This window comes from Leclercia sp. GLN_9 (genome assembly GCF_043105735.1).
GTDB classification, from domain to species: domain Bacteria; phylum Pseudomonadota; class Gammaproteobacteria; order Enterobacterales; family Enterobacteriaceae; genus Enterobacter; species Enterobacter adecarboxylatus.
Window position 1 is genome coordinate 1 of sequence record NZ_JBICLV010000033.1, and the last position, 57,407, is coordinate 57,407.

At 55.3% G+C, this 57,407-nt stretch carries 55 protein-coding genes (1 of these 55 running past the window's edge); 23 read left to right on the top strand and 32 right to left on the bottom strand.

The features are described 5' to 3' along the window. The 4 genes from ACF8PE_RS19360 to ACF8PE_RS19375 all read left to right on the top strand — a co-directional run. Positions 1 to 236 (top strand): hypothetical protein (locus ACF8PE_RS19360; protein ID WP_392495190.1); only part of this gene is annotated, 236 nt, incomplete at its 5' end. A 3-nt stretch (positions 237 to 239) separates the two neighbouring features. Further along, a complete protein-coding gene (locus tag ACF8PE_RS19365) occupies positions 240 to 866 on the top strand; it encodes a hypothetical protein (RefSeq protein ID WP_392495191.1) in 627 nt (208 codons plus the stop codon). Between the two features lie 97 nt (positions 867 to 963). Next, the gene (locus ACF8PE_RS19370; protein WP_150870513.1) at positions 964 to 1,209 is read left to right on the top strand and encodes an excisionase; all 246 of its coding nucleotides are present in this window, start codon (positions 964 to 966) and stop codon (positions 1,207 to 1,209) included. Next, positions 1,190 to 2,320, top strand: coding sequence for a phage integrase Arm DNA-binding domain-containing protein (locus ACF8PE_RS19375; RefSeq protein ID WP_392495192.1), 1,131 nt, complete (start codon positions 1,190 to 1,192; stop codon positions 2,318 to 2,320). Before ACF8PE_RS19370 ends, ACF8PE_RS19375 begins: the two co-directional genes overlap by 20 nt. Before the next feature lie 117 nt (positions 2,321 to 2,437). Here the strand turns inward: ACF8PE_RS19375 and icd are convergent, their stop codons facing one another. Then, entirely contained in the window at positions 2,438 to 3,688 is a 1,251-nt protein-coding gene (icd, locus tag ACF8PE_RS19380) for an NADP-dependent isocitrate dehydrogenase (RefSeq protein WP_077226812.1), read from the bottom strand. 117 nt (positions 3,689 to 3,805) lie between these two features. Here icd and rluE point away from each other — a divergent pair, with 117 nt between their 5' ends. The 8 genes from rluE to ACF8PE_RS19420 all read left to right on the top strand — a co-directional run bounded on the left by rluE (position 3,806) and on the right by ACF8PE_RS19420 (position 11,613). Next, positions 3,806 to 4,477 carry a 23S rRNA pseudouridine(2457) synthase RluE gene (gene rluE, locus ACF8PE_RS19385; RefSeq protein WP_392495193.1) on the top strand — a complete coding sequence of 224 codons (672 nt, stop codon included), beginning with the start codon at positions 3,806 to 3,808 and terminating at the stop codon, positions 4,475 to 4,477. Next, positions 4,470 to 4,943, top strand: coding sequence for an NUDIX hydrolase (locus ACF8PE_RS19390; RefSeq protein WP_059308255.1), 474 nt, complete (start codon positions 4,470 to 4,472; stop codon positions 4,941 to 4,943). Before rluE ends, ACF8PE_RS19390 begins: the two co-directional genes overlap by 8 nt. A gap of 41 nt (positions 4,944 to 4,984) precedes the next feature. Then, positions 4,985 to 6,094, top strand: coding sequence for a tRNA 2-thiouridine(34) synthase MnmA (mnmA, locus tag ACF8PE_RS19395; protein ID WP_059308256.1), 1,110 nt, complete (start codon positions 4,985 to 4,987; stop codon positions 6,092 to 6,094). 27 nt (positions 6,095 to 6,121) lie between these two features. Then, the gene (gene hflD / locus ACF8PE_RS19400; RefSeq protein WP_032617590.1) at positions 6,122 to 6,751 is read left to right on the top strand and encodes a high frequency lysogenization protein HflD; all 630 of its coding nucleotides are present in this window, start codon (positions 6,122 to 6,124) and stop codon (positions 6,749 to 6,751) included. A gap of 19 nt (positions 6,752 to 6,770) precedes the next feature. Next, a complete protein-coding gene (purB, locus tag ACF8PE_RS19405; RefSeq protein ID WP_032617589.1) occupies positions 6,771 to 8,141 on the top strand; it encodes an adenylosuccinate lyase in 1,371 nt (456 codons plus the stop codon). 125 nt (positions 8,142 to 8,266) lie between these two features. Next, positions 8,267 to 8,938, top strand: coding sequence for a two-component system response regulator PhoP (phoP, locus tag ACF8PE_RS19410; RefSeq protein WP_032617646.1), 672 nt, complete (start codon positions 8,267 to 8,269; stop codon positions 8,936 to 8,938). Then, a complete protein-coding gene (gene phoQ, locus ACF8PE_RS19415; protein WP_032617588.1) occupies positions 8,939 to 10,402 on the top strand; it encodes a two-component system sensor histidine kinase PhoQ in 1,464 nt (487 codons plus the stop codon). An 89-nt stretch (positions 10,403 to 10,491) separates the two neighbouring features. Next, complete coding sequence (locus ACF8PE_RS19420; RefSeq protein ID WP_032617587.1) at positions 10,492 to 11,613, top strand: cupin domain-containing protein; 1,122 nt, start codon at positions 10,492 to 10,494, stop codon at positions 11,611 to 11,613. A 108-nt stretch (positions 11,614 to 11,721) separates the two neighbouring features. On the opposite strand, the gene pepT is transcribed toward ACF8PE_RS19420, so the two are convergent. Further along, on the bottom strand, positions 11,722 to 12,948 hold the full coding sequence (pepT, locus tag ACF8PE_RS19425; RefSeq protein ID WP_032617586.1) for a peptidase T: 1,227 nt from the start codon (positions 12,946 to 12,948) through the stop codon (positions 11,722 to 11,724). A 249-nt stretch (positions 12,949 to 13,197) separates the two neighbouring features. Between pepT and potA the strand changes: the two genes are divergently transcribed. Genes potA through potD form a run of 4 tightly spaced genes read left to right on the top strand, consistent with a single transcriptional unit; the run spans position 13,198 to position 16,994 of the window. Next, the gene (gene potA, locus ACF8PE_RS19430) at positions 13,198 to 14,334 is read left to right on the top strand and encodes a spermidine/putrescine ABC transporter ATP-binding protein PotA (RefSeq protein WP_392495194.1); all 1,137 of its coding nucleotides are present in this window, start codon (positions 13,198 to 13,200) and stop codon (positions 14,332 to 14,334) included. Beyond that, entirely contained in the window at positions 14,318 to 15,175 is an 858-nt protein-coding gene (gene potB, locus ACF8PE_RS19435) for a spermidine/putrescine ABC transporter permease PotB (protein ID WP_059308258.1), read from the top strand. Before potA ends, potB begins: the two co-directional genes overlap by 17 nt. Beyond that, a complete protein-coding gene (gene potC / locus ACF8PE_RS19440) occupies positions 15,172 to 15,963 on the top strand; it encodes a spermidine/putrescine ABC transporter permease PotC (protein ID WP_059308259.1) in 792 nt (263 codons plus the stop codon). Before potB ends, potC begins: the two co-directional genes overlap by 4 nt. Then, positions 15,960 to 16,994 carry a spermidine/putrescine ABC transporter substrate-binding protein PotD gene (potD, locus tag ACF8PE_RS19445; RefSeq protein ID WP_392495195.1) on the top strand — a complete coding sequence of 345 codons (1,035 nt, stop codon included), beginning with the start codon at positions 15,960 to 15,962 and terminating at the stop codon, positions 16,992 to 16,994. The genes potC and potD overlap by 4 nt, the downstream gene beginning before the upstream one ends. Positions 16,995 to 17,083: 89 nt before the next feature. Here the strand turns inward: potD and cobB are convergent, their stop codons facing one another. The 5 genes from cobB to lolC form a co-directional block, all read right to left on the bottom strand. Beyond that, a complete protein-coding gene (gene cobB, locus ACF8PE_RS19450) occupies positions 17,084 to 17,905 on the bottom strand; it encodes a Sir2 family NAD+-dependent deacetylase (RefSeq protein ID WP_032617579.1) in 822 nt (273 codons plus the stop codon). Positions 17,906 to 17,920: 15 nt separating this feature from the next. After that, entirely contained in the window at positions 17,921 to 18,832 is a 912-nt protein-coding gene (gene nagK, locus ACF8PE_RS19455; RefSeq protein ID WP_392495196.1) for an N-acetylglucosamine kinase, read from the bottom strand. A 177-nt stretch (positions 18,833 to 19,009) separates the two neighbouring features. Next, positions 19,010 to 20,254, bottom strand: coding sequence for a lipoprotein-releasing ABC transporter permease subunit LolE (gene lolE / locus ACF8PE_RS19460; protein ID WP_032617577.1), 1,245 nt, complete (start codon positions 20,252 to 20,254; stop codon positions 19,010 to 19,012). After that, positions 20,254 to 20,955: a lipoprotein-releasing ABC transporter ATP-binding protein LolD gene (lolD, locus tag ACF8PE_RS19465; RefSeq protein WP_032617576.1), complete on the bottom strand. Its 702-nt coding sequence runs from the start codon at positions 20,953 to 20,955 to the stop codon at positions 20,254 to 20,256. Before lolD ends, lolE begins: the two co-directional genes overlap by 1 nt. Then, the gene (lolC, locus tag ACF8PE_RS19470) at positions 20,948 to 22,147 is read right to left on the bottom strand and encodes a lipoprotein-releasing ABC transporter permease subunit LolC (RefSeq protein WP_032617575.1); all 1,200 of its coding nucleotides are present in this window, start codon (positions 22,145 to 22,147) and stop codon (positions 20,948 to 20,950) included. Before lolC ends, lolD begins: the two co-directional genes overlap by 8 nt. A gap of 270 nt (positions 22,148 to 22,417) precedes the next feature. Here lolC and ACF8PE_RS19475 point away from each other — a divergent pair, with 270 nt between their 5' ends. From ACF8PE_RS19475 to ACF8PE_RS19485, 3 genes are all read left to right on the top strand, one after another. Beyond that, positions 22,418 to 23,491 (top strand): acyltransferase family protein, encoded by a 1,074-nt coding sequence (locus tag ACF8PE_RS19475; RefSeq protein ID WP_032617574.1) that lies wholly within the window; start codon positions 22,418 to 22,420, stop codon positions 23,489 to 23,491. Positions 23,492 to 23,610: 119 nt separating this feature from the next. Beyond that, entirely contained in the window at positions 23,611 to 27,057 is a 3,447-nt protein-coding gene (gene mfd, locus ACF8PE_RS19480; protein WP_392495197.1) for a transcription-repair coupling factor, read from the top strand. 156 nt (positions 27,058 to 27,213) lie between these two features. After that, a complete protein-coding gene (locus ACF8PE_RS19485; RefSeq protein WP_032617572.1) occupies positions 27,214 to 28,167 on the top strand; it encodes a L,D-transpeptidase family protein in 954 nt (317 codons plus the stop codon). Positions 28,168 to 28,246: 79 nt separating this feature from the next. Here ACF8PE_RS19485 and bhsA read toward each other — a convergent pair whose 3' ends face one another. Further along, a complete protein-coding gene (gene bhsA / locus ACF8PE_RS19490; RefSeq protein ID WP_032617571.1) occupies positions 28,247 to 28,504 on the bottom strand; it encodes a multiple stress resistance protein BhsA in 258 nt (85 codons plus the stop codon). 240 nt (positions 28,505 to 28,744) lie between these two features. Here bhsA and ACF8PE_RS19495 point away from each other — a divergent pair, with 240 nt between their 5' ends. After that, the gene (locus ACF8PE_RS19495; RefSeq protein ID WP_032617570.1) at positions 28,745 to 29,380 is read left to right on the top strand and encodes a TetR/AcrR family transcriptional regulator; all 636 of its coding nucleotides are present in this window, start codon (positions 28,745 to 28,747) and stop codon (positions 29,378 to 29,380) included. A gap of 482 nt (positions 29,381 to 29,862) precedes the next feature. Here ACF8PE_RS19495 and ACF8PE_RS19500 read toward each other — a convergent pair whose 3' ends face one another. The 8 genes from ACF8PE_RS19500 to hinT form a co-directional block, all read right to left on the bottom strand. Continuing rightward, the gene (locus tag ACF8PE_RS19500; RefSeq protein ID WP_032617569.1) at positions 29,863 to 30,402 is read right to left on the bottom strand and encodes a glycine zipper 2TM domain-containing protein; all 540 of its coding nucleotides are present in this window, start codon (positions 30,400 to 30,402) and stop codon (positions 29,863 to 29,865) included. A 197-nt stretch (positions 30,403 to 30,599) separates the two neighbouring features. After that, complete coding sequence (locus tag ACF8PE_RS19505) at positions 30,600 to 31,904, bottom strand: NAD(P)/FAD-dependent oxidoreductase (RefSeq protein ID WP_059308263.1); 1,305 nt, start codon at positions 31,902 to 31,904, stop codon at positions 30,600 to 30,602. Between the two features lie 233 nt (positions 31,905 to 32,137). Next, positions 32,138 to 32,680, bottom strand: coding sequence for an alpha/beta hydrolase YcfP (gene ycfP / locus ACF8PE_RS19510; protein ID WP_032617568.1), 543 nt, complete (start codon positions 32,678 to 32,680; stop codon positions 32,138 to 32,140). Between the two features lie 34 nt (positions 32,681 to 32,714). Next, positions 32,715 to 33,740: a beta-N-acetylhexosaminidase gene (gene nagZ / locus ACF8PE_RS19515; protein ID WP_392495198.1), complete on the bottom strand. Its 1,026-nt coding sequence runs from the start codon at positions 33,738 to 33,740 to the stop codon at positions 32,715 to 32,717. Positions 33,741 to 33,751: 11 nt separating this feature from the next. Beyond that, positions 33,752 to 34,576, bottom strand: coding sequence for a thiamine kinase (gene thiK, locus ACF8PE_RS19520; RefSeq protein WP_130589359.1), 825 nt, complete (start codon positions 34,574 to 34,576; stop codon positions 33,752 to 33,754). Then, positions 34,557 to 35,207 (bottom strand): penicillin-binding protein activator LpoB, encoded by a 651-nt coding sequence (gene lpoB, locus ACF8PE_RS19525; protein WP_032617564.1) that lies wholly within the window; start codon positions 35,205 to 35,207, stop codon positions 34,557 to 34,559. The genes thiK and lpoB overlap by 20 nt, the downstream gene beginning before the upstream one ends. Positions 35,208 to 35,217: 10 nt before the next feature. Then, positions 35,218 to 35,592 (bottom strand): YcfL family protein, encoded by a 375-nt coding sequence (locus tag ACF8PE_RS19530; protein WP_032617563.1) that lies wholly within the window; start codon positions 35,590 to 35,592, stop codon positions 35,218 to 35,220. Position 35,593: 1 nt separating this feature from the next. After that, positions 35,594 to 35,953, bottom strand: coding sequence for a purine nucleoside phosphoramidase (gene hinT, locus ACF8PE_RS19535; RefSeq protein WP_032617562.1), 360 nt, complete (start codon positions 35,951 to 35,953; stop codon positions 35,594 to 35,596). A 354-nt stretch (positions 35,954 to 36,307) separates the two neighbouring features. On the opposite strand from hinT, the gene fhuE reads away from it, so the two are divergent. After that, entirely contained in the window at positions 36,308 to 38,494 is a 2,187-nt protein-coding gene (gene fhuE / locus ACF8PE_RS19540; RefSeq protein WP_059308264.1) for a ferric-rhodotorulic acid/ferric-coprogen receptor FhuE, read from the top strand. A 194-nt stretch (positions 38,495 to 38,688) separates the two neighbouring features. Here fhuE and ptsG read toward each other — a convergent pair whose 3' ends face one another. The 14 genes from ptsG to yceD form a co-directional block, all read right to left on the bottom strand. After that, a complete protein-coding gene (gene ptsG / locus ACF8PE_RS19545) occupies positions 38,689 to 40,122 on the bottom strand; it encodes a PTS glucose transporter subunit IIBC (RefSeq protein WP_032617560.1) in 1,434 nt (477 codons plus the stop codon). 297 nt (positions 40,123 to 40,419) lie between these two features. Beyond that, positions 40,420 to 41,214, bottom strand: a complete 795-nt coding sequence (locus ACF8PE_RS19550) for a metal-dependent hydrolase (RefSeq protein ID WP_032617559.1) — start codon at positions 41,212 to 41,214, stop codon at positions 40,420 to 40,422. 10 nt (positions 41,215 to 41,224) lie between these two features. Next, positions 41,225 to 42,229 (bottom strand): DNA polymerase III subunit delta', encoded by a 1,005-nt coding sequence (holB, locus tag ACF8PE_RS19555; RefSeq protein ID WP_144837521.1) that lies wholly within the window; start codon positions 42,227 to 42,229, stop codon positions 41,225 to 41,227. Beyond that, the gene (tmk, locus tag ACF8PE_RS19560) at positions 42,226 to 42,867 is read right to left on the bottom strand and encodes a dTMP kinase (RefSeq protein ID WP_144837519.1); all 642 of its coding nucleotides are present in this window, start codon (positions 42,865 to 42,867) and stop codon (positions 42,226 to 42,228) included. The genes holB and tmk overlap by 4 nt, the downstream gene beginning before the upstream one ends. Then, the gene (gene yceG, locus ACF8PE_RS19565) at positions 42,857 to 43,879 is read right to left on the bottom strand and encodes a cell division protein YceG (protein WP_144837517.1); all 1,023 of its coding nucleotides are present in this window, start codon (positions 43,877 to 43,879) and stop codon (positions 42,857 to 42,859) included. The genes tmk and yceG overlap by 11 nt, the downstream gene beginning before the upstream one ends. Positions 43,880 to 43,881: 2 nt before the next feature. Further along, on the bottom strand, positions 43,882 to 44,691 hold the full coding sequence (gene pabC / locus ACF8PE_RS19570; RefSeq protein WP_144837515.1) for an aminodeoxychorismate lyase: 810 nt from the start codon (positions 44,689 to 44,691) through the stop codon (positions 43,882 to 43,884). A gap of 142 nt (positions 44,692 to 44,833) precedes the next feature. Continuing rightward, the gene (fabF, locus tag ACF8PE_RS19575; protein WP_130589025.1) at positions 44,834 to 46,075 is read right to left on the bottom strand and encodes a beta-ketoacyl-ACP synthase II; all 1,242 of its coding nucleotides are present in this window, start codon (positions 46,073 to 46,075) and stop codon (positions 44,834 to 44,836) included. 93 nt (positions 46,076 to 46,168) lie between these two features. Beyond that, positions 46,169 to 46,405, bottom strand: coding sequence for an acyl carrier protein (acpP, locus tag ACF8PE_RS19580; protein ID WP_003857954.1), 237 nt, complete (start codon positions 46,403 to 46,405; stop codon positions 46,169 to 46,171). A gap of 154 nt (positions 46,406 to 46,559) precedes the next feature. Continuing rightward, positions 46,560 to 47,294, bottom strand: a complete 735-nt coding sequence (gene fabG, locus ACF8PE_RS19585) for a 3-oxoacyl-ACP reductase FabG (RefSeq protein WP_032617552.1) — start codon at positions 47,292 to 47,294, stop codon at positions 46,560 to 46,562. Positions 47,295 to 47,307: 13 nt separating this feature from the next. Then, entirely contained in the window at positions 47,308 to 48,237 is a 930-nt protein-coding gene (fabD, locus tag ACF8PE_RS19590; RefSeq protein WP_032617551.1) for an ACP S-malonyltransferase, read from the bottom strand. Between the two features lie 15 nt (positions 48,238 to 48,252). Continuing rightward, the gene (locus tag ACF8PE_RS19595) at positions 48,253 to 49,206 is read right to left on the bottom strand and encodes a beta-ketoacyl-ACP synthase III (protein ID WP_032617550.1); all 954 of its coding nucleotides are present in this window, start codon (positions 49,204 to 49,206) and stop codon (positions 48,253 to 48,255) included. Between the two features lie 6 nt (positions 49,207 to 49,212). Next, on the bottom strand, positions 49,213 to 50,247 hold the full coding sequence (gene plsX, locus ACF8PE_RS19600) for a phosphate acyltransferase PlsX (RefSeq protein WP_071886466.1): 1,035 nt from the start codon (positions 50,245 to 50,247) through the stop codon (positions 49,213 to 49,215). Positions 50,248 to 50,326: 79 nt separating this feature from the next. Then, complete coding sequence (rpmF, locus tag ACF8PE_RS19605; RefSeq protein WP_003857964.1) at positions 50,327 to 50,500, bottom strand: 50S ribosomal protein L32; 174 nt, start codon at positions 50,498 to 50,500, stop codon at positions 50,327 to 50,329. A gap of 16 nt (positions 50,501 to 50,516) precedes the next feature. Continuing rightward, on the bottom strand, positions 50,517 to 51,038 hold the full coding sequence (gene yceD / locus ACF8PE_RS19610; protein WP_130589026.1) for a 23S rRNA accumulation protein YceD: 522 nt from the start codon (positions 51,036 to 51,038) through the stop codon (positions 50,517 to 50,519). A 141-nt stretch (positions 51,039 to 51,179) separates the two neighbouring features. Between yceD and ACF8PE_RS19615 the strand changes: the two genes are divergently transcribed. Beyond that, entirely contained in the window at positions 51,180 to 51,764 is a 585-nt protein-coding gene (locus tag ACF8PE_RS19615; protein ID WP_032617546.1) for a nucleoside triphosphate pyrophosphatase, read from the top strand. A gap of 77 nt (positions 51,765 to 51,841) precedes the next feature. Here ACF8PE_RS19615 and rluC read toward each other — a convergent pair whose 3' ends face one another. After that, positions 51,842 to 52,789: a 23S rRNA pseudouridine(955/2504/2580) synthase RluC gene (rluC, locus tag ACF8PE_RS19620; protein ID WP_392495199.1), complete on the bottom strand. Its 948-nt coding sequence runs from the start codon at positions 52,787 to 52,789 to the stop codon at positions 51,842 to 51,844. A 571-nt stretch (positions 52,790 to 53,360) separates the two neighbouring features. Here rluC and rne point away from each other — a divergent pair. After that, entirely contained in the window at positions 53,361 to 56,546 is a 3,186-nt protein-coding gene (gene rne / locus ACF8PE_RS19625) for a ribonuclease E (protein ID WP_117386060.1), read from the top strand. 40 nt (positions 56,547 to 56,586) lie between these two features. Here the strand turns inward: rne and ACF8PE_RS19630 are convergent, their stop codons facing one another. Next, positions 56,587 to 57,407: the 3' portion of a LysR family transcriptional regulator gene (locus ACF8PE_RS19630; protein ID WP_280713115.1), read on the bottom strand. Its footprint extends 118 nt past the window's final position; 821 of the gene's 939 nt are visible here — the last part of the coding sequence; its start codon lies beyond the right edge, outside the window — the gene reads right to left on this strand; the stop codon is at positions 56,587 to 56,589.

Sequence of the window (57,407 nt, forward strand, 5' to 3'; positions counted from 1 at the left end):
GGAGAGCTTTTCTCCTTGCCGGATTCAACTTCAACAGCCAGATGCATTTTCACCAGCGCTTCGCCGATTTCTTTCTTCACCACGCGGGTTTCGCCCTGGGATACCGTAACCGGAAGCACCGGAAAGCCTGCGCTCGTGATTTTGCAGGAGCCAGCATTGAAACCGATGCTGATATCCCAAATCAGGCCGAGGCAGATGACCGCCTGGCGGAAGAACTTACTTACTGGGCGGACTAATCCATGACTAAATTCACCAATAAGCAGTTAACCGATCAGGCGCGTGAAGAGGTTGATTTCTGGCGCGAACGTGATGAGCTAATTCCGTCCCAGCAAACAGCTATACGCCTGCGCCTGGCTGAAATCGCGATGGCGGCATTGATGACACCGAAGCAGGAGCCGGTTGCTGATGTAGTAGCCTGGTCATCTCCGAGTGAGGAAAGGACCTGCGATATTCGCTGGCGCCGACATGATGTTAAGCCAGGTCCGTTATATACCGCCCCGCCAGCGCCGGTAGTTCCAGAAGAGGCCACGCCGGGAAGCATCGAAATTCTTGCCAGCATCCGTCCGCCCCACGGAGTAGCTTACCAGTGGGACGAAGAACAGAGACACGCCGCCGCTGATGCCTGGAATGCCTGCCGTGGTGCCATGGTGCAGGGTGCCGAGCCAATCCAGCATGATGAGTTGCCAGAGTGGCTTCAGCAGGCCCATAAGCTGGCTGAATTGCACGGTTGCAGTTTTGTTGTGTTCCGGCATGGCGAGGAGGCGCAGTGCGCTGACCCTACCAAGGTCATTATTTCATTCACGGACGAAGGTCTTGGACATCATTTAGCAGCATCGCAGCAGGAGGAGCCGCAAATAAAAAAGTAAACCGATGTGGTAGTTGTTGTGACTGGTTCCGCAATGGTTGCGGGACCTGTATTTTCAAAGAATGACCGGGTGCAGCCGGTAAAGTGGAGAATAAGCCATGAAGCAAATGCTCACGCTTGAGGAATGGGCAGCAGACAAATACCGGAGCAGTCCACCGGCATTGAATACTTTGCGCCGATACGCTAAACAAAATCTATTTTCTCCACCAGCGATGAAACAGGGTCGCAAATGGCGAGTAAGGGAAGATGCAGAACTTGTAGGCGAATTGGCTAAACCAAATATCCGAAAGACTGACTCGCCAATACTTCAGAGGATTCTTGCTGATGGCAGCCCGACCACGTAAAAACAATGTTTCTATTCCGAATCTTTACCCTCTCTTCAGCAGAAAGGTGAATAAGGTTTACTGGCGGTACAAACACCCCGTTACTGGCAAGTTCCATGCGCTGGGAACCGATGAGGCAGAAGCTATAGCGATCGCTACTGAAGCTAATGCGCGCCTGGCGGAACAGAGAACCCGACAAATTCTGGCGATCAGCGACAGGATCGCCACTAGCAAAGGCAAAGCGATCACAGTATCCACTTGGCTGGATCGATACTGGAAGATTCAGGAAGAACGTCTGGCGACGGGCGACATCAAACTGAACACATTCAAACAGAAAACCAAACCGGTTTCATTGTTGCGAGAACGAGTCGGTATGAAGCTACTGCCATCTGTGGACGTTCGCGATATTGCCCAGCTGCTTGATGAGTACGTCACGGCTGGCCAGCCACGAATGGCCCAGGTAGTGCGGACAGTCTTTGTTGATATTTTTAAAGAAGCTCAGCATGCGGGTGAAGTTCCTCCTGGTTACGATCCAGCATCAGCGACCAAAAAGCCCCGCAGAAAAATTACCCGCCAGCGACTGAGCCTGGAGGAATGGCAGAAGATTTTCGAGATTGCGGACAGCAATCATCAATATATGGGAAATGCGATGCTTCTGGCCTTGGTAACAGGCCAGCGCCTCGGAGATATTTCGAATATGAAATTTAGCGATGTCTGGGATGATCACCTGCATGTGCTTCAGGAAAAAACAGGGAGCAAAATTGCCATCCCACTATCGCTTCGCCTGAACGCCATAAACTGGAGCCTGCGCGACATAATTTCACGCTGCCGAGATTATGCCGTTAGCCCCTATCTGGTTCATTTTTTCAGAGCTACTTCTCAAGCAGATCGTGGTGCCCAGGTTAAATCCAATACATTGACAACGAATTTCAGCAAGGCGCGCGATAAAGCTAAGATCCCGTTACAAGAAGGTAAGACCCCTTCCACTTTTCACGAGCAGCGATCTTTAGCGGAAAGATTATATAAAGCGCAAGGTGTAAACACGAAAGAACTCTTGGGACATAGGTCCCAGCAGCAGACCGATGGCTATCATGATGACCGCGGGAAGGACTGGACGACAATCGCGATATAGGATTTTGAGGTGGGGTTTTGATAACTTGTTTTGATAAACTTTTGATAACCGCTCGAAAGCTAATAATAAAAAACGGGAGCCAACAGGCTCCCGTTCTTAAATAACCCGGAAATCGGATTACATGTTCGCGATGATCGCGTCACCAAACTCTGAACATTTCAGCAGCTTAGCGCCTTCCATCAGACGTTCGAAATCGTAAGTTACGGTTTTGGCGTTAATCGCGCCTTCCATACCTTTAACGATCAGGTCTGCGGCTTCGAACCATTCCATGTGACGCAGCATCATTTCTGCGGACAGGATGATAGAGCCCGGGTTCACTTTGTCCTGACCAGCGTACTTAGGTGCAGTACCGTGGGTCGCTTCGAACAGAGCGCACTCGTCACCGATGTTCGCGCCTGGTGCGATACCGATACCGCCAACCTGCGCCGCCAGGGCGTCGGAGATGTAGTCACCGTTCAGGTTCATACAGGCGATAACGTCGTACTCAGCCGGACGCAGCAGGATCTGCTGCAGGAACGCATCGGCGATCACATCTTTAATGATGATCTCTTTGCCGGTGTTCGGGTTCTTGATCTTCTGCCATGGGCCGCCGTCGATCAGTTCACCACCGAACTCTTCCGTCGCCAACTGGTAGCCCCAGTCTTTGAAGGAACCTTCGGTGAACTTCATGATATTGCCTTTGTGAACGATGGTCACAGAGTCACGGTCGTTGGTGATGGCATAGTCAATCGCTGCACGAACCAGGCGTTTAGTCCCTTCTTCGGAGCACGGTTTGATACCGATACCGCAATGTTCAGGGAAGCGAATTTTCTTCACGCCCATCTCTTCGCGCAGGAACTTGATCACTTTTTCCGCATCGGCAGAGTCGGCTTTCCACTCAATACCCGCGTAGATATCTTCGGAGTTCTCACGGAAGATAACCATGTCGGTCAGTTCTGGGTGTTTAACCGGGCTTGGGGTGCCCTGGTAGTAACGCACCGGACGCAGGCACACGTACAGGTCGAGTTCCTGACGCAGTGCAACGTTCAGAGAGCGAATACCGCCACCGACTGGGGTAGTCAGCGGGCCTTTGATGGCAACGCGGTAGTCACGAATCAGATCCAGCGTCTCAGCTGGCAGCCAGACGTCCTGGCCATAAACGTGGGTAGATTTTTCACCGGTGTAAATTTCCATCCAGGAAATTTTACGCTCGCCTTTGTAGGCTTTCTCAACAGCGGCATCCACCACTTTCAGCATCGCTGGGGTTACGTCAACGCCGATACCGTCACCTTCGATGAACGGGATAATCGGATTGTGTGGAACGTTCAGCTTACCGTCTTGCAGGGTGATCTTTTTACCTTCCGCCGGAACAACTACTTTGCTTTCCATTAACCTCTCCTTCGAGCGCTTCTGGTTGTTACTGATCTTATGTTAATAATTTGTAATGAGCCTATCGATAGTACCTGAATGTCTGGCGCCATGAAAGGCATTCGTTATTAGGCTATAATGCGGCAATTGATAACGTCTGAAAATACCATGCAGAAAACTTCTTTTAGAAATCACCGGGTTGAACGATTCAGCACACGACAAGCCGTCAGGCCGCGCAAGCAACGCGAGCCGACACGCGTCATATTGTTCAATAAACCTTATGATGTGCTGCCGCAATTTACCGACGAAGCCGGGCGCAGCACGTTGAAAGATTACATTCCCGTTCAGGGTGTCTATGCCGCGGGCCGACTCGATCGCGACAGCGAAGGGCTAATGGTGCTCACCAACAATGGCGAACTGCAAGCGAAGCTCACGCAGCCCGGGAAACGCACCGGCAAAATCTACTATGTTCAGGTTGAAGGCATCCCGGACGACGAGGCGCTGGCGGCATTGCGTAACGGCGTCACGCTGAACGACGGCCCTACCCTGCCCGCAGGCATTGAGCTGGTCAGTGAACCTGAATGGCTCTGGCCGCGCAATCCCCCTATCCGCGAGCGCAAATCGATTCCCGTTTCGTGGATCAAAGTCACCCTTTATGAAGGCCGCAACCGCCAGGTGCGTCGTATGACGGCCCATGTCGGGCATCCAACCTTACGCCTGATACGCTACGCGATGGGCAGTTACACGCTGGATTCTCTCGCCAACGGTGAGTGGCGGGACGTTACCGAACAAGGAGAGCATCATGTTTAAGCCGCATGTCACGGTGGCCACCATTGTCCACGCCCAGGGTAAATTTTTAGTGGTGGAAGAGACCATCAACGGTAAAGCGCTGTGGAATCAGCCTGCGGGTCATCTGGAAGCCGACGAGACGCTGGTCCAGGCCGCAAAACGCGAGCTTTGGGAAGAGACCGGCATTCATGCCGAACCGCAACACTTCATCCGATTACATCAGTGGATCGCGCCGGATAAAACGCCGTTTTTGCGCTTCCTGTTTGCCATTGAGCTTAGCGAAACGTGCGCCACTGAGCCACACGACAGCGATATCGATCGCTGCCTGTGGGTGGATGCCGACACCATTCTGAGCGCGACCAACCTGCGGTCACCACTGGTGGCGGAGAGCATTCGCAGTTATCTCACCGGCAATCGTCTGCCGCTGGAGACGATTGGGGAATTTAACTGGCCGTTTACAGAGGGTGTCAATGCCGGGGGCGCGTGATAGAATACGCCGCCTTGAAGTTCAATGTCGTGAGTATTCCAATGTCTGAAAGCCAAAAAAAAGTGATCGTCGGCATGTCCGGCGGCGTCGATTCTTCCGTATCAGCCTGGCTCCTGCTGCAACAGGGCTATAAGGTTGAAGGCCTGTTCATGAAGAACTGGGAAGAGGACGATGGCGAGGAATACTGTACCGCGGCGGAAGATCTGGCTGATGCGCAGGCGGTCTGCGACAAGCTCGGCATTGAACTGCACACCGTCAACTTTGCCGCAGAGTACTGGGATAACGTGTTCGAGCATTTCCTGGCTGAATACAAGGCCGGCCGCACGCCAAACCCGGATATTCTGTGCAACAAAGAGATCAAATTTAAAGCCTTCCTCGAATTCGCCGCTGAAGATCTGGGCGCTGACTACATCGCTACCGGCCACTACGTGCGCCGCGCTGATGTCGACGGCAAAAGCCAGCTGCTGCGCGGCCTCGACGGCAACAAAGATCAGAGTTACTTCCTTTATACCCTCGGCCACGAACAGATTGCCCAAAGCCTGTTCCCGGTTGGCGAGCTGGAAAAACCGGAAGTGCGTAAAATCGCTGAAGAGCTGGATCTGATCACCGCGAAGAAAAAAGACTCTACCGGAATCTGCTTTATCGGTGAGCGCAAATTCCGTGAGTTCCTTGGCCGCTATCTGCCTGCCCAGCCGGGCAATATCGTTACCGTGGATGGCGATGTCATTGGCGAGCACCAGGGACTGATGTACCACACCTTAGGCCAGCGTAAAGGGCTGGGGATCGGCGGCACCAAAGAGGGTAGCGAAGATCCGTGGTACGTTGTTGATAAAGACGTTGAAAATAACATTCTGATTGTGGCTCAGGGCCATGACCATCCGCGTCTGATGTCCATCGGCCTGATTGCGCAACAGCTGCACTGGGTTGACCGTGAGCCGCTGAAAGGCACGCTGCGCTGCACGGTGAAAACCCGTTACCGTCAGACCGATATTCCCTGCACCATTACCGCGCTGGACGACGAACGCATTGACGTGCGCTTTGACGAGCCGGTTTCTGCCGTAACGCCGGGCCAGTCTGCCGTCTTCTACAGCGGCGAGATCTGCCTTGGCGGCGGTATTATTGAACAACGCCTGCCGCTGACTGCGGTTTAATACGATTACACACAGAAAGGAGCCAGTGTGGCGAAGAACTTTTATGACATCACCCTGGCACTGGCGGGAATTTGCCAGTCTGCCCGTCTGGTGCAACAGCTGGCACATCAGGGTCACTGTGATGCTGATGCCCTGCACGTTTCGCTCAACAGCGTCGTGGATTTGAACCCCAGTTCAACCCTCGGCGTCTTTGGTGGTAGCGAAGCGAATCTTCGCCTCGGTCTGGAAACCTTACTCGGAGTGTTAAATGCCAGTAGCCGTCAGGGGCTGAACGCGGAACTGACGCGCTATACCCTTAGCATGATGGTGCTGGAGCGCAAACTGAACGCCGCCAAAGGGGCCATGGACACCCTGGGCGATCGCATTTCAGGCCTTCAGCGTCAGCTTGATCATTTCGATTTGCAGTCAGAGACGTTACTCAGCGCCATGGCCGGTATTTATGTGGATGTTATCAGTCCACTGGGGCCGCGGATCCAGGTCACCGGATCCCCTGCCGTCCTGCAAAGCCCGCAGGTACAGGCCAAAGTGCGCGCCTCACTGCTGGCCGGTATTCGTGCCGCGGTACTGTGGCAACAGGTTGGCGGTGGCCGCCTGCAGTTAATGTTTTATCGTAATCGCCTGACGACTCAGGCAAAACAAATTCTTGCTCATTGTTAACCTCCCGGAGTTGCGAATTATGGAATTATCCTCACTGACCGCCGTTTCCCCTGTCGATGGACGCTACGGCGATAAAGTCAGCGCGCTGCGCGGGATCTTCAGCGAATATGGTCTGCTGAAATTCCGTGTACAAGTTGAAGTACGCTGGCTGCAAAAGCTGGCTGCACAGGCAGCGATCGCGGAAGTTCCTGCTTTTGACAGCCAGGCAAACGATTACCTTGATAAAATCGTGGCAGAATTCAATGAAGAAGACGCCGCGCGTATCAAAACCATCGAGCGCACCACCAACCACGACGTGAAAGCGGTTGAGTATTTCCTGAAAGAGAAAGTGGCCAACGTCCCGGCGCTGCACGCGGTATCTGAATTTATTCACTTCGCCTGTACTTCAGAAGATATCAACAACCTCTCCCATGCGCTGATGCTCTCTACCGCACGTCAGGAAGTGGTCCTGCCGTACTGGCGCAAAATCATCGACGCGGTAAAAGCCCTGGCGGTGGAGTATCGCGATATTCCGCTGCTCTCCCGTACTCACGGTCAGCCAGCCACCCCGTCCACCATCGGTAAAGAGATGGCTAACGTCGCCTACCGTATGGAGCGTCAGTACCGCCAGCTGGAGCAGGTGGAGATCCTCGGCAAAATTAACGGTGCCGTCGGTAACTACAACGCGCACATGGTTGCCTACCCGGAAGTGGACTGGCACCAGTTCAGCGAGGAGTTTGTCACCTCTCTGGGCATCCAGTGGAACCCGTACACCACCCAGATCGAACCGCACGACTATATCGCCGAGCTGTTTGACTGCATCGCGCGTTTCAACACCATCCTGATCGACTTCGACCGTGATGTGTGGGGCTACATCGCCCTGAACCACTTCAAGCAGAAGACCATCGCGGGTGAAATCGGCTCGTCCACCATGCCGCATAAGGTTAACCCAATCGACTTCGAAAACTCCGAAGGCAACCTGGGTCTGGCGAACGCCATGCTGCAACACATGGCCAGCAAACTGCCGGTTTCCCGCTGGCAGCGCGACCTGACGGACTCCACCGTGCTGCGTAACCTCGGCGTGGGCATTGGCTACGCGCTGATCGCGTATCAGTCGACCCTGAAAGGCGTAAGCAAGTTGGAAGTGAACCGCGAGCGCCTGCTCGACGAGCTGGATCACAACTGGGAAGTGCTGGCAGAGCCGATCCAGACCGTGATGCGTCGCTATGGTATCGAGAAACCGTACGAGAAACTGAAAGAGCTGACCCGCGGTAAGCGCGTGGATGCCGAAGGCATGAAACAGTTTATCGACGGTCTGGAACTGCCAGAAGACGAGAAAACCCGCCTGAAAGCGATGACCCCGGCCAACTACATCGGTCGCGCCATTGCGATGGTTGATGAGCTGAAATAATGCTTTTTGCCCTCTTTCCACCCGGAAAGAGGGTTGCTTCCCCTCCGGTTTACGAAATGTTTATCCCCGCCGCAACATAATCAGCGTTAAACTATTCTGACCATTCATATTAGGGAGAAGCGATGATGCGCGTACTGGTTGTTGAGGATAATGCGTTGCTACGTCATCACCTGAAGGTTCAGCTTCAGGAAATGGGGCATCAGGTGGACGATGCCGAAGATGCAAAAGAAGCCGATTACTATCTCAATGAACACCTGCCCGATATCGCCATCGTTGACCTGGGTCTGCCCGATGAAGATGGCCTGTCGCTGATCCGCCGCTGGCGCAGCCACGATGTGTCACTACCGGTGCTGGTCCTGACCGCCCGCGAAGGCTGGCAGGATAAGGTTGAAGTCCTGAGTGCCGGGGCAGATGACTACGTCACCAAACCCTTTCATATCGAAGAAGTCGCCGCCCGCATGCAGGCATTGATGCGTCGCAACAGCGGTCTGGCTTCGCAGGTGATCTCCATTCCGCCGTTTCAGGTCGATCTCTCCCGCCGGGAACTCGCTATCCATGACGAGGTGATTAAGCTTACCGCCTTTGAATACACCATCATGGAGACGTTGATCCGCAACAGCGGCAAAGTGGTAAGCAAAGATTCGTTGATGCTCCAGCTCTATCCCGACGCGGAGCTGCGTGAAAGCCACACCATTGATGTTCTGATGGGTCGCCTGCGCAAGAAAATCCAGGCGCAGTACCCGGAGGATGTCATCACCACCGTGCGCGGTCAGGGCTACCTGTTCGAATTACGCTAAATGAAAAAACTCTTTCGTCACTTTCTGCCTCTGTCGCTGCGCTTTCGTTTTCTGCTGGCGACAGCGGTAGTGGTGCTGGTGCTCTCGCTGGCCTACGGGATGGTCGCGCTGGTGGGCTACAGCGTCAGTTTCGACAAAACTACCTTCCGCCTGCTGCGCGGGGAGAGCAATCTGTTCTATACCCTCGCGAAATGGGAAGACAACAAAATCAGCATCGATATGCCGGAACATTTGGATCACCAGAGTCCAACCATGTCGCTGATTTACAATGAAAAAGGCAAGCTGCTGTGGGCGCAGCGCGATGTACCCTGGCTGATTAACAGCATCCGCCCGGAGTGGTTAAAGGCCAATGGTTTTCATGAGCTGGAGGCGGATGTGGATGCCACCAGCGCGCTGGTGGGTAACGATCGGAACATGCAGAAAGAGCTGGCTGAGATCCGCGAGGATGACGATAACAGTGAGCTGACCCACTCGGTAGCAGTCAATATTTATCCCGCTACCATCACCATGCCGCAGCTGACGATTGTGGTTATCGACACTATTCCGGTCGAGCTGAAACGCTCTTATATGGTGTGGAACTGGTTTGTGTATGTGCTGGCCGCCAACCTGCTACTGGTGATCCCTCTTCTGTGGCTGGCCGCCTGGTGGAGCCTGCGACCCATTGAGTCACTGGCGAAAGAGGTGCGTGAGCTGGAAGAGCATCATCGCGAGAATCTCGACCCGAACACCACGCGGGAGCTGACCAGCCTGGTGAGCAACCTGAACCGGCTGCTGAAAAGCGAGCGTGAGCGTTACGACAAATACCGTACCACCCTGACCGATCTGACGCACAGCCTGAAAACCCCGCTGGCGGTGATGCAAAGCACAATGCGATCCCTGCGCAGCGCGAAGCTCAGCGCCGATGAGGCAGAACCGGTGATGCTGGAGCAGATCAGCCGTATCTCACAGCAGATAGGTTACTACCTGCATCGCGCCAGTATGCGTACTGGCAGTACCCTGCTGAGCCGGGAGCTGCACCCCGTCGCCCCACTGCTGGACAGCCTGACCTCGGCTCTGAATAAGGTCTATCAGCGCAAGGGGGTGAACATTACTCTCGATATCTCGCCTGAAATCAGCTTCGTGGGCGAAAAGAATGACTTTATGGAAGTAATGGGCAATCTGCTCGATAACGCCTGTAAATACTGCCTGGAGTTCGTCGAAGTCTCTGCCCGTCAGGGTGAAGACCAGCTGCACATTATTGTGGAGGACGACGGCCCTGGGATCCCGCAGGGCAAACGCGACCAGGTCTTCGATCGTGGGCAGCGTGCCGACACCTTACGCCCTGGTCAGGGGGTTGGTCTGTCGGTTGCGCGCGATATTGTTGAGCAGTACGGCGGCCGGATCGATACGGGCGACAGTCTGCTGGGCGGCGCGCGGATGGAAGCCATTTTTGCCCGCCAGCACCTGATAAGCGACGAGAGTTAAGCCTTCGGGTGAAAAAAGCGTGATTCTCCCACGCAGCCCGCCAAGCTTCCGTTATAATCCGTGTCAGTAAAAGCCTGCGGAATATAAATATGGATTATCAATTAGCCCTTAACTGGCCCGACTTTATCGAACGTTACTGGCAAAAACGCCCGGTGGTTCTGAAACGCGGCATCACCAATTTCGTCGATCCCATCTCTCCCGATGAACTGGCCGGCCTGGCCATGGAGAGCGAAGTCGACAGCCGCCTCGTCAGCCATAACGAAGGGAAATGGCAGGTCAGCCACGGTCCGTTTGAAAGCTTCGATCATCTGGGCGAGAACAACTGGTCCCTGCTGGTGCAGGCGGTCAACCACTGGCACCAGCCTGCCGCAGCCCTGATGCAGCCGTTCCGCGCCCTGCCCGACTGGCGGATGGACGATCTGATGATCTCCTTCTCCGTGCCAGGAGGCGGCGTTGGTCCGCATCTGGATCAGTACGACGTATTTATCATCCAGGGCACCGGCCGTCGCCGCTGGCGCGTGGGTGAAAAGGTGCCGATGAAACAACACTGCCCGCACCCGGACCTGCTGCAGGTCGATCCTTTTGTCGGCATTATCGACGAAGAGCTGGAGCCGGGCGATATTCTCTATATCCCGCCAGGCTTCCCTCACGAGGGTTACTCCCTCGAGAACTCGATGAACTATTCGGTGGGCTTCCGCGCTCCAAGTGGCCGCGAGATGATCAGCGGGTTTGCCGATTACGTTCTGCAGCGCGAGCTGGGCAGCCATCGCTTCAGCGACCCGGATGTGCCATCGCGTGAGCATCCGGCAGATATCCTGCCCGAAGAGCTGGATAAACTGCGCGGCATGATGTTGGATCTGATCAACCAGCCGCAGCATTTCAATCAGTGGTTCGGGGAATTTATCAGTCAGTCCCGTCACGAGCTGGACGTCTCTCTGCCGGAGCCGCCGTATCAGCCAGATGAGATTTACGATGCGCTGCAACAGGGCGACAAGCTGGTACGTCTGGGTGGCTTGCGCGTGTTACGTATTGGCGAAGAAGTGTATGTCAACGGCGAACAGCTGGATTCCCCACACCGTCCTGCGCTGGAAGCGCTGGCGAGCCACACGGTGCTGACGGCCAACACGTTCGGTGAAGCACTGGAAGATCCGTCGTTCCTCGCTATGCTGGCGGCGCTGGTCAACAGCGGATACTGGTTCTTCGAAGACTGAGTTGAGTTGCCCGGTGGCGCTGCGCTAACCGGGCCTGCAAAACCGTAAGCCGGGTATGGCATCGCTGCCACCCGGCTTTTTTTATCGGCGCGTCCTGGCGCCACAGGGTTACTGCTGTTTCGCCGTTAGCTCGGCGATCCGCACAATCACCTGTACCGCTTTCTCCATTCCCTCAAGGGTCACGAACTCATGCTTGCCGTGATAGTTGTAGCCACCGGTGAACAGATTCGGGCACGGCAATCCCATAAAGGAGAGCTGTGCGCCGTCGGTGCCGCCACGGATGGGTTTGAGCTGCGGTTCGACGCCACAGTCGCGCATCGCCTGCTGCGCCACCTCAAGAATGTACGGATGCTCGATCACCTTTTCATGCATATTGTAATAGCTGTCCTCAATGATCAGCTCAATGTAGCAATCCGGGTGTAGCCCTTTGCCCACCTTTTTGGCGATGTCCATCATCCTGCGTTTGCGCGCTTCAAAGCCGTCGCGGTTAAAATCGCGGATGATGTAGTGCATGTCCGCGCGATCGACCGTTCCTTTGATGCTGGTGAGGTGGTAGAACCCCTCATAGCCTTCGGTTTGTTCCGGGCTTTCATCTGCCGGGACTTCGGCATGAATACGGGCCGCCAGCGACAGCGCATTCACCATCACCCCTTTCGCCGTGCCCGGGTGGACGTTGTTGCCAACGATGCGGATATTGACCGACGCCGCATTGAAGTTTTCAAACTCCAGTTCGCCCACGCCGCCACCGTCAACGGTATAGGCCCAGCGGGCATCGAACGCTTCAACGTCGAAATGCTTCGCGCCTTTGCCGACCTCTTCATCCGGGGTAAAGGCCACGCGAATATCACCGTGCGGTACATTGTTGTGCTTCAGTACCGCCAGCGCGGTCATGATCTCGGCCACGCCGGCTTTATCATCGGCACCGAGCAGCGTTTTGCCGTCGGTGGTGATGAGCGTCTGCCCGAGCAGCTGGTGTAGCACCGGGAACATCACCGGGGAGAGCACTTCGTCGCCAACCCCCAGCGCAATATCGCCGCCGCGATAGTTCTCAACAATCTGCGGATTTACGTTTTTACCGCTAAAATCCGGTGAGGTATCAACATGGGAAATAAAACCAATCGCCGGAATATCACCGCTGACACTGGCGGGAAGCGTCCCCATCACCGTCCCTTTTTCACTTAACGTGACGTTGACCAGACCTAACTCTTCCAGTTGCGCCTTTAACAGGTGTAACAGTTTCCATTGTCCTTCGGTGCTCGGCACCTGGCGGACACCCGGTTTAGATTGGGTATCCAGCGATACGTACTGTAAAAAACGCTCAAGCAATTTATCCATGCAGTCACCCTCACTTTTTGTGACAACATTATCAGTAAGCATCAAAACCCAAATATTGCGTCAGGTCACTTTTATCCCGTTAACGAGAGTTTTTCCGTTTTGTCGCAGCTATCGCTAATAAATGTAGCTTATCAATGGGTAACAAGGATTGGCGATTACGGAGTATTCCCGTAGAATGTCCGCCCTCATTACGTTTCACCAAGGTGGCTAACCACAAACCCCGCTGCGATAAGTATCTGCAGCGTCGATATGGGACTGAATCAAAAATTGAATAAACAACCAGCTTCACTGTCACCGTTGGTGCAACTGGCCGGAATTGGTAAAAGCTTTGACGGAAAAACCGTCATTTCCGACCTCGATTTAACGATCAACAACGGCGAGTTTCTTACGCTGCTTGGCCCGTCGGGCTGCGGTAAAACGACAGTGCTTCGCCTTATCGCCGGGCTGGACAACGTCGATCATGGTTACATCCATCTTGAAGATCAGGACATCACTCAGGTTCCTGCTGAACATCGTCACGTCAATACCGTCTTTCAAAGTTACGCCCTTTTCCCGCATATGACGGTTTTCGAAAACGTCGCCTTTGGCCTGCGGATGCAAAAAACCCCTGCCAGCGAAATTACGCCCCGCGTCACCGAGGCTCTGCGCATGGTGCAGCTGGAGACCTTCGCACAGCGTAAGCCACACCAGCTGTCGGGTGGACAGCAACAGCGCGTCGCCATCGCCCGTGCGGTGGTCAATAAGCCGCGCCTGCTGCTGCTGGATGAGTCGCTCTCCGCGCTGGATTACAAGCTGCGTAAGCAGATGCAGAACGAGTTAAAGGCGCTGCAGCGTAAGCTCGGGATCACCTTTGTCTTTGTCACCCACGATCAGGAAGAGGCCCTGACCATGTCGGATCGCATCGTGGTGATGCGCGACGGCAAAATCGAACAAGACGGCACGCCACGCGAGATCTACGAAGAGCCGAAAAACCTGTTTGTCGCCAGCTTTATTGGCGAAATCAATATCTTCAGTGCTACGGTTATTGAACGCCTCGACGACCAGCGGGTGCTGGCCAATGTCGAAGGCCGTGCCTGCAACATCTTCGTCAACTTTGCCGTAGAGCCAGGACAGCAGCTTAACGTTCTGTTGCGCCCGGAAGATCTGCGCGTCGATGAGATCCACGATGAGACCGAAGCCGAGGGCTTGATCGGCTATATCCGCGAGCGCAATTACAAAGGGATGACGCTGGAGTCGGTGGTCGAACTGGAAAACGGCAAGATGGTGATCGTCAGTGAGTTCTTTAACGAGGACGATCCTGATTTCGACCATTCGCTCAATCAGAAAATGGTCATTAACTGGGTAGAAAGCTGGGAGGTTGTGCTGGCTGATGAAGAACACAAGTAAGTTCCAGAATGTGGTGATCGCCACTATCGTCGGTTGGCTTGTGTTGTTTGTCTTTTTACCCAACCTGATGATCATTGCCACCAGCTTTTTGACCCGCGATGACGCCCATTTCGTCTCGCTGGTCTTTACGCTGGAAAACTACGCGCGCCTGCTCGATCCGCTCTATTTCCAGGTGCTGCTCCATTCACTCAATATGGCGGTCATCGCCACCCTGGCCTGCCTGGTGCTGGGCTATCCCTTCGCCTGGTTTCTGGCGAAGCTGCCGCAAAAGGTGCGCCCGCTGCTGCTGTTTCTGCTGATTGTGCCCTTCTGGACCAACTCGCTGATCCGCATTTATGGCCTGAAGATCTTCCTCAGCACCAAAGGTTACCTGAACGCCTTTCTGCTCTGGCTGGGGGTGATCGACACCCCGATCCGCATAATGTTTACCCCCGGGGCGGTGATTATTGGGCTGGTCTATATCCTGCTGCCGTTTATGGTGATGCCGCTCTACTCCAGTATCGAGAAGCTGGATAAACCCTTACTGGAAGCGGCGAGAGATCTGGGTGCCAGCAAACTGCAAACCTTTATCCGCATCATCATTCCGCTGACCATGCCGGGGATCATCGCCGGCTGCCTGTTGGTGATGCTGCCGGCGATGGGGCTGTTCTACGTCTCCGACCTGATGGGCGGGGCAAAGAACCTGCTGATTGGCAACGTTATCAAGAGCCAGTTCCTGAACATTCGCGACTGGCCGTTCGGCTCGGCCACCAGCATTACCCTGACGGTGGTCATGGGGCTGATGCTGCTGGTCTACTGGCGTGCTTCGCGCTTGCTTAACAATAAGGGTGAACTCGGATGATCGGTCGACTGCTCCGCGGCGGTTTTATGACCGCCATTTATGCGTATCTCTACATTCCGATCATTATTCTGATCGTCAACTCGTTTAACAGCTCGCGCTTTGGCATTAACTGGCAGGGGTTTACAACCCAGTGGTACAGCCTGCTGATGAATAACGACAGCCTGCTTCAGGCGGCGCAACACTCGCTGACCATGGCCATCATCTCGGCCACCTTCGCCACCCTGATTGGCTCCCTGACCGCGGTGGCGCTTTACCGCTACCGTTTTCGCGGTAAGCCCTTCGTCAGCGGGATGCTGTTTGTGGTGATGATGTCCCCGGACATCGTGATGGCCATTTCCCTGCTGGTGCTGTTTATGCTGCTGGGGGTGCAACTCGGCTTCTGGTCGCTGCTCTTCTCGCACATCACCTTCTGCCTGCCGTTTGTGGTAGTGACGGTCTACTCCCGTCTGAAAGGCTTTGATGTCAGGATGCTGGAAGCGGCAAAAGATTTGGGTGCCAGCGAAATGACTATCCTGCGCAAAATTATTCTGCCGCTGGCGATGCCCGCGGTGGCCGCGGGATGGCTGCTCAGCTTTACCCTGTCGATGGATGACGTGGTGGTTTCGTCGTTCGTCACCGGACCGAGCTATGAAATTCTGCCGTTGAAGATCTATTCAATGGTGAAAGTCGGCGTATCACCGGAGGTGAACGCGCTGGCGACCATTCTGTTGATGTTATCGCTGGTTCTGGTGATTGCCAGCCAGCTTGTTGCTCGTGATACAACAAAATCTCAGGGGACAGTGAAATGAAAAAAATGCTTGCCGCCGCGGCACTGGTGCTCGGAATGGGCGCTGCGCACGCAGACGACAGTAAAACGCTCTACTTCTACAACTGGACCGAGTATGTGCCGCCAGGCCTGCTGGAGCAGTTCACCAAAGAGACGGGCATCAAGGTTATCTATTCCACCTACGAGTCGAATGAAACCATGTATGCCAAGCTCAAAACCTATAAAGACGGCGCTTACGATCTGGTGGTTCCCTCGACCTATTTCGTCGACAAGATGCGCAAAGAGGGCATGATCCAGAAGATCGACAAAACGAAGCTAACCAATTTTTCAAACCTCGATCCTGAGATGCTCAACAAGCCGTTTGACCCGAATAATGACTACTCTATCCCCTACATCTGGGGCGCGACAGCAATCGGCATCAACAGCGAGGAAATGGATCCTAAAACGGTTACCCGCTGGGCAGACCTGTGGAAACCGGAATACAAAGGCGGTTTACTGCTGACCGACGACGCGCGCGAAGTGTTCCAGGTGGCGCTGCGTAAGCTGGGTTACTCCGGCAATACCACCGATCCGAAAGAGATCGAAGCGGCGTATCACGAGCTGCAAAAACTGATGCCAAACGTCGCGGCCTTCAACTCCGATAACCCGGCTAACCCGTATATGGAAGGGGAAGTTCACGTGGGGATGGTGTGGAACGGTTCGGCGTACGTGGCGCGTCAGGCCGGTACGCCGCTTGAGGTAGTGTGGCCTGAAGAGGGCGGCATCTTCTGGATGGACAGCCTCTCCATTCCGGCCAATGCCAAAAACGTGGACGGGGCGCTGAAGCTGATTAACTTCCTGCTGCGCCCGGATGTGGCGAAACAGGTGGCAGAAACCATCGGCTACCCGACGCCAAACCTGGCCGCCCGCAAGCTGCTTAGCCCGGCCGTGGCGAACGACAAATCGCTCTACCCGGATGCCGCAACCATCAGTAAAGGCGAGTGGCAGAATGATGTGGGCGATGCCAGCCGTCTGTATGAAGAGTATTACCAGAAGTTGAAGGCGGGTCGTTAATCCCCTGCGCCCTGATGCCCTCTCCCAAAGGGAGAGGGTGATAGCGTTGCAGACCGGGTAAGCGAAGCGTTACCCGGCAAATCTCCGTGTTATAACCCTTTCAGCAGTTTATCCACAAAGGTCGGCACTACTTCGCTCGCCAGTCCGTAGGTTTTTTCTTCAAATTCGCTGCCGACCTGGCTCGGCTCCAGGTTCAGCTCCACCGTATGCGCCCCGTGCAGCTTCGCCTCGTGGACGAATCCTGCCGCCGGATAAACATGCCCGGAGGTGCCAATGGCGATAAACACATCCGCCATCGCCAGCGCACTATAGATCTCGTCCATGCCCAGCGGCATTTCGCCAAACCAGACCACGTGCGGGCGCAGCGGGGACGGGAACTGGCAGCAATGGCATTTGTCATCAAGGGTGACATCGCCGGTCCAGTTAAATACCTGGCCGCTGCCGGAACACCGCACCTTCAGCAGTTCGCCGTGCATATGGATCACGTTGCGGTTGCCCGCGCGCTCATGCAGGTTATCGATATTCTGCGTCACCAGCAGAAAACGGTCCCCTAGCGCCTCTTCCAGCTTTGCCAGCGCCAGATGCGCCGCGTTAGGGGCAATTTCTGGCGACTGCAGCTGACGACGGCGGGCATTGTAGAATTCCTGCACCAGCTGCGGGTTACGGGCGAAGCCTTCAGGCGTCGCCACGTCCTCAACGCGATGCTCTTCCCACAGCCCGTCGGTGGCGCGGAAGGTTCGAATGCCCGACTCGGCGGAGATCCCCGCCCCGGTCAGGACCAACACTCTTGGCTTTTCCATCAATTCTGGCAGTACCCTGTCTCTGAAGAAAATCCGCTGACGTAAGCGTTCACGCAAGCGACGTTTGTTTCGACGAAAACGGCTGAGTCGATGTGACCGACGCGACAACATAATAACCTCGTATGGCTAACGGGTGAGATGGAGGAACGCAGCACCGCGCATCCCTCCGGCATCGCCATGGCGCGCGCGCTCAATGCGCGGCACGCGGGCGACCGGCAACAGATGACGCGGCAGCCGACCGGATAACCGCTCGGCGATGGCCGTAAAGTTCGATAATCCCCCGCCGATCACCAGCAGGTCAGGATCGACAATGGTCAGGATGTTGCCCAGGCACACGGCAAGCAGATCGAGATAGCGTTCCACGTGCTCAATGGCCTGTTCATCACCTTGCTCCCACAGCGTAATGATTTCTGGCGCCTGTCGTTTTTGATGATAGAAGTGTTCATAAAGCCACGCAAATCCCCCGCCTGAGAGATAGTTTTCGATGCAGCCATGCTGGCCGCAGCCGCAGCGGAGCAGCGGGAAATCGCGCCCTACTACCTCCAGCGCATCCACCGGCAGGCGAATATGGCCAAATTCGCCGGTGATATAGCTGCGCCCGGTGACCGGTTTACCCTCAACAATGATCCCGCCACCGACGCCGGTACCGAGGATCAACCCCATCACCAGCGGGTACTGCCGGAACTCGTCATCCCAGGCTTCAGAAAGGGCAAAACAGTTGGCGTCGTTGTCGAGGCGCACGTCGCGCTCAAGCAGTCGGGTCAGGTCGGCGCGCAGCGGCTTACCGCTGGCAGCAGGGACATTGGCAGCATACAGCTTGCCGTCGTCGGTCTCCGGCATCCCTGGAATGCCAATCCCTACCGATCCTTTTACGCCGAAGCGTTCATCGGCCTGGGCCACCAGTGCGGCAATAGCGGTTAAAAATTCATCGTAATTTTCGCGCGGGGTGGGAACACGGGTTTCCCACTGCAATTTGAGCTGGGTATCGAATACCCCCAGGGCAATTTTGGTGCCGCCAATATCAAATCCATAATACATAGTGCATTCCTCTTTCTGATCTGGCGGTTATACACCTTATCCTTCAGGCTGCTTCTGCGTTGGCGGCGTCTGTTTACCCCAGCCACTTACCGGTGTAAGCGTCCGGGGCTTCACAGACTTGCCATCCTGATGCACCCCGAATGATGCGTGTCTAAGACGACCAGTCATGACGTAAAATTACTGGCCACTTAATACCCTCGCCGGATCGATCTTGCTTGCGCGACGCGCCGGATACCAGCTCGCCAACAGACTCAGCAACAGGGCCGTGACCAGTACATAAACGACGTCCAGCCAGTGTAATTCTGATGGCAGGAAGTCAATAAAATAGATGTCGCCAGACAGGAACTGATGGCCGATAAGGGCCTCAATGCCGTTGATGATTGGCGTCAGCTGGAGCGAAACCACCACGCCGATCACCACGCCGCACAGGCTGCCGAACAGCCCCGCCAGCAGACCATACCAGACGAAAATGGCACGAATAAGACCGTCTTTCGCCCCGAGCGTACGCAGCACCGCGATGTCGCCGCTTTTGTCTTTTACCGCCATCACCAGGGTAGAGACGATGTTGAAGCAGGCCACGCCGATTACCAGCACCATCGCCAGGTACATGATGGCGCGGATCATCTGGATATCACGATACATATAACCGTAAGTGCCGATCCAGCTCTTGATGTAGACATAGCTATTGGTCACTTCCCCGGCGTCGCGCACCAGCTTGTTGGCGTTAAAGACGTCGTTAACCTTCAGCGCGATACCGGTGACGCTGCTGCCCATGTCCAGATACTGGCGCGCGTCTTCCAGCGGCACCATGGCAAAGCTGTGATCCAGCTGGCCGCTCAGTTGCAGAATACCAGTGACGTGCAGGCGTACGCGTTTCGGCTGCTGGAGCTTATGATCGGCGCTGGCGTTGGGGATCATGATCGATACCCAGTCGCCCTGCTTCACTTTCAGCGCATCGGCCACGCCTTTGCCGATAATGATCTGCTGTTCGCCCGCTTTAAAGTTCGCCCAGGCCTCTTTCTGAATAAACTGCGGCAGCGCGCTGAGTTTCTCTTCCTGACGCGGGTTGACCCCTTTAACCTGAATGGCGCGCAGGTTCGCCCCGCTCTCCACCAGCCCGGTAAAATTGATGTACGGAGCGGCAGCAGCAATACCCGGCACCTTTTCTACTTTGTTTAGCGCCTCTTCCCAGTTATTCCAGGGCTGATTCACCGGTTCAATTTCACCGTGTGGAACGACCGCCAGAATACGGTTATTCAGCTCGCGTTCGAAGCCGTTCATGGCGCTGAGACCGACGATCAGCACCGCCACTCCTAACGCAATGCCGATGGTGGAGATAACGGAGATCAGCGACACCATGCCGCCGCGACGACGGCCCCGGCTAAAACGCAGGCCGATGAGTAACGATAACGGGGAAGCCATCAATCCGCTCCCATCAGGGTCAGCTCGGTATTCAGGTGACCGTCACGCATCTCCAGCTGGCGGGACATCCGTTTTGCCAGTTGCAGGTCGTGGGTCACCACCAGAAATGCGGTGCCCTGCGAGGCGTTCAGCTCCCCGAGAAGCTGGAAAATGCTGTCGGCGTTGCGGGCGTCGAGGTTACCGGTCGGTTCATCCGCCAGCACCAGGCGCGGGTTGTTGACCAGCGCACGGGCAATCGCCACACGCTGACGCTCGCCGCCGGAGAGTTCTGACGGGCGATGATTGCCGCGATGGCCGAGACCTACTGCCTTCAGCATATCGCTGGCGCGGGCGTTGATTTCAGCAGGTTTCTTTTTGCCGATCAGCAGCGGCATCGCCACGTTTTCCAGCGCCGTAAAGTCCGGCAGCAGGTGGTGGAACTGATAGATAAAGCCCAGCTCGCGGTTACGCAGATCGGCTTTGGCGCTCGACGACATTGAACTCAGGGGCGTACCGGAAAACACCACATCCCCGGAGGTTGGGGTATCCAGCCCGCCGAGCAGGTGCAGTAAGGTACTTTTCCCGGAGCCGGAGGTGCCGACAATCGCCATCATCTCCCCTTCCCCGACGCTGAAGCTGACATTGTGCAGGACATCCGTCTGCACCGTGCCTTCCTGATAGCGTTTGCACAGGTTGTCGCATTGCAACAGGATCTTATTCATAACGTAAAGCCTCAGCGGGTTGGGTGGCGGCAGCGCGCCATGAAGGATAAAGCGTGGAGAGTAAGGCAATGACCATCGCCACCAGGGCGATACCAACGACCTGCAGCGGCTCAATGGCCACCGGCAGTGCCGCGCCATCAAGAAACGCGCCGATGATCGGCATCAGATTGTTCAACTGGCTGGCGAGCAGCGTACCGAGTACCGCCCCCAGTAACGCGCCAACAATCCCGGCGCTGGCACCCTGCACCATAAACACGGCCATGATCTGTCGCGGCGTCAGCCCCTGGGTTTGTAAAATCGCCACTTCGCCCTGCTTCTCCATCACCATCAGGCCAAGCGAGGTAATAATGTTAAACGCAGCGACCGCCACAATCAGGCTCAGCAGCAGGCCCATCATGTTCTTTTCCATCCGCACGGCCTGGAACAGCTCGCCCTTACGTTCGCGCCAGTCCTGCCATTTGGTGCCTTCCGGCAGGGTTTGCTGGCTCAGGACATCGACTTTCAGCGGCTCGTTAAGCCACAGACGCCAGCCGGTAATATTGCCGAGCGGGTAGCGCATCAGGCGCGAGGCGTCCTGAATATTGACCAGCATCTGATAACCGTCCACTTCGCTATTAGCAGCAAACGTGCCGATGACGTTAAACAGGCGCTGGCTTGGCAGACGCCCCATCGGGGTGAACTGGCTGGCGGAAGGGACCATCACCCGCAGCTGATCGCCGCGGTTGACGCCAAGCTGGCCGGCCAGCTGTTCGCCAAGGATCACATTGTACTGGCCGGGAGCGAGATCGCTTTGTTTAACATTAACCAGAAACGGCGTCAGGGGGTCCTTTTGCGCCGGGTCGATACCGAGCATCACCCCGACCGCCACGCTGCGCGCGCTCTGCAGCACCACATCACCGGAGGTGATCGGCGCCACCCGGCTCACGCCCTGCAGTTTTACGGCGCTTTCTGGCAGCTTTTGTGGGTCCACCGAACCGCTGCTGGATGAGAGAATGGCCTGCGGCATCAGCCCCAGAATATTATTTTGCAGCTCGCGCTCGAAGCCGTTCATGACGGACATTACCGTCACCAGCGCCATCACGCCAAGCGTAATGCCGATGGTTGAAAGCCAGGAGACAAAGCGACCGAAACGGTCCGCGGCGCGCCCACGCATATAACGTAAGCCTATGAAAAGTGCGACAGGTTGGTACATGAAATCCGTCTGTTTGCTGGTAGCAGACCCACGAGTATATAAGCGAATCCGCTAAGGGTAAATGACTGATACCCGAAGCTTTGATAATCAATTATCCGAAAAATCTGGCTAAATCAAGGCAGTAACCGCTACCTGCCCCTCCGCTTCCTCCCCCTTACTTTGCAGTTTTTCTGAAAATCGTCCGCTTACAGACTCTTACCCGTTACATCCCGCCAGCGGCTGAACACACTTACCCGTTCGATGACGATGAAAAACAGGACCCGGTAAGCGATGAAACAAAAAGCACTATGGATTAACCAGATAAAGGGGTTGTGCATCTGCCTGGTGGTTATTTACCACTCGGTGATCACCTTTTATCCCCACCTTGAGGCCCTGCACGCTCCGCTTTCGGTGCTGCTCGCCAAATGTTGGGTGACGTTTAATCTTTATCTCGCCCCCTTCCGTATGCCGGTGTTCTTCTTTATCTCAGGGTATCTGGTGCGGCGCTATATTGACGAGGTGGACTGGAAAACCTGCGTGGATAAACGGCTCTGGAGCATTATCTGGGTTCTGGCACTGTGGGGTGTGTTGCAGTGGCAGGCATTGACCCATATGAATGCGTGGCTGGCACCGGATCGGGATCTCAATACCGCGTCGAACGCTGCCTATGCCGACTCGCTGAGTGGCTTTATCACCGGAATGCTCACCGCCAGCACCAGCCTGTGGTACCTCTATGCGCTGGTGGTCTATTTCACCCTCTGCAAGCTGCTGAGCCGCTGGAAGCTGCCGCTCATTGGACTGTTGGCGCTGGTCAGCATCGCGATTAATTTTCTGCCGCTGCCGTGGTGGGGGATGAACAGCGTGGTGCGCAATATGATCTATTACAGCCTCGGTGCCTGGTATGGGGTGCAGCTGATGGCGTGGATGCAGGCCCGGGTATGGCGGCGTGACGCGCTGGCGGTAGCGGCGTTTGGCGTGGTCTCCGTGGTGCTGTGGTTCGTCGGGGTTCCCCTGCCGCTGTCGCTGCTGTCGATTCTGCTGATCATGGCCCTTTTCTACCGCTTTGAGCAGCGTTTTTCCGTCAGCCCTGACAACCTGCTGAACGTGGTTGGCTCGAACACCATTGCGATCTACACCACCCACCGCATTCTGATCGAAGGGGTCAGCCTGTTTATGATCCACCAGCTGAACAGCGGAACCTGGCCGGTGTGGGCGGAGTTGACGGTGGTGCTGTTGTATCCCTTTGCCAGCCTGCTGGTCTGCACCCTTGTGGGACTGGGCGCGCGTAAACTCTCCACTGCGCTGACCGGAGATTTCTTCTTTAGCCCGCCTGCCCGTCTGACGCCGGTTCAGGCCACGCGCTAGCGCCCCTGCGGGGGCGTCTTCACGCTGCGTGCGGTTACGATTTGCTAATGTAAAACGATCAAGGATAATAAAGACATTGTGTATCAGTGATATGCCCACTAAGAGATCCTGACAAAGCCATGCCTGAACAATATCGTTTTTCCCTGCCCGGCAAAGCGGGCGACCAACGCCAGTTGGGTGAACTGACCGGCGCAGCCTGCGCCACGCTGGTTGCGGAAATTGCAGAGCGTCATCAGGGGCCAGTGGTGCTGGTCGCGCCGGATATGCAAAACGCCCTGCGCCTGCATGATGAGATCCGCCAGTTTACCGATCAGCTGGTTACCAGTCTTGCCGACTGGGAGACCCTGCCCTACGACAGCTTCTCGCCGCATCAGGAGATTATCTCCTCACGTCTGTCCACGCTCTATCAACTGCCCACGATGCAGCGCGGCGTGCTGATTGTGCCGGTCAATACCCTGATGCAGCGCGTCTGCCCGCACAGCTATCTGCACGGCCATGCGCTGGTGATGAAAAAGGGCCAGCGTCTGTCGCGGGATGCACTGCGCGTCCAGCTCGACAGCGCAGGTTATCGCCATGTGGATCAGGTGATGGAGCACGGGGAGTACGCCACCCGCGGCGCCCTGCTCGATCTCTTCCCGATGGGTAGCGCGCTGCCGTATCGCCTGGATTTCTTCGATGATGAGATCGACAGCCTGCGCCTGTTTGACGCTGACACCCAGCGTACGCTGGAGGAAGTGGAGGCCATCAACCTGCTGCCAGCGCACGAGTTCCCGACCGACAAAGCCGCCATCGAACTGTTCCGCAGCCAGTGGCGCGACAAGTTTGAGGTCAAGCGCGATGCCGAGCATATCTATCAACAGGTGAGCAAAGGCACCCTGCCGACGGGGATCGAGTACTGGCAGCCGCTGTTCTTCAGCGAGCCGCTGCCCGCCCTGTTCAGCTATTTCCCGGCCTATACGCTGGTGCTCAACACCGGCGATCTGGAAGCCAGCGCCAACCGTTTTGAGAGTGAGACCCGTGCCCGCTTTGAAAACCGCGGCGTGGACCCGATGCGCCCGCTGCTCGAGCCGGAGCTGCTGTGGCTGCGCACTGATGAACTCTTCAGCGAGCTGAAGCGCTGGCCGCGCGTGCAGCTGAAAACGGACAGCCTGCCGGACAAAGCCGCCAACACCAATCTGGCCTATCAACCACTGCCGGACCTCGCGGTGCAGGCGCAGAATAAATCCCCGCTGGATAACCTGCGTAAGTTCCTCGAAACCTTTACCGGCCCGGTGATCTTCTCGGTTGAAAGCGAAGGGCGTCGTGAAGCGCTGGGCGAACTGCTCAGCCGAATCAAAGTGGCGCCAAAGCGCATCCTGCGTCTGGACGAAGCCAGCGGTACCGGGCGCTATCTGATGATCGGTGCTGCCGAACACGGGTTTATTGATACGCTCAATAACCTGGCGCTGATCTGCGAAAGCGATCTGCTGGGTGAGCGCGTGGCGCGCCGTCGCCAGGACAGCCGCCGCACCATCAACCCCGACACGCTGATCCGTAACCTGGCAGAATTGCATCCTGGCCAGCCGATTGTCCATCTCGAACATGGCGTAGGCCGTTATGCGGGGATGACGACGCTGGAAGCCGGTGGCATCAAGGGCGAATACCTGATGCTGATGTACGCCAACGACGCCAAACTCTATGTCCCGGTGTCATCCCTGCACCTGATCAGCCGCTACGCAGGCGGCGCAGAAGAGAATGCCCCCCTGCATAAACTCGGTGGTGACGCCTGGGCGCGGGCGCGGCAGAAAGCGGCTGAAAAAGTCCGCGACGTGGCGGCAGAGTTGCTGGATATCTACGCCCAGCGTGCGGCGAAGTCTGGCTACGCCTTTAAACACGATAAAGAGCAGTACCAGCTGTTCTGCGACAGCTTCCCGTTTGAAACTACCCCGGATCAGGCCCAGGCAATCAATGCCGTGCTGAGCGACATGTGTCAGCCGCTGGCGATGGACCGGCTGGTGTGCGGCGACGTGGGCTTCGGGAAAACCGAAGTGGCCATGCGTGCCACCTTCCTCGCGGTAGAGAATAACAAGCAGGTGGCGGTCCTGGTGCCGACCACGCTGCTGGCGCAGCAGCACTACGATAACTTCCGCGACCGCTTTGCCAACTGGCCGGTGCGCATTGAGATGATGTCGCGTTTCCGCAGCGCTAAAGAGCAGGCGCAGATCCTGGAGCAGGCCAGCGAAGGCAAAATCGATATTCTGATCGGTACCCATAAGCTGCTGCAGAGCGATGTGAAGTGGAAAGATCTGGGGCTATTGATTGTCGATGAAGAGCACCGCTTTGGTGTGCGCCATAAAGAGCGCATTAAAGCGATGCGCGCCGATGTCGATATCCTCACCCTGACGGCCACGCCGATCCCGCGCACGTTGAACATGGCGATGAGCGGGATGCGCGATCTGTCGATTATCGCCACCCCACCGGCCCGTCGACTGGCCGTGAAAACCTTTGTACGTGAATACGATAATCTGGTGGTACGCGAGGCGATCCTGCGTGAAGTCCTGCGCGGCGGCCAGGTCTACTATCTCTACAACGACGTGGAAAATATCCAGAAAGCGGCCGACCGGCTGGCGGAACTGGTACCGGAAGCGCGGATCGCCATCGGCCACGGGCAGATGCGCGAGCGCGAGCTGGAACGGGTGATGAACGACTTCCACCACCAGCGGTTCAACGTGCTGGTGTGTACCACCATCATTGAAACCGGGATCGACATTCCTACCGCCAATACCATCATCATTGAGCGGGCGGATCACTTTGGTCTGGCGCAGCTTCACCAGCTGCGTGGTCGTGTCGGGCGTTCGCACCATCAGGCCTATGCCTGGCTGATGACCCCGCATCCGAAGGCAATGACCACCGATGCGCAAAAACGTCTTGAAGCTATCGCCTCGCTGGAAGATCTGGGGGCTGGCTTTGCGCTGGCGACGCACGACCTCGAGATCCGCGGCGCGGGTGAACTGCTTGGTGAAGATCAGAGCGGATCGATGGAGACCATCGGGTTCCAGCTGTATATGGAGCTGCTGGAGAACGCCGTCGATGCCCTCAAGGCAGGCCGTGAGCCATCACTGGAAGATCTCACCAGCCAGCAAACAGAAGTTGAACTGCGGATGCCCGCCCTGCTGCCGGATGACTTTATCCCGGACGTTAATACCCGTCTGTCATTCTATAAACGCATTGCCAGCGCCAAAGACGAAGCGAGCCTCGACGAGATCAAGGTGGAGCTGATCGACCGCTTTGGTCTGCTGCCGGATGCGGCGCGTAACCTGTTGGATATCGCCCGGTTACGTCAGCAGGCGCAAAAACTTGGGATCCGCAAACTGGAAGGGAACGATAAAGGCGGCATGATTGAGTTTGCCGAGAAGAACCATGTCGATCCTATGTGGCTGATTAGCCTGCTGCAAAAGCAGCCTCAGCACTATCGCCTGGACGGCCCAACGCGTCTGAAATTCACCCAGGATCTGGCGGAACGGAAAACCCGCATGGAATGGGTGCGTAACTTTATGCGTCAGCTCGAAGAGAACGCCGTCGCCTGACCCACTGCCGGGCGACCCTACGATCGCCCGGCCTGATATTTCCCCGCGCAATTTACAACTCTTTGCAATACGCCTGGATTTCCCGACACGTCCATTCGCCATAATTATCAATTAACTTTCAGATAACAATAATCTTTATTGCTATGGATTCTGGTGATGATGACAACTCCGCGTTTTACCCGTTGGATATCGTTGGTTGCGCTGCTCTCGACCCTGGCCTTTGCTCTGCCGGCCCGGGCCAATACCTGGCCCTTGCCCCCGTCAGGCAGCCGTCTCGTGGGCGAGAACCGCTTTCATGTGGTGGAAAATGACGGCGGCTCGCTGGAAGCGATTGCCAAAAAATATAATGTCGGCTTTCTGGCCCTGCTCCAGGCTAACCCTGGGGTGGACCCCTATGTTCCCCGCGCGGGCAGCGTGCTGACCATCCCATTACAGACCCTGCTCCCCGACGCGCCCCGGGAAGGGATAGTGATCAACCTGGCCGAACTGCGTCTCTATTATTACCCGCCGGGTAAAAATGAGGTCACGGTCTATCCCATTGGCATTGGCCAGCTGGGGGGCGATACCCTGACGCCAACCATGGTGACCACGGTATCGGACAAACGCGCCAACCCTACCTGGACCCCGACCGCCAATATCCGCGCCCGTTATAAAGCCCAGGGCATCGATCTGCCTGCGGTCGTGCCTGCCGGGCCGGAAAACCCGATGGGACATCATGCGATTCGCCTCGCCGCCTACGGTGGTGTCTACCTGTTGCACGGCACTAACGCCGATTTCGGGATTGGCATGCGCGTCAGCTCCGGCTGTATCCGCCTGCGTGATAATGACATCGAGACGCTGTTCCGCGTCATACAGCCCGGCACCAAAGTGAATATCATGAATACGCCGGTTAAGGTGTCAGAAGAGCCAGGCGGCGTGCGGCTGGTGGAAGTGCATCAACCGCTCTCGAAGCAGCTGAATGACGATCCCCAGACCCTGCCGATTGTGTTGAATAGTGCCCAGCAGAGCTTCAAAGCCAGTGCAGATGAAACAGTGATGGAGCGTGCAATGGAGGCCCGCTCGGGAATGCCGGTGGATGTTACCCGCCATGCTGAGGTTCAGGCCCTGTAGCCAGATAGCCAAATAAAAAACGCTCTGCAATTGCAGAGCGTTTTTTTTCGCAGTGGCATTAATGAGGGTTAAGCCATGCTTATTTGTAGATCACCGCAGTACCGTGCAGGTTATTTGGACCGGTAACAGAGGTGATACGGAAAGATTTTGCACCCATCTCATCGGCTTTTTGCGCCAACTGGCTTTCCAGTGAACCCAGGTTAGGCCCGCCATTTGCGGCAATCGTGCCCACTTTTTGTTGATCCGCAGGGGTAGACTGAACCTGCACAGCAGCGAAGCTGGCAAAAGAGAGTGAGCTTAGTACGGCTGCGGCGATCAGTGTTTTTACGTTTTTCATAATGAGAACCTTATGCAAGTGATGGGATGTCGTAAGCATTAACTTAACGATCGATAACTAAATGATAAATGTGATCCCCATCACGGTCAAACTATTTTTATAACGATCGTTAAAATAAAATTAAAAGCGTTTAAATTCATGTTGATATGAAGATATTTATTTTATGAATTCAGCGCTGGCTGCCAGAAGGGATTATTTTTATAATGGTCATTCAACAAACCAATTGAGGTACAACGGCTCATGACAACCGATGACACGCGTTGCGCTAAGAAAAGCCGTGGCCGACCAAAAGTGTTCGACAGGGAAGCGGCGCTGGACAAGGCCATGACATTGTTCTGGCAGCATGGGTATGAAGCCACATCGCTGGCTGACCTGGTCGCAGCGACCGGGGCCAAAGCGCCTACGCTGTACGCAGAATTTACCAATAAAGAAGGACTGTTCCGCGCGGTGCTGGATCGCTATATCAGCCGATTCGCTGCCCGCCATGAAGCGCAGCTGTTTTGCGAAGAGAAGCGCGTTGAAGACGCGCTGGAAGACTACTTCACCGCAGTGGCGACCTGCTTTACCAGCAAAGACACGCCCGCAGGCTGTTTTATGATTAACACGTCAGCGACGCTGGCGGCGTCGTCAGAAGAGATTGCCCATACGGTTAAATCTCGCCATGCGATGCAGGAAGAGACGCTGTGCCGGTTTTTACAGCAACGTCAGCAGCGCGGTGAGATCCCCGCCCAGTGCGATCCGCAAAAACTGGCGCAGTATCTGAGCTGCATTCTGCAGGGAATGTCAATCAGCGCCCGGGAGGGTGCCAGCCTGGAAAAACTGCAGACTATCACGCAAACCACCTTGCGCCTGTGGCCTGAACTCCTGAAATCCTGATCAAAAAAGGGCGGTTTACCGCCCTGCTTCTGCCCCACTTTCAGACAAATCTGTTTAAAGATAGGTAAAAACTATCACCACATGTCTGCCGCTTGCTATCCTTAACGGGTGATTATTGACGTGCTAATGATTAGACGCGTGGTCATAAGGGAGATGTTCTGGCTATTCACATTCAGAAGGAGAATAAAAATGATTTTGCTATTACCATTTTTCAAGGTGTTAATGGTCATTACATTGTTATTCGGTCTCTGGGTTTTATGTGGTGGGTCAGTTTTATTTGCATTCCTTTCCGTACTGATAACAGGATTTATGTTACTGCGCCAGGATAACGAATTTGACCTGTAACCACGGTTAACTCTGCTTTATCCTTAAGAAAGACCTTATTCCTGACGCATCGCTGCGGGAGTTGAGGTCTTTTTTATAAATAAAAAAAGCTCCCCAGCCTGAGCGAATGAGGAGCTAAACGCAGAGAACAGATTTTTTTATGCTTTATTATTCAGTACCAACTGCCCATCACCGTTGAGAGGGATTTGCGTGCCGGGATCTTTATCCATGCGAATTTTGCCCTGCTGATCGCCAATTTTGTACGTCACATCGTAGCCGAGCATTTTTTCCGATTTGTCGTAAACGGTTTTACAACGCTGCTGCGTCGTGGTGTAAGTATCCCGCTCCTGGAGTGCTCCCTGAGCCTGGTTACCGGCATAACCGCCGCCCAGCGCACCCACAACAGTCGCGACATCTTTACCGCGCCCGCCACCAAACTGATGACCAATCACGCCACCCGCCACTGCACCCAGTACAGATCCGGCAATCCGGTTTTCATCCTGCACCGGACGACGATGCGTTACGGTTACATTACGGCACTCCTGACGCGGTGTTTTCACCGTCTCTTTAATGGGTGTCGCCGAAACAACCTGCGCGTATTGTGGGCCACGTTCAAAGACATTAAGACTGGCAACTGCCGCCACGCCTAACGCGGCAACCACGCCAATCCCTATACCTGCCACCATGGATTTATTCATGGGACGTTCTCCTTTTCGTTGCTATTGGTAACAATTCTGCAACTAAAGAGGTGTGTCCGCAAATCAGAGAAAGGATTAAAAATGTGGGGATAAACACAAAAAAGGTCTGTTTAGGAGGACTCTTAGACCCCAGGGGCGAGATACACAGAAGAATATGCTGAAAAAGCCCCTCCAGCGAGTGCGGAGGGGCATGGGTCTTAGTGCAGTTTCAGTCGCGGTCGGATCACGCGGTTGATGCTGCCAACCAGCATCATCAGTCCGGTTTTGAAGTAACCGTGCAGCGCCACCTGGTGCATACGGTACAGCGAGATATAGACGAAGCGCGCAATGCGCCCTTCTACCATCATCGAGCCGCGCATCAGGTTACCCATCAGACTACCCACTGTAGAGAAGTTTGAGAGCGACACCAGAGAACCGTGGTCTTTGTAGACGTAATTCTTCAGGGTTTTGCCTTTCGCCTGCGCCAGGATGTTATGCAGCGCCAGACTGGCCATCTGGTGAGCGGCCTGGGCGCGAGGAGGAACAAACCCGCCTTCCGGGCGTGCGCAGGAGGCGCAGTCACCAATGGCGTAAATGTCAGGGTCGCGGGTGGTTTGCAGCGTTGGCTCTACCACCAGCTGGTTGATGCGGTTTGTTTCCAGGCCGCCAATCTCTTTCATGAAATCAGGCGCCTTGATACCTGCCGCCCAGACCATCAGATCGGCTTTGATGTATTCGCCATCTTTGGTGTGCAAGCCATGCTCATCGGCACTGGTGACCATGGTCTGAGTCAGGACACGCACGCCCATCTTGGTCAGCTCGTTGTGAGCAGCGCCAGAGATACGTGGCGGCAGCGCAGGCAGAATACGCTCGCCCGCTTCCACCAGGGTCACGTTCAGGGCGTCGTTAGTTAACCCTTTGTAGCCGTAGCTGTGCAGCTGTTTCACCGCGTTATGCAGCTCCGCAGAAAGCTCAACGCCGGTAGCACCGCCGCCCACGATGGCGATGTTTACCTTGCCATTTGCGCCGAGATTATTGGAGTATTTCAGGAACAGGTTCAGCATCTCCTGATGGAAACGACGCGCCTGGTGCGGGTTGTCGAGGAAGATGCAATGCTCTTTAACGCCCGGGGTGTTGAAGTCGTTAGAGGTGCTGCCCAGCGCCATAACCAGCGTGTCATACGCCAGCTTGCGCTCCGGTACCAGCAACTCGCCCTTCTCATCACGCAGCTCTGCCAGGGTAATGGTTTTGCTTTCGCGGTTGATATCCATCACCGAACCCAGCTGGAACTGGAAACCGTGGTTGCGCGCATGTGCCAGATAGCTCAGCGCGTCAACGCCCTCATCCAGAGAACCGGTAGCAACTTCGTGCAATAGCGGTTTCCACAGGTGGCTGTGGTTACGATCGACGAGTGTTACTTTGGCCTTTTTACCGCGACCAAGCTTCTTTCCTAACTGCGTAGCCAGTTCCAGACCGCCAGCACCACCACCCACAATCACTATCTTTTTCAATGGTGTAGTCAACGTGACCCCCTAAATTATTAACCAATTGTTAACTAAAAGTTATGAAAATAACCTTTAATTAACAACAGGTTACAGCACTGAAACCATTCAACTGTCATGAGAATAACATGTTCGGTGCATTGGTCATACCAAAATTGATATGCATCAAGTTTTGCCGCTTAAAATTTACACAAGCTTAGCAAAAAGAAAGCCCGGCTCACGTTACGTGGCCGGGCTTAGGCTGTAATCAGGAATTAACCTAATGTCTTGAACGCTTTGATACGTTGCAGATGGGGGGCAATATTCTTGAACTTATGCGTCTGCTCTTCATCCCAGACAATTTCGTAGTAGTGGTGCAGCAGCTCCGCGGCACGTGGGCTGTTCAGTGCCTCATCGTTGCGGGAGAGGATCACCAGACAGCGATCGCGGTTCTTTTCGCGAAAGTTGCTTACGCACTTGGTGGCAATATCGACATACTCTTCCGGCCTGTCGATCTTGCCTTCCATGTTCTCGTTCGGGAACAGGTTTGGATTGAACACCACCTGGCGAATATCGCACAAGAACCCGATGCGCTCCGCCCAGTATCCCCCGAGGCCGACGCCACAGATCAACGGGCGATCGTCAACGTTCAACTGCAACATTTTGTCCACTTCTTTCAGCAGATGCTGCATATCATGCTTCGGATGGCGTGTGCTATAGCTAATCAGCCGTACATCCGGGTCGATAAACTGCAACTGCAGGACTTTCTCGTGATTACCGGGACTGTTCGAATCAAAACCGTGCAAATAGATGATCATCGTATCCTCGCCACACTACGCTTGCCAGGAGGGGTTATTGCCCCGCTTTATGCGCTTCCCAGCGCTCATGAAGCGCCTCAAGCTGCGCATTCACCGTTTTCCAGCGTGCTGTATCCCGCAGATCCTGACGGCTAAAAGAACCTTTATGATACAATTGTGTAACACGTTCAGCCTTGATCGGCGACAGGTTATCTAACACGCTGACTGCGCCTTTACGATTATTGCAGACCAGGATCATATCGCAACCCGCGTCCAGCGATGCCTGGCCGCGTTCGGCGTAGCTGCCCATGATCGCCGCCCCTTCCATCGACAGATCGTCAGAGAAAATCACACCGTTGAAGCCCAGCTCCTGGCGCAGGACCGTTTTCAGCCAGTGCGGCGAGCCGCTGGCCGGACGCGGATCGACATCGGGGTAGATCACATGCGCGGGCATGATGGCATCGAGCTTGTTGTCGCTGATCAGCGATTTGAAAATCGACATATCCCGGGCGCGGATCTCCGCCTGCGAGCGTGGGTCACGCGGGGTCTCTTTATGGGAATCCGCCGTCACGGCGCCGTGCCCAGGGAAATGTTTGCCGGTGGTTTTCATTCCGGCCTCGTGCATCCCGTCGATAACGCGGGTGGCGATCTGTAGCGCCTTCTGCGGATCCTCGTGATACGCGCGCTCCCCGATGGCGGCACTGATATGGCCTACGTCCAGCACCGGTGCAAAGCTGATATCAATGTCCATGGCGATCATTTCGCTGGCCATCAGCCAGCCGGCCTCCTGCGCCAGTTTGCCGCCCTCTTCAAGCCCGAGTAACGCCGCAAATGACTGGGCGGCAGGCAGACGGGTAAAGCCCTCGCGAAAACGCTGCACGCGGCCGCCTTCCTGATCGACTGCCACCACCAGACGGTGATGAGAAGCTTCACGGATCTGACGCACCAGCTCCCGCAGCTGCGCCGGATCGTGATAATTGCGCATAAACAGGATCAGACCACCCACCAGCGGATGCGCCAGAATCTCGCGCTCCTCCGCATCCAGTTCATAACCTTCCACATCTAACATGACCGGACCCACACGAACCTCTCTTATTCTGTTGTTTCTAACTGGCGCCAGATCTCATCGGCCAGCGTAATAAAATGTTTGTCTTGTGATTGTTGCCAGCGCAGCTCAAACCAGCCTGCCATCAGCATCAGCACCCACGGGCGCCAGCGATTCACCTGGCGTTGCAGCAGGAAGCGGTCAAGCTGCGCGATCTCGCTGTAGGCGGCGAGCAGCAGCTGTCGCTGGGCGTCACTCTCAGACCAGACGCTGGCCAGCTCGAGGGCAATGTCGCCGTCTCCGGCGTATTCCCAGTCCAGCAGCCGACAGCCGGTCTCTGTATGCACGATATTACCCGCATGAACATCCATATGCAGCGGCGCCAGTCGCAGCGGGCGCGGCTCGCCCCGTTTTTGCAACCGCTTATGCCATCGTAGCCATAACGGCGTGCGCCGGGACGGCGAGGCCTGCAACCAGTACTGCTCCAGCAGTGGGGCCAGGGTGATACGCCAGCCAAACCTGGGCTGTTGATGCAGATGATACAGCATTGCGGCAAGCGCAGGTGCGGCAGGTAACCCGGTTTTGATCTCGCCGGACAGATAATCGACGGCTATCCAGTCGGGGCTGTAAAACCGCGGCTGAGGGGCAATGTCGGCGGAAAGATGGCGGAGCGCATGATACTGGCGACGAAAATGAGCTGGCGTAGCCAGTGCAGCGTGATACTGGCGCAACACCAGCCGCTGTCCGGCATGCTCAATAATGCAACTCGCGCCGCTCAACCCGGTATGGGTTTGCGGCGCGATAAGACGATATTGCGGGAAAAAGCGCGACAGCACTGTGTCGCGCGTCAGATTACTGTTGCTGAACTGCACCTTTGCCCGACCAGATAATTTCACCTGTCTGAACCAGCATCAGCTGCATTTGCAGCGCTGGTGAGTTGACGTTGCCGGTCGCGCTGGAGTAGAGCACATACTGCGCGCCTACGTTGCGGGCAATGCCGATGGCTTTACTGCGTGAGCCAAGGCTGTCCTGTGGAGAGAGGCCTAACTGCTGCTTGGCCACGGCCAGCTGCTGCGCCGACACGAGGGTAAATTTGCCGTTGTTGGCCAGGGCATTGCGCAGCGTTTCGGTGGCTTCCCCGGCATTCAGGCTGCCGTTGGTACGGTTGTTGACGCTGTCCACCAGCAGTACGCTGCCTGCGTTGACGCCCTGCGCCTGCAACATTTTGCCGACCATTGGCTGCATCGCGCCGTTCCAGTCGTAATGACGCTCACGCGGCGCAGGCTGTGCGGGTTCTTCCTGATGTTCTATCGGGCCGGGTTGCTCAGGTACGGACGGCACGGTAGGCACGGTTGGCACAGGCTGGGTCGGTTGAACCGGCTGCTCAACACCCGGTTTCACCTCTTCCACCGGTGCGGGTGGTTGCTCAGTGCGGCTAATACAGCCTGACAGGAACAGTGCAAAAGCCGTGACAAGCGTGTAACGACTGATGTTTTTAATCAAAATTCACCCCTTAGAGATATAGATAAAGTCTGACCTTATGCGCGCCCAGGTAATTTGCGCCGCCGTAAAGTTTAACCGACGAATTCGCCGGGATCGTTACGCTACGCGGTGCTTCAAGTGGATGCATTTCCAGGCCACGGGCGTCATACCAGAAAAATCGGTAATGGACGGTAACCGCCTCATCTCTTTCATTAAATAGCACAGAGGAAGCGGATGGTTGAATTTCGCTGATCGTTAGAGAAGGCTTGTCGGCGGTGATACCTGCCGCCAGCACTGATGATTCCATTACCAGCGATTGTTCATCATTGACGGGTATCGCTGGCTGAGATTTACATCCCGCCAGCACCATCATGATGAACAGTATCGCAATCCGTCCTGCAGGCATCTTAGAGACCTTTATGCGCCAGCATCGGTCCCAGCGGGCGACCGCCGAGCAGATGCATATGAATATGATAAACTTCCTGACCACCGTGGCGGTTGCAGTTCATGATCAGACGGTATCCGTCTTCGGCCACGCCTTCCTGTTCAGCAATTTTCGCGGCTACTGTCAGCATACGGCCTAATGCCAGTTCATGCTCAGTTTTCACGTCATTTACCGTCGGAATCAGAATATTAGGAATAATGAGGATGTGCGTAGGAGCCTGCGGAGAAATATCGCGAAAAGCGGTAACCAGATCGTCCTGATAGACGATATCCGCCGGGATCTCGCGACGGATAATTTTACTGAAAATAGTTTCTTCAGCCATGAGATTTTCCTTGTTCATTTAATCTGCCGACGTGCCCGGAGATAACCCCCCGTCGCAGGCGCACTATTATGTGACACGACTCAAGAGTATGAGCGACTTTCTCTAATCCTTTCAACCTTATCCCTCGAATTCTTTCCTTATAGCGCAATTTATACGCTGTTGCCCACTGCGCCCTCCCCTTAAATCTTAAAACAGAATTTCAGATACGGCTGAAACGTCTGTTTACAGGGTTAATCACAATGCGTATATTTCGCATTTGCATTTACATGCGCATTTCAAAAACCGATAACGATCTCAGTCTGTACTTACGGAACTGAGGCATAACATTCACACTTCACTCAGAAAGGTTTATTGATGTCTTTCATGAATTATACCAGGGACGGGCAGCGCCAGCCTGTCGCTAAACCTTCGCTGCTCGCAGCCTGTATTGCCTTCGCGTTGACCCCAGTGGCCACCTTCGCCGCTCCGGCCGAAGAGACCGTTATTGTTGATGGTTCAACGGCGTCGGACACCGCGGATGAAAGCCAGGACTACAGCGTAAAAACCACGACCGTAGGCACCAAAATGCAGATGGTGCAGCGTGACATTCCGCAGTCGGTCACCATCGTCAGCGAACAACGCATGGAAGACCAGCAGCTGCAAACCCTGGGCGACGTGATGGATAACACGATGGGGATCAGCAAAAGCACCACTGACTCCGATCGCAGCAACTTTTATTCCCGTGGTTTTGAAATCGACAACTATATGGTTGATGGCATCCCAACCTATTTCGAGTCACGCTGGAATCTGGGCGATTCGCAGTCAGACACGGCTCTGTTTGAGCGGGTCGAAGTGGTGCGCGGCGCTAACGGTCTGATGACCGGTACAGGCAACCCGTCTGCGGCGATCAATATGGTGCGTAAACATGCCACCAGCCGCGAATTTAAGGCCAATCTGTCGGCTGAATACGGCAGCTGGAACAAACAGCGTTACGTGATGGATATGCAAAGCCCGCTGACGGAAGACGGCAATCTGCGCAGCCGCATCGTAGCGGGTTATCAGGATAGTGATTCCTGGCTCGACAACTACAATCAGAAGCGAACCTTCTTCTCCGGGATTCTGGACGCCGACCTGGGCACCAGCACCTCGCTGTCCGCCGGCTACGAATACCAGCGTATCGACATCAATAACCAGACCTGGGGCGGTTTGCCGCGCTGGAACACCGACGGCAGCACCAAACATTACGATCGTGCGCACAGCACGTCGCCAGACTGGGCCTACAACGACAAAGAGTTCAATAAGGTCTTCTTCACCCTGAAACAGCGCTTTGCCGACGACTGGCAGGCCACCCTGAATGCGACCCATACCGAAGCGAAGTTCGACAGTAAAGCGATGTACATCGATGCCTTTGTGAATAAGAGCACTGGCATGCTGGAAGGCCCCTATTCGAACTATGGCCCAGGCTATGATTACATTGGCGGCACCGGCTGGAACAGCGGTAAGCGTAAAGTGGATGCGGTGGATCTGTTCGCTGACGGTGGCTATGAACTGTTAGGCCGCCAGCACACTATGATGATTGGCGGCAGCTTCAGCCGTCAGACGAACCGTTACACTAACTCGTGGGCTAACGTCTACCCGGATGAGTTCGGCAGCTTCTACGACTATAACGGTTACTTCCCGGAAACCAACTGGGGATCACAGTCGCTGGCTCAGGATGACACCACCAATATGAAATCGCTGTACGCCGCGACGCGCATTTCACTGGCCGATCCTCTGCATTTAATTCTTGGTGCCCGGTATACCAACTGGAGTGTAGACACCCTGACCTACGGCATGGAGAAAAACCACACCACGCCTTATGCGGGTCTGGTTTACGACATCAATGACAACTGGTCTGCCTACGCCAGCTATACCTCTATCTTCCAGCCGCAGAACTACCGCGACAGCTCCGGCAAATATCTTGACCCGATCACCGGTAATAACTACGAAGCGGGCCTGAAATCCGACTGGATGAACAGCCGACTGACCACCACGCTGTCCGTGTTCCGTATTGAGCAGGATAACCTGGGCCAAAGCACCGGCCGGACCATTCAGGGCTCCACCGATGTGGCTTACGAGAGCGTTGACGGTACGGTAAGTAAAGGCGTTGAGTTTGAAATCAACGGTGCGCTGACCGATAACTGGCAGATGACCTTTGGTGCAACGCGTTACGTTGCGGAAGATAATCAGGGCAAGGCGGTGAACCCGCAACTGCCGCGCACGACCGTAAAACTGTTTACCAGCTACCGTCTGCCGGCGATGCCTGAGCTGACCGTTGGCGGCGGCGTTAACTGGCAAAACAGCGTGTATACCTATCAGGACACGCCTTATGGCACCTGGCGTGCATCGCAGGGCAGCTACGCGCTGGTGGACCTCTTCACGCGTTACCAGGTGACGAAGAACTTCTCCCTGCAGGGTAACCTGAATAACCTCTTCGATAAGACCTACGACACCAACGTTGAAGGCGAAATTGTGTATGGCGAACCGCGTAACGTAAGCCTGACCGCAAGCTATCAGTTCTGATAATATTCTGTCGTCAAAGGGAGCCTGAAGGCTCCCTTTTTTTATGCGCGCTGTTGGCCGGATGACGGCTGTGCCTTACCCACCTCAGAGCCCTGAATATTGTCTGCTCAGGCAAGCGCAGCGCCACCAGGCAACAGGCAACAGGCAATAAAAAAGGCAGCCATTCGGCTGCCTTAGTCTCCCCAGGTCACAACTTAGTTGCTGCGGATGTACTCATCCATTTCGGTTTTCAGGTTATCGGATTTAGTACCGAAGATAGCCTGTACACCGGAACCTGCAACAACTACGCCTGCTGCGCCCAGTTTTTTCAGACCCGGCTGGTCAACTTTCGCGATATCAGCAACGCTCACACGCAGACGAGTGATACACGCGTCCAGGTTAGTGATGTTCTCTTTACCGCCGAACGCTGCAACCAGTGCCGGAGCCATTTCGCTGGTCGCGCCAGCTTTAACGTCGTCTGTCGCATCTTCACGGCCTGGTGTTTTCAGGTCCAGTGCTTTGATCAGCACGCGGAAGATGGTGTAGTACGCCACCGCGTAGCACGCACCAACGATTGGGAACAGCCACAGTTTGCTGCTGTTACCGGACAGAACGATAAAGTCGATCAGACCGTGCGAGAAGGACGTACCGTCACGCATACCCAGCAGAATACAGATTGGGAACGCCAGGCCAGCCAGAACCGCGTGGATGATGTACAGGATCGGCGCAACGAACATGAAGGAGAACTCGATCGGCTCGGTGATACCGGTCAGGAACGAGGTCAGCGCTGCGGAGATCATGATACCGCCCACTTTTGCACGGTTCTCTGGTTTAGCAGAGTGCCAGATTGCAATCGCAGCAGCCGGCAGGCCGTACATTTTGAACAGGAAGCCGCCAGACAGTTTGCCTGCAGTTGGGTCGCCTGCCATGTAACGAGGGATGTCGCCATGGAAGACCTGACCTGCTGCGTTGGTGTATTCGCCGATCTGCATCTGGAAAGGAACGTTCCAGATGTGGTGCAGACCAAACGGTACCAGGCAACGCTCAATGAAGCCGTAGATACCGAACGCCACTACCGGGTTCTGGTATGCAGCCCACTGGGAGAAGGTCTGGATCGCGGAACCAATCGGTGGCCAGATGAAGGAGAGGATCACACCGGTGAAGATCGCCGCCAGACCAGAGATGATTGGTACGAAACGCTTGCCTGCAAAGAAGCCCAGATACTCAGGCAGCTTGATGCGATAGAAGCGGTTAAACATATATGCCGCAATCGCACCCGAAATGATACCGCCCAGAACACCCGTATCAGCCAGGTGTTTTGCCGCGATTTCTTCAGCAGGTAAATGCAGCACCAGAGGGGCTACCACAGCCATGGTCTTAACCATGATGCCGTATGCAACTACAGCAGCCAGAGCTGATACACCGTCGTTATTGGTGAAGCCAAGCGCAACGCCGATGGCGAAGATCAGTGGCATGTTAGCAAAAACAGAACCGCCTGCTTCGGCCATCACATGAGAAACTACGGCTGGCAGCCAGCTGAAGTTTGCAGAACCGACGCCCAGCAGGATACCTGCGATAGGCAGTACGGATACTGGCAGCATCAGCGATTTACCGACCTTCTGCAGGTTAGCAAATGCATTCTTAAACATAATTGAGAGTGCTCCTGAGTATTTGTGCTTTTTTTACGTTTTCACGCATTGGCCCGGGGGGAGAACCGTGCCGTGGACAGGACATCTAAGCGCCCTTTATTTATTACACAGAGTAAAATAAATCCGCGTAGCGTTGTTTGACGGCTATCACGTTTCAGCGTAAGGCAGCTGAAAAACTTTCAGATATTTACAAAATTAATTGCCAAATGTTTCAAGAAAGCGCTTCACCGCCCCCACATGGGCGGTGAACTTTACTCGTTTTGGCTATTAATTACGAGCCATAAAAAAATAGATTAATCAGGCAGATTGCAGGCGGGAGGGATCGATGTGAAACAGGCTGGCAAAGTTATCGGTGGTAATGCGTGCCAGTTCTGCAACGTCGACGCCTTTCAAAACGGCCATGTACTCGGCCACATCCCGTACCATCGCGGGTTGATTCTCTTTGCCGCGGTGCGGTACCGGTGCCAGATAAGGAGAGTCTGTTTCCACCAGCAGGCGATCGAGCGGAACGTAACGCGCAGCATCACGAAGCTGCTCAGCATTACGGAACGTCACGATCCCGGAAAACGAGATATAAAAACCCAAATCCAGCAGCTTACCCGCTGTTTCTCTGTCTTCTGTGAAACAGTGTAGTACGCCGCCGCAATCCGTCACCTTTTCTTCTTGCAGGATCGCCAGCGTATCAGCGCGCGCATCACGGGTGTGGACAATCACCGGTTTATTCAACTCCCGGCCAATGCGGATATGGTCGCGAAACGATTCCTGCTGTCGGGCTTTGGTTTCCGGGGTGTAGAAATAATCCAGGCCGGTTTCACCCATCGCCACTACGCCCTCTTCCGCCGCCAGACGGCGCAAATCTTCAACGTCGTACGCTTCATCCTGGTTCAGGGGATGCACGCCGCAGGAGAACACCACGTTGTCGCGTACGCCCACCAGTTCACGCATGGTTTTGTAACCCGGTAACGTCGTGGCGACCGCCAGACAAAATTTCACATCGCGGGCGGCGGCTTTTGCCAGCACGTCATCGACGTTTTTATGCAGGGATTGATAATCCAGGCCATCGAGATGGCAGTGTGAGTCGACTAAAAACATAATGTCTCTCTCAGAGATAGGATGCAGGCAGCGTTGTGCCCGGTTGCAGGTAATGCTCGATTGTGAGTAACAGGTCGGTCAGGACAAGCTCCCGATTCAGCCCCGTTACGCTGAGTAGTTGTTCCCGACACTGGCAGACATCATGAAGGATAGCCCGTAACGCCACACCTGGCAGGCGCTGCGCCAGGCTATTAACGAGCGACCAGGCATCGACATTGCTGATAAGGGTTGCTCCCTGCTGAATTTTAAGGGCATCCAACAGCAGAGCCGCCAGCCAGTGCAGGCGATCGGGTGCCTGATCATGGTTGAGAGCCGGGAGCAGGCTCAGCCAGTCGCCGCTGTCTGCCACCCCGCCGAGCGCCTGGCAAAGTTGTTCCCGTTGCGTCTGGACGTTGGGCTGCAACAATGCCAGCGCCGCGGCAGGAGCTCCGCCGCTCAGGCGCAGCGCGCTTAACGCCGCTTCCTGTGACGTTGTCACTTCTCGTGCAAGCCAACTGATAGCCCAGGCCTCCTGCGGCACGCTAAGATGATGCAAACGACAGCGGCTGCGAAGGGTCGCCAGGAGTCGTCCAGGCTCACGGCAGGCCATCAGGAACCAGGTATTTTCCGGCGGCTCTTCAAGAGTCTTTAACAGCGCGTTGGCTGCTGCCTCGGTAAGCTGGGCAGCATCCTTCAGCCAGACGACTTTCGCCCCGCCGAGCCGCGCGCGCTCGTACAGCTTTTCACTGATGGCGCGCACCGCATCAATACCCAGCGTAGCCTTGCCCTTCTCCGGCTCCAGCGCGTAATAATCCGGGTGCGTTTCTGCCTGCATCAGCTGACAGCTACGGCACTGACCGCAGCTTTTGTATCCCTGCGGCTGTTGGCACATTAAAAAACGGGTGATGGCGTAGATCAACGCCTCATCGCCCATGCCCGGCAGCGACTGGATCAGTAACGCATGATGCCCCCGACCGGACTGATAGCTGTTCACCAGCTGTTCAAAGTGCGGGCGCAACCATGGATACCATTTCATGCCTGTTGTTCCTTCAGCCAGTCAGTGACTGTTTTGCGAATGTCGTTCATTACGTCTTCAAGCGGCTGGGTCGCATCGATGGTGCGGATCGAAGGGTCCTCGGCGGCCAGCTCACGGTAACGGGCGCGGGTGCGATTAAAGAAGTCCAGCGACTCCTGCTCAATACGATCCAGCTCGCCGCGGGCGCGGGCGCGTTTCAGCCCCACTTCGGGCGTCACATCGAGATAGAGCGTCAGGTTCGGACGGAAATCCCCGAGCACCGCATCGCGCAGTGTGCCGAGCATCTGCTGATCAATGCCGCGTCCACCGCCCTGATAGGCCTGGGTGGAGAGATCGTGACGATCGCCAATCACCCAGCATCCCCGCGCCAGCGCGGGTTTGATGACGGTTTCAACCAGCTGGACACGCGCGGCGTAGAACATCATGACTTCGGCTTTATCGGTAATGACCTCATCCCCGACCGATTTGATGTCCAGTACCAGGCTACGCAATTTTTCAGCCAGCTGAGTGCCGCCCGGTTCGCGGGTGAAGATCATCTCTTCAATGCCACACTGTTTGAGCGTCTCGACCACCACGTCACGTGCGGTGGTTTTCCCGGCGCCTTCCAGCCCCTCAATGACGATGTAATTACTGCGCATTTTTTTCCTTACGTGCCTTCAGATAGTCCTGAACTGAACGATTATGACTGGCAAGATTGGTGTTAAAAGTGTGTCCACCCTTTCCGTCCGCGACGAAATAGAGATAAGGCGTTTTTGCAGGATGCGCGGCGGCATTCAGCGATGCCTGCCCCGGTGTGGCGATTGGCCCCGGCGGTAAGCCGCTAATGACATAGGTATTATAATCGGTCGGGGTTTCCAGGTCTTTACGTGAAATATTGCCCTTGTAATTTTCCCCCATACCGTAAATCACCGTCGGATCGGTTTGCAGACGCATGCCGATACGCAGGCGATTGATAAATACCGAGGCAACCTGATCCCGTTCACTCGCGACTGCCGTCTCTTTCTCGACGATAGAGGCCATGGTGACGAACTGGTTTTGATCTTTATACGGCAGATTTTCCATCCGCCCTTCCCAGGCTTTATCCACCGCAGCGACCATTTTTTTATGCGCACGCTGCAGCAACGCCACATCGGTAGTGCCTGCGGTATACATCCAGGTATCCGGCCAGAACCACCCTTCCACCCACTCAGGATGCTCAAACTTCAGAACCTGAGCGACGGTGGCGTAGCTGTCATCCTGCAGGGTGTGTTTGATGTAAGGAGCTTCCCGCAGCTGCTTCAGGTAGTCGCTCAGGCGCATCCCTTCCACAAAACGCAGCGGGAACTGCGCCTCTTTACCGCTCTCCAGCAGCTGCAGCAGCTCCTTGACGGTCATCCCCGGCGTAAAGCGATACGTGCCCGCTTTGAAATGCGACAGCTCCGGCTGCACACGTAATAACCACTGGAACACCCGTGGGCGATTAATGATCTTCTCGTTATACAGCTGCTCACCCAGCGCCAACCGTCCGGTGCCCGGTTTCAGGGTAAAGATGGTCTCCGTCTCGATCAGGATTTGACTGCCCGCCAGCTGGCGAACTTTCCACATCCCCACCCCAGTGGCAATGCCCAGCACGACAAGGATGAGGAGAATAAAGCGCAACATTTTCTTCATGACTATCTGATTTGCTCACACTGAGGGGCTAAAAAAGCGTACAACTCACGCGATGAAAAACGTTGAGAACCATACTGGCGAACCGGCACGACGGGCATCAACGCATTGCAGACCACCATTTCGTCGGCCTCAGCCAGTACAGCCTCCCGGGCGTGTATTTCGACAACGCGATAACCGGAGTGTGCCAGCTGTTGCAGACAAAACTGGCGCATCAGGCCGTTAACGCCTGCTTGATCCAGCCGGGGGGTAAAAACATCTTTCCCGTTACGCCAGAATAAATTCGCCGCACAGCATTCCGTAACGAACCCTTCGCTGTCAAGAACCAAGGCCTCATCCGCATCGGTCTGTTCAAGATGGGTGCGGATCAGCACCTGTTCAAGCCGGTTCAGGTGCTTAACACCGGCAAGATGCGGGTTACGTCCCAGCCGCACCGGACTTAACTCAAGCGTGATGCCCTCGCGACGCCAGCCATCATAATGGGCGGGATACCCCGACACAGAGAGGATTCGGACCGGTTGCAGGCAGTTCGCCGCGCTGTAACCTCTGCCGCCGCTTCCCCGGCTGATAATGACCTTCAGCACGCCACGCTCGTTTCCCCGCGCAAGCTCTACCATCTCACGCTGTAATTCTGCCCACGCAACGAAAGGGATAAGCAGTTTTTCACAGGCCATTTGCAAGCGCTGCAGATGGGCATCCAGCAGACAGACCTGGCCCGCAGCAATGCGTGCCGTCGTGAAGCAGCCGTCACCAAACTGTATAGCCCTGTCGCTCGCGGGCAATGTTTCCTGTGGTATGCCATTGATCAAGAACATGATGGCTCCTTTTGAATGGGCGAATAGTCTGGCAGGAAGGAGGGCCGTGGACAAGGGAATAAAACCGAATAAAAAAGGCCCGACAAGCGGACCTTTTTTATCAATTTGCCGGGAAGGCGATCGGCCGCCCCGGCTGTCAGCCTCAGACCTTCTTAAAGATCAGAGAACCGTTGGTGCCGCCAAAACCGAAGGAGTTACACAGGGTGTACTCCAGACCGCTGACCTGACGCGCTTCGTGCGGAACGAAGTCCAGATCGCAACCGTCATCCGGGTTATCCAGGTTGATGGTTGGCGGAACAGCCTGATCGCGCAGCGCAAGGATGGAGTAGATTGATTCTACTGCACCCGCCGCACCCAACAGGTGGCCGGTCATGGACTTGGTTGAGCTGACCATCACGCGGCGGGACGCATCGCCAAACACAGACTTAACGGCCTGCGCTTCAGCTTTGTCGCCTGCTGGCGTGGAGGTACCGTGCGCATTCACATAGCCAATCTGGCCCGGTTCGATACCCGCATCGCGGATCGCGTTAACCATTGCCAGCGCAGCACCTGCCCCGTCTTCCGGCGGAGAGGTCATGTGATAAGCGTCGCTGCTCATGCCGAAACCAACGACTTCTGCATAGATTTTTGCGCCGCGTTTTTTGGCGTGTTCGTACTCTTCCAGCACGACCATACCCGCACCGTCACCCAGCACAAAACCATCACGGTCTTTATCCCACGGACGGCTTGCCGCCTGCGGATTATCGTTGCGGGTAGACAGGGCACGTGCAGCGCCAAAACCGCCCACACCCAGCGGGGTACTGGCTTTTTCTGCGCCGCCTGCAACCATCGCATCGGCATCGCCATAAGCGATGATACGCGCCGCCTGGCCGATGTTATGCACACCGGACGTACAGGCAGTGGCAATAGAGATGCTAGGACCTCGCAGGCCAAACATGATGGTCAGGTGACCTGCCACCATGTTAACAATCGTTGACGGAACGAAGAACGGGCTGATTTTACGTGGACCACCATTTACCAGAGAGGTATGGTTTTCCTCAATCAGGCCAAGACCGCCAATCCCGGAGCCGATAGCGGCACCGATACGGGTTGCGTTCTCTTCCGTAATTTCAAGGCCAGAATCCTGCATGGCCTGAACGCCAGCGACAATTCCATATTGAATGAAGGCGTCCATCTTGCGCTGTTCTTTGCGCGAGATGATCTCTTCACAGTTAAAATCCTTTACTAAGCCAGCAAATTTCGTTGCATAGGCGCTAGTATCGAAATGGTCGATTAGGCTAATGCCACTCTGACCGGCAAGGAGAGCGTTCCAGGTAGACTCTACGGTATTGCCGACAGGAGATAACATGCCAAGTCCGGTCACAACTACACGACGCTTAGACACGCTTGTCCTCCAGGGAGGGATAAAAAAAAAGAAAAACGAGGGACTACAAAAGAAAAAACACAGGCGGTCGAATGACCGCCTGGAGATGCTCACTTACGCCTGGTGACCGTTGATGTAATCAATGGCAGCCTGAACGGTGGTGATTTTCTCAGCTTCTTCGTCCGGAATCTCAGTATCAAACTCTTCTTCCAGAGCCATTACCAGCTCAACGGTGTCAAGAGAATCTGCGCCCAGGTCTTCAACGAAGGAAGCGGAGTTCACAACTTCTTCCTGCTTAACGCCCAGCTGTTCGCCGATAATTTTCTTAACGCGTTCTTCGATAGTGCTCATACTCTTAAATTTCCTATCAAAACTCGCTTTCGCGATGGTTTTCGTAGTGTATAAAATGTTGAAAAATTTGCAACTAAATCCCGGCAGGTCTTACCACGATTTTACGTTATTTTGAGGCCATTGACCCTAATAACGCAAATATTTTCTATCGTGATTAAACCATATACATCCCGCCATTGACGTGGAGAGTTTCACCAGTGATGTAACTCGCTTCGTCAGAGGCTAAAAATGCAACCGCGCTGGCGATTTCTTTAGGGTCGCCTAAACGACCCGCTGGAACTGCCGCCAGCGTACCCGCACGCTGCTCATCGGTCAGCGCACGCGTCATGTCCGTTTCAATAAAGCCCGGAGCAACAACGTTTACAGTAATTCCGCGGGACGCAACTTCGCGTGCCAGAGACTTACTGAAACCGATCAGACCTGCTTTCGCCGCAGCGTAATTAGCCTGACCAGCATTTCCCATGGTACCAACCACAGAACCGATAGTGATAATACGCCCATGACGCTTCTTCATCATAGCTCGCATTACCGCTTTTGACAGACGGAACACAGATGACAGGTTGGTTTCGAGAATATCGCTCCACTCATCATCTTTCATTCGCATCAATAAGTTGTCGCGAGTGATTCCGGCATTATTGACCAGAATATCCACTTCGCCAAATTCTGCGCGAATATTTCCCAGAACAGATTCGATAGATGCAGGATCGGTCACATTCAACATCAAACCTTTACCGTTCGCACCCAGGTACTCACTGATCGCCTGCGCGCCGCTTTCGCTGGTCGCGGTGCCGATAACTTTCGCGCCGCGCGCGACGAGGGTTTCAGCGATAGCACGGCCAATACCGCGGCTTGCACCAGTGACCAGTGCGATTTTTCCTTCAAAACTCATGGTATTCCTCTTCTTACTGCGTGAGTGCCGCTGACAGGGCTTCCGGCTCATTAATAGCCGAGGCAGTCAGGGTATCAACAATACGCTTGGTCAGACCGGTGAGAACTTTACCCGGACCGACTTCATACAGGTGCTCAACGCCCTGGGACGCCATAAACTCAACGGTTTTGGTCCACTGAACCGGGCTGTACAGCTGGCGAACCAGCGCATGGCGAATGGCCTCTGGCGCGGTTTCGCACTGCACATCAACGTTGTTTACCACCGCAATGGTTGGCGCGTTAAAGGTGATTTTTTCCAGCTCTACCGCCAGCTTCTCAGCAGCAGGCTTCATCAGCGCGCAGTGTGACGGTACGCTCACCGGCAGCGGCAGCGCACGTTTGGCGCCCGCAGCTTTACAGGCTGCGCCTGCACGTTCAACCGCTTCTTTATGACCGGCGATAACCACCTGACCCGGCGAGTTGAAGTTTACCGGAGAAACCACCTGACCTTCTGCAGATTCTTCACAGGCTTTTGCAATGGAAGCATCATCCAGACCAATAATGGCTGACATGCCGCCCGTACCTTCCGGCACCGCTTCCTGCATGAATTTACCGCGCAGCTCAACCAGACGCACGGCATCAGCAAACGCAATCACCCCGGCGCAAACCAGCGCAGAGTATTCACCCAGGCTGTGACCGGCCAGCAGTGCTGGCGTTTTGCCGCCCTGCTGTTGCCATACGCGCCACAGTGCGACCGATGCGGTCAGCAGTGCAGGCTGGGTCTGCCAGGTTTTATTCAGCTCTTCGGCTGGCCCTTGCTGGGTCAGCGCCCAAAGATCATAGCCCAGTGCATCCGACGCTTCACGGAAGGTCGCTTCGATGACTGGATACTGCTCCGCTAAGCCGGACAACATTCCAACGGCTTGAGAACCCTGGCCGGGGAACACAAAAGCAAATTGCGTCATTTTTTTATCCTTATACTAGAAACGAACCAGCGCAGAACCCCAGGTGAAACCGCCACCGAAGGCTTCGAGCAAGACCAGTTGGCCTCGTTGAATGCGTCCATCGCGCACCGCTTCGTCAAACGCGCAGGGCACGGATGCTGCAGACGTATTGCCATGACGATCCAGCGTCACCACAACGTTATCCATAGACATGCCGAGTTTCTTCGCCGTGGCGCTAATAATGCGCAGGTTCGCCTGATGCGGCACCAACCAGTCAAGGGCGGAACGCTCCAGATTGTTCGCTGCCAGCGTCTCGTCAACGATGTGCGCCAGCTCTGTGACCGCCACTTTGAACACTTCGTTACCGGCCATGGTCAGATAGATGGCGTTGTCCGGGTTAACACGATCGGCGTTTGGCAACGTTAACAGTTCGCCGTAGCTACCGTCAGCATGCAGATGCGTGGAGATGATGCCGGGTTCTTCAGATTGTCCTAACAGGACAGCCCCTGCGCCATCACCAAAAATAATGATCGTCCCGCGATCGGTTGGATCGCAGGTGCGCGCCAGCACGTCAGCACCGATCACCAGCGCATTTTTCACCGCGCCAGATTTTACATATTGATCGGCAATGCTCAGCGCATAGGTAAAGCCTGCGCACGCAGCGGCAACGTCGAACGCCGGGCAACCTTTGATCTCCAGCATGCTCTGAATCTGGCACGCTGCGCTCGGGAAGGCATGCGTTGCAGAAGTTGTCGCAACGATAATCAGGCCGATGTCGTCTTTATCGACACCCGCCATTTCCAGCGCACGCTGTGCGGCTTCATAGCCCATGGTGGAAACTGTTTCATCTGGCGCGGCAATACGACGTTCGCGGATACCTGTACGCGTGACGATCCACTCGTCAGACGTATCTACCATTTTTTCCAGATCGGCGTTGGTTCGCACTTGTTTTGGCAGATAGCTGCCGGTACCTAAAATCTTCGTATACATGTACGCTCAGTCACTTTTTGCTAATACAGATCCCAGGCGAGCGGCAATCCGCTGTGGGACTTGTCGCTGCACCGCCTGCACTGCCTGTTCAATCGCGACGGCAAACGCTCGCTGATTGGCCGCACCGTGACTCTTAATCACAATGCCGCGCAATCCTAACAGACAGGCGCCATTATACTGGTCGGGGTTGAGGTGACTGAATCGCCGCGCCAGGCTCTTTTGTAACCAACGCTTCAATAAAATCAGCCACCATGACCGTTTTTTCCCCTCTCCCTGCGATTTAAGCAGAGAAAGAAACATCCTCACCACCCCTTCCATGGTTTTTAATGTAACGTTTCCTGTAAACCCGTCACACACCAGTACATCCGTTTTTCCGGTCAATAATTCGTTGGCTTCGAGATATCCAATATAGTTGATGGACGGCTCATTTTTTAGCCGCTCGGCCGCCTCACGGATGCTGTCGAGACCTTTCGTCTCTTCTTCACCAATATTCAGCAGAGCAACGCGGGGATGAGAAATCCCTACCACTTCCTCTGCCAACACCGAGCCCATTACGGCAAACTGCGCCAGCATCACGCTGTCGCAGTCAACGTTAGCGCCTAAATCCAGCACCACCGTTTTGCCCTTTTGCTGGTGCGGCAATACCGTCACCAGCGCCGGGCGCTCAATCCCCTCAAGAGGTTTGAGCAGTAATTTTGCCAGCCCCATCAGCGCGCCGGTATTACCGGCACTAACGCAGGCCTCGGCACGACCCTCTTTCACCAGCTCCAGCGCAATGCGCATGGAGCTTCCGCGACTGCTGCGGATCGCCTGTGAGGCTCGAACATCACTGGCAATAACCGACTGGGCAGGAATAATCTGCAGACGTGAACGTTGTTCAAAGTCAGCTTTTGCAAGTAATGGCGTGATAGCGTCGGGATTGCCGACTAAAAGGAGAGTGAGTTGCGAATTAGAGTTCAGTGCCTGCAATGCTGCAGGCACTGTCACGGAAGGGCCAAAATCTCCCCCCATGACATCTAACGCCAGGGTTAGACGTGTCAAGGTATCGTCGCAGCCTGGTTCGGTATATCCCCGTTTTCACGGGGAAACCCTCACTAAGCCTAATCACGCAAACGCGTGATTACTTAGTGATAACCTTGCGGCCGCGGTAGAAACCGTCAGCGGTGATGTGGTGACGCAGGTGTTTTTCACCAGAAGTCTTGTCTACAGACAGGCTGGTAACTGCAGTCAGCGCGTCATGGGAACGACGCATGCCACGTTTGGAACGGGTTGGTTTATTCTGTTGTACGGCCATGGACCTTACTCCTTAATTACTTACGCTTTAAACTGGCTAATACGGCAAATGGGTTTGGTTTTTGCGCTTCATCAGGCAGTTCCCCAAAGACCATGTCCGCCTCGGACACTTCACAGTGTTCAGAATCATGCACCGGAACTACAGGCAAGGTGAGGATGATTTCATCTTCAACCAGCGCCAGCAGATCGATTTCACCGAATTCGTTAACCTCAATCGGCTCATACGCTTCCGGGAGTGCTTCAGCCTGTTCGTCTGAACGAACCGGACTAAAACAATATGTTGTGTGAACATGAAGTGGGAACGGTTTCCCGCAACGCTGACATTCGAGCGTGACCGACACCTTTGCATCACCGTTAATAACGGCAAGGCGCTGGGGATCGATCTCAAACGACATGGAGCATTCCACATCACTGTCCACACTGACTACGGATTCGGCGATACGCTCAGCCTGGTCACGAGTATAAATACCTTCGTAATCGAGGCGTTTTTGAGCCGTACGAACCGGATCAAGAGTCAGGGGTAATTTTACCTTTTGCATAGGGCGCGCATATTAACTTTGTAACGTCATAGAGTCAAAGAAAAAGGCAACCTCAGGCTGCCTTTTGCCATTTATTCGCACACATTGCGGCCTGTAGTTTAAAATGGCTGGCATCGATACGCTATATCTGGTGAAAAAAATATGCCAAATCTCATTCTTGCCTCCACATCACCTTACCGCCGCGTGTTACTGGAAAAGCTCGGAGTTACCTTCGAATGCGCCGCGCCGAACGTGGATGAAAGCCCACAACCCGGTGAATCGCCACGCCATCTGGTGGTCCGTCTGGCTCAGGAAAAAGCGAAAAGTCTGGCAGCGCGATTCCCCGATCATTTAATTATAGGTTCCGATCAGGTTTGCGTCCTGGATGGAATAATTACCGGCAAACCACACACCGAAGAGAATGCTCGCCAGCAGCTGCTGAAAGCGCGCGGCAGTATTGTCACCTTCTACACCGGCCTGGCACTTTATAATTCGTCTACGGGCCATTTACAGACGGAATGCGAGCCGTTTGACGTTCACTTCCGCCATCTCAGCGAACAAGAAATTGACGACTACGTCCGAAAAGAGCGGCCATTAAATTGCGCGGGCAGTTTTAAAAGTGAGGGGCTGGGTATTGCTTTGTTTGAGAGACTGGACGGGCGAGACCCGAACGCGCTGGTGGGATTACCGCTGATTGCGCTGTGCCAGATGCTGCGTCGGGAGAATTACAACCCGTTGATGGCGTAGCCATCGGCCTCGCCCTGCGGCGCTACGCTTGCACGGACCTACGCTTTGTAGGCCAGCTAAGCGCAGCGCCCCGGCAATTAACCGCGCAGAATGCTCAGGCAGCGCTTCAGCTGATCATCCAGCGGCGCTTCGACACGCATCACCTCGCCAGTACCCGGATGAGTAAACTTTAACGCGGCGGCATGCAGGAACAGACGCGATAAACCCGTCCCGGCCAGCTGTTTATCAAATTCACGGTCGCCATAGCGATCGTCAAAGGCGATAGGATGGCCCGCATGCTGCGTATGAACGCGGATCTGGTGGGTACGCCCGGTCACCGGGCTGCAGCGCACGAGGGTGGCAAATTCATAACGCTCTTCCACCTTGAACCGGGTTTCCGACGGTTTGCCTTCCTGACTCACACGAACGATACGCTCACCGCTTTGCAGAATGTTTTTCAGCAGCGGCGCCTGCACCACTTTGACATGGGACTGCCACTGTCCGCGCACCATCGCGAGGTAATCCTTCTGCATTCCTTTCTCACGCAGCTGCTCGTGCAGCGAACGCAGCGCCGACCGTTTTTTCGCGACCAGCAGCACGCCGGAGGTGTCGCGATCAAGACGATGAACCAGTTCAAGGAAGCGGGCTTCCGGGCGCAGCGCACGGAGACCTTCAATCACGCCAAAGCTCAATCCACTGCCGCCGTGGACGGCCGTGCCAGAGGGCTTATTGAGCACCAGAATATGATCGTCTTCATACAGAATCACATTCGTCAGCGCGGCGACTTTGTTCAGATGCGGCGACACCGCCTCCTCTTCCCGCTCGGCTACGCGCACAGGCGGGATGCGAACTTCATCACCCGCTTCAAGTTTATATTCCGGTTTGATGCGCTTTTTATTCACGCGCACCTCACCCTTACGCAGGATGCGATAAATCATGCTCTTTGGCACACCCTTCAGTTGGGTGCGCAAAAAGTTGTCAATGCGTTGCCCCGCTTCATCTTCGGTAATGGCAACCATTTTTACGGCTGGAGTCTCTGTTTTCATGGGGGGCGATTCTAATTATCGTCAGCCATTAGCGCCACTCATTTTTCTATGCTTATATTTAGCTCTACCCGGTCAGTGTTTCGTTCACGCAATCGATTTGGTGGTTATTAAACCAATCCTGCGAAGGAAGTGAAAAAACTGTGAGTAACCGGGTGATAATTGGCAAAAGTCATCTTGCTATAACCCGGTTAGCAATGGAATAATGCTGCTGTTTTCCGTGTTAAATCCTGGTTAAGTAAGGATGTCGACGGAATGACCAATTTTGTCTGACCGATCATCCACGCAGCAATGGCGTAAGACGTATTGATCTTTCAGACAGTTAGCGGGCTGCGGGTTGCAGTACTTACCGGTAAATGGAATCTTCTCTGGAGAGTTTTACCCAGGCTATTCCCCTGATAATCGCGCTGTATTTCCGTATGAAATACAGGCAACCGACACTTTGCGCCTCTTAAGCGAGCGACAACCGTGAGGTTGGCGACGTGAATAGACACGAGGCCATCGGTTCATACCCCGGAAAGCGTCACCTTGCCCGCAGCTTAGTCGTCAATGTAAGAATAATGAGTAAGTTACGATGAAAAGAATGTTAATCAACGCAACTCAGCAAGAAGAGTTGCGTGTCGCCCTTGTGGATGGGCAGCGTCTGTACGATCTGGATATCGAAAGTCCTGGACACGAACAGAAAAAAGCGAACATTTACAAAGGCAAAATCACCCGCATCGAACCCAGCCTTGAAGCCGCATTTGTAGACTACGGTGCCGAGCGTCATGGTTTCCTCCCCCTAAAAGAGATTGCTCGCGAATACTTCCCTTCTAACTATAACGCCCATGGCCGTCCGAACATCAAAGATGTCCTGCGTGAAGGCCAGGAAGTTATCGTTCAGATCGATAAAGAAGAGCGTGGCAACAAAGGCGCCGCGCTGACCACCTTTATCAGTCTGGCAGGCAGCTATCTGGTACTGATGCCAAACAACCCGCGCGCGGGTGGCATCTCTCGCCGCATTGAAGGCGACGACCGTACCGAACTGAAAGAAGCGCTGGCCAGTCTTGAACTGCCAGACGGCATGGGCCTGATTGTTCGTACCGCAGGCGTAGGCAAATCTGCCGAAGCGCTGCAGTGGGACCTCGGCTTCCGCCTGAAGCATTGGGAAGCGATTCAGAAAGCCGCTGAAAGCCGCCCTGCCCCGTTCCTGATCCACCAGGAAAGCAACGTTATCGTACGTGCCTTCCGTGACTATCTGCGTCAGGACATCGGTGAAATTCTGATTGATAACCCGAAAGTGCTTGAGCTGGCTCGCCAGCACATTGCCGCGCTGGGTCGTCCTGATTTCACCAGCAAAATCAAACTGTACACCGGTGAAATCCCGCTGTTCAGCCACTACCAGATCGAATCGCAGATTGAATCCGCCTTCCAGCGTGAAGTCCGTCTGCCATCCGGTGGTTCTATCGTTATCGACAGCACCGAGGCGCTGACCGCCATCGACATCAACTCCGCACGTGCAACCCGCGGCGGCGATATCGAAGAGACGGCGTTCAACACCAACCTCGAAGCGGCAGATGAGATTGCGCGTCAGCTGCGTCTGCGTGACCTGGGCGGCCTGATCGTTATCGACTTCATCGACATGACGCCAGTACGTCACCAGCGAGCGGTGGAAAACCGTCTGCGTGAAGCGGTGCGTCAGGATCGTGCGCGTATTCAGATCAGCCATATCTCCCGTTTCGGTCTGCTGGAGATGTCCCGTCAGCGCCTGAGTCCGTCGCTGGGTGAATCCAGCCACCACGTCTGCCCACGCTGTAGCGGCACTGGCACCGTGCGTGACAACGAATCCTTGTCACTCTCTATCCTGCGTCTGATTGAAGAAGAAGCGCTGAAAGAGAACACCAAAGAAGTCCACGCCATTGTGCCTGTGCCGGTCGCCTCCTACCTGCTGAACGAAAAACGTGCTGCGGTAAGTGCTATCGAAGCCCGTCTGAGCGGCGTACGCTGCGTGATCGTGCCTAACGACCAGATGCAAACCCCGCACTACTCCGTGCTGCGCGTGCGCAAAGGCGAAGAGACTTCAACCCTGAGCTACATGCTGCCTAAGCTGCATGAAGAGGCGATGGCTCTGCCGTCCGAAGAAGAGTACGCCGAGCGTAAACTTCCAGAACAGCCTGCTCTGGCGGCCTTTGTGATGCCAGAAGCCCCACCTGCGCCTGCGCAGGAGAGCACCGTTGCCAAACCAGCAGCAGCTAAACCTGCGGCAAACGTCAGCCAACCGGCAGCGCAGCCTGGCCTGCTGAGCCGTTTCTTCAGTGCCCTGAAGAAAATGTTTGCTGGCGAAGAGCCACAACCTGCCCCGGCGCCGGTTGAGAAGAAAGAAGAGAAACAGGAGCGTTCACCGGATCGTCGTAAACGTCAGAACAACCGCCGTGACCGCAACGAGCGTCGCGATAACCGTTCAGACAACAACGAAGGCCGTGAAGGCAATGAAAGCCGTGACAATCGCGATAACCGTGAAGGTCGCGAAGGCCGTGAGGGTCGTGAACGCCGCGAAGGACGTGACGATAACCGTCGCAACCGCCGTGAGAAGCCGCAGCAGAACGCGGAAGATCGTGAAATTCGCCAGCCGGCCGGCGAGGAGTCTGAAAAGAGCAGATCGCGTGATGAGCAGCAGCCACGCCGCGAGCGCAACCGCCGTCGTAATGATGACAAGCGCCAGGCGCAGCAGGAAGTTAAAGCGCTGAATCGCGAAGAAGAGACCGTGCAGGATGCGGATCAGGAAGAGCGTGTTCAGGTCATGCCACGCCGTAAGCAGCGTCAGCTGAGCCAGAAAGTCCGTTTCGAGTCTCAGACCGACGAAGCAGCTGTTGAAGCGGTAGCGCCACAGGTTGAACCCGTTCAGAGCACCGAACTGGCAAAAGTCGACCTGCCTGCGGTCATCGAAAATGCCCCTGAACAGGAAGAGACCACCGAAGGCCGTGACAATGCGGGTATGCCGCGTCGCTCACGTCGCTCCCCGCGTCATCTGCGCGTGAGCGGTCAGCGTCGTCGCCGTTATCGTGACGAGCGTTATCCGCTGCAGTCGCCAATGCCGCTGGCAATCGCCTGTGCGTCACCAGAAATGGCCTCCGGCAAAGCCTGGATCCGTTATCCGGTTGCCCGTCCTCAGGAGCAGCAGTTTGACGAGCAGAACGTGACGGCCGAAGCGGTTGCCCCAGTCGCGCCAGTGGTTGATGAGGTTATCACCGAGGCTGCGGCAGTTGTTATCCCTGAGCCACAGCCACAGACTGCTGAAGTGGAAACGTCACACCCGGAAGTGATTGCCGCGCCTGTTACTGAACAGCCGCAGATCATCGCCCCTGAAGATGTGGTTGTCGCAGAGCAGGTAGTGGAAGACGTTAAGGCTGCCGAGCCGGTTGAAATTACCGCGGAAGCCGTGGAGCCACAGCCAGTTGGAGAAGTGGAAGTGGAAACGCAAGTTCAACCTGAAGTTGAGATTGCTGTTGAACCTGTTGCTGAAGAGAAACCTGAAGTCGCTGAAGTGAAAGCGCCGGAAGTGAAACCAGCACCAGCGCCCGTTGCTCAGGTTAACGAGGGTGTTCACCACGCCACTGCGCCAATGACCCGCGCGCCAGCCCCGGAATATGTGCCTGAAGCCCCGCGTCACAGCGACTGGGTACGCCCGGCGTTTGATTTCGAGGGTAAAGGTTCAGCAGGTGGTCACAGCGCAACGCACCAGGCGACCGCGCCTGCCACGCGTCCACAGCCGGCTGAATAAGCCCGCTTAAGCGCAAAAGCCGACCTTCGGGTCGGCTTTTTTATTGCTTCTGTTCTGGCCTGCGCATACCGGCGATTTCAGGCATTACCTCTCGCATCATCTCCAGAAAGCGACGAAGCCGTGCCGGATAATAGCGTGACCACGGATAGACCAGATGAACCGGCAACGCGGCAGGCTGCCAGTCGGGCACCAGGTGCACCAGCCTGCCCTCACGAATATCGGCTTCTACCGTCCAGCTTGATACCACCGCCACCCCCAACCCGGTTAATGCACTTTTACGCGCCACGTACAGGCTGTCCGTACTTAACCGTGGAGAAATAGCCACCCGCAGCGATTGCGGGGTGCCCGCGCGGAACAGTTCCACGTGCTCACGATAAAACGTATTGAGTGCCACCCAGGGCAGCGCAGAGAGATCTTCCGGCTTCTCAACAGGCGCGTGACCAGCGAGCATCCCGGGCGAAGCAACGACACTGCGCGGAACCTCGGCAAGCAACACCGATACCGTGGCGGGGTCGATCTCCGCTCCCACACGGATGGCGCAGTCAATATTGTCACTCAGGAAATCGGCCGAGCGGTCGTTGAGCATCCACTCCACATTCAACCGCGGATAGCGCAGCAGAAACGCCGTTAACGGTTCCAGCAATTGCTCCTGCCCGAAAGCATGAGGGGCACGGACGCGAAGCACGCCCACGGGTTCATCTTCCGTCTGCCCGACGTCGTCCTCAAGCGCATGCCAGCTGTCGATTACCCGCCGGGCGTGCTGGTAGCAGCGTTCCCCATCATCGGTCAGCTTCATGGCATGCGTGGTGCGTAGGATCAGGCGCACCCCAAGCAGCGTTTCCAGCGATTGCAGGCGACGGC

Coding starts and splice junctions, on each gene's coding strand:
- phoQ (WP_032617588.1), top strand. CDS start 8,939: ATGAAAAAACTCTTTCGTCACTTTCTGCCTCTGTCGCTGCGCTTTCGT.
- lolC (WP_032617575.1), bottom strand. CDS start 22,147: ATGTACCAACCTGTCGCACTTTTCATAGGCTTACGTTATATGCGTGGG.
- rluE (WP_392495193.1), top strand. CDS start 3,806: ATGCGGCAATTGATAACGTCTGAAAATACCATGCAGAAAACTTCTTTT.
- ACF8PE_RS19485 (WP_032617572.1), top strand. CDS start 27,214: ATGATGACAACTCCGCGTTTTACCCGTTGGATATCGTTGGTTGCGCTG.
- yceD (WP_130589026.1), bottom strand. CDS start 51,038: ATGCAAAAGGTAAAATTACCCCTGACTCTTGATCCGGTTCGTACGGCT.
- rluC (WP_392495199.1), bottom strand. CDS start 52,789: ATGAAAACAGAGACTCCAGCCGTAAAAATGGTTGCCATTACCGAAGAT.
- icd (WP_077226812.1), bottom strand. CDS start 3,688: ATGGAAAGCAAAGTAGTTGTTCCGGCGGAAGGTAAAAAGATCACCCTG.
- ACF8PE_RS19615 (WP_032617546.1), top strand. CDS start 51,180: ATGCCAAATCTCATTCTTGCCTCCACATCACCTTACCGCCGCGTGTTA.
- rpmF (WP_003857964.1), bottom strand. CDS start 50,500: ATGGCCGTACAACAGAATAAACCAACCCGTTCCAAACGTGGCATGCGT.
- ACF8PE_RS19500 (WP_032617569.1), bottom strand. CDS start 30,402: ATGAATAAATCCATGGTGGCAGGTATAGGGATTGGCGTGGTTGCCGCG.
- bhsA (WP_032617571.1), bottom strand. CDS start 28,504: ATGAAAAACGTAAAAACACTGATCGCCGCAGCCGTACTAAGCTCACTC.
- ACF8PE_RS19375 (WP_392495192.1), top strand. CDS start 1,190: ATGGCAGCCCGACCACGTAAAAACAATGTTTCTATTCCGAATCTTTAC.
- fabD (WP_032617551.1), bottom strand. CDS start 48,237: ATGACGCAATTTGCTTTTGTGTTCCCCGGCCAGGGTTCTCAAGCCGTT.
- ACF8PE_RS19550 (WP_032617559.1), bottom strand. CDS start 41,214: ATGTTTTTAGTCGACTCACACTGCCATCTCGATGGCCTGGATTATCAA.
- ycfP (WP_032617568.1), bottom strand. CDS start 32,680: ATGATCATCTATTTGCACGGTTTTGATTCGAACAGTCCCGGTAATCAC.
- nagK (WP_392495196.1), bottom strand. CDS start 18,832: ATGTATTATGGATTTGATATTGGCGGCACCAAAATTGCCCTGGGGGTA.
- tmk (WP_144837519.1), bottom strand. CDS start 42,867: ATGCGCAGTAATTACATCGTCATTGAGGGGCTGGAAGGCGCCGGGAAA.
- acpP (WP_003857954.1), bottom strand. CDS start 46,405: ATGAGCACTATCGAAGAACGCGTTAAGAAAATTATCGGCGAACAGCTG.
- pabC (WP_144837515.1), bottom strand. CDS start 44,691: ATGTTCTTGATCAATGGCATACCACAGGAAACATTGCCCGCGAGCGAC.
- yceG (WP_144837517.1), bottom strand. CDS start 43,879: ATGAAGAAAATGTTGCGCTTTATTCTCCTCATCCTTGTCGTGCTGGGC.
- ACF8PE_RS19595 (WP_032617550.1), bottom strand. CDS start 49,206: ATGTATACGAAGATTTTAGGTACCGGCAGCTATCTGCCAAAACAAGTG.
- ACF8PE_RS19370 (WP_150870513.1), top strand. CDS start 964: ATGAAGCAAATGCTCACGCTTGAGGAATGGGCAGCAGACAAATACCGG.
- potD (WP_392495195.1), top strand. CDS start 15,960: ATGAAAAAAATGCTTGCCGCCGCGGCACTGGTGCTCGGAATGGGCGCT.
- lolE (WP_032617577.1), bottom strand. CDS start 20,254: ATGGCTTCCCCGTTATCGTTACTCATCGGCCTGCGTTTTAGCCGGGGC.
- ACF8PE_RS19495 (WP_032617570.1), top strand. CDS start 28,745: ATGACAACCGATGACACGCGTTGCGCTAAGAAAAGCCGTGGCCGACCA.
- purB (WP_032617589.1), top strand. CDS start 6,771: ATGGAATTATCCTCACTGACCGCCGTTTCCCCTGTCGATGGACGCTAC.
- ACF8PE_RS19390 (WP_059308255.1), top strand. CDS start 4,470: ATGTTTAAGCCGCATGTCACGGTGGCCACCATTGTCCACGCCCAGGGT.
- pepT (WP_032617586.1), bottom strand. CDS start 12,948: ATGGATAAATTGCTTGAGCGTTTTTTACAGTACGTATCGCTGGATACC.
- holB (WP_144837521.1), bottom strand. CDS start 42,229: ATGAAATGGTATCCATGGTTGCGCCCGCACTTTGAACAGCTGGTGAAC.
- mnmA (WP_059308256.1), top strand. CDS start 4,985: ATGTCTGAAAGCCAAAAAAAAGTGATCGTCGGCATGTCCGGCGGCGTC.
- fhuE (WP_059308264.1), top strand. CDS start 36,308: ATGTCTTTCATGAATTATACCAGGGACGGGCAGCGCCAGCCTGTCGCT.
- hinT (WP_032617562.1), bottom strand. CDS start 35,953: ATGGCTGAAGAAACTATTTTCAGTAAAATTATCCGTCGCGAGATCCCG.
- fabG (WP_032617552.1), bottom strand. CDS start 47,294: ATGAGTTTTGAAGGAAAAATCGCACTGGTCACTGGTGCAAGCCGCGGT.
- ACF8PE_RS19475 (WP_032617574.1), top strand. CDS start 22,418: ATGAAACAAAAAGCACTATGGATTAACCAGATAAAGGGGTTGTGCATC.
- potB (WP_059308258.1), top strand. CDS start 14,318: ATGAAGAACACAAGTAAGTTCCAGAATGTGGTGATCGCCACTATCGTC.
- rne (WP_117386060.1), top strand. CDS start 53,361: ATGAAAAGAATGTTAATCAACGCAACTCAGCAAGAAGAGTTGCGTGTC.
- mfd (WP_392495197.1), top strand. CDS start 23,611: ATGCCTGAACAATATCGTTTTTCCCTGCCCGGCAAAGCGGGCGACCAA.
- ACF8PE_RS19530 (WP_032617563.1), bottom strand. CDS start 35,592: ATGCCTGCAGGACGGATTGCGATACTGTTCATCATGATGGTGCTGGCG.
- cobB (WP_032617579.1), bottom strand. CDS start 17,905: ATGTTGTCGCGTCGGTCACATCGACTCAGCCGTTTTCGTCGAAACAAA.
- ACF8PE_RS19420 (WP_032617587.1), top strand. CDS start 10,492: ATGGATTATCAATTAGCCCTTAACTGGCCCGACTTTATCGAACGTTAC.
- potA (WP_392495194.1), top strand. CDS start 13,198: ATGGGACTGAATCAAAAATTGAATAAACAACCAGCTTCACTGTCACCG.
- ptsG (WP_032617560.1), bottom strand. CDS start 40,122: ATGTTTAAGAATGCATTTGCTAACCTGCAGAAGGTCGGTAAATCGCTG.
- lolD (WP_032617576.1), bottom strand. CDS start 20,955: ATGAATAAGATCCTGTTGCAATGCGACAACCTGTGCAAACGCTATCAG.
- ACF8PE_RS19365 (WP_392495191.1), top strand. CDS start 240: ATGACTAAATTCACCAATAAGCAGTTAACCGATCAGGCGCGTGAAGAG.
- phoP (WP_032617646.1), top strand. CDS start 8,267: ATGCGCGTACTGGTTGTTGAGGATAATGCGTTGCTACGTCATCACCTG.
- potC (WP_059308259.1), top strand. CDS start 15,172: ATGATCGGTCGACTGCTCCGCGGCGGTTTTATGACCGCCATTTATGCG.